Raw genomic sequence first — 53,871 nt, 5'->3', positions numbered from 1 at the left:
CGGGCCGCCAACATTCCGGGGCTCACGCACGGCTGGCATCCGCCATCGGCGGAACGCCGGCTCGGTCGTACGCATGGTGTAACGCCCTGACGGCGGCCGGGATTCCGCCACCACCGTGCCCCCGACCACACCCCATACGGGCATCAACCCGACCTATGTGACAGCTAACCCCGGGCCGGACTTACAGGTCAGCGACGTCCACCGGTCGGGTTCTGCTCATGACATGACGCCCGCCTTCCGACGTCTGCGAGACGACGAACCATTGCAATACGGAGATCCGTACTGGAAGCGATAGGGGTGGCCGTCGCGGCAGCGGCAGTTAACACCGACAGATCCGGAATCCTCCCCCGCGCCGCCCGTTCAGGAGATCCTGACCGACCGCGGTGAGCACCCTTGGGAAGTCTGCGGGCACCGCCAGCGACAGCCCACCTCAGCAAGATCCGCTCCCCGCGCTACGGGCAGATCCACGGGTCTGCTCACCGGCAGGTGACAGGTACGGTCCCGCGGCCTGACTGGCCGACAGGTGCATGACGGTCTTGAATTCAACGGGTCAACCGGGACAGCGACCCGCAGCAACAATGGGGTCGGCACGTGGTCAGGATTCCCACCGACATGACGATGCCCCGCCCGGAACGGACGGGGCATCTCAGATGAACCACCGGTCGCACAATGGTGCGTTCGGTGGAGCCGAGGGGACTCGAACCCCTGACCCCCACACTGCCAGTATGGCAACGATTCTGTCACGTCGTGACGTGAGGTGCCGATACATCACCTGAGCAGGGAAAACCAACCTCCACCTATGTCAGATACTGTCACGCCCTACCCCCCGATCCGGCACATTCGATCTTGAAGCGTGAGCACTCTTGTGAGCACGAAAAATGTGGGAGGAGCCGTGCCACTGGGTCCGCAACAACACATGCGACGAGTTCTGGTGAACCAGCGGCACTCGGCTGCCTCGACGCCGTTGGGCAGGAAGGCAGGGTCGCAGGCGTCAAAGCCCGCAGATGCGGACGCGAGTGGCAGGCCGAGCGCGGGTCTGTCATCAAGTTTCACAGTCCCGTGTCACTCACCGGGGAGAATGTTGTCGAAGGCCTCGTCGTACCACAGGGCCACGTTGTGCTTACGCACGGTTCCTCCGACTCGCGTCAACAGCAGCCAGTTGCCGTCCTGCACCAGTGCGGTGTCCTCGGGCCGGCCGTTGAGGACACGGGCCACGGTCGCGAGCATGTTCGGGATTCCCTTGTCGCCCATGTCGTCGGCGCGCATGCGGAAGCCGATGTTGACGTAGGTGTCTGGTTCCCACTCCCAGCGGGCGCCGTCGTCATCCTCGGCGTCGTAGTAGCCGTGGCTGCCCTCGGTGATGCTGACCGCGTACCCGCACTGCTCGTAGAGGTCGGCGCTGAGCAGCCGCGGGTGCCCTGGAGGGGTCGGCTTCTCGGTGGCTTCAGGAGCGGCGAGTTCGGCTACCTGGTCCAGCGGGATGTCCCCCGCCAACGTCAGTCGAAACTCGATAGCCATTTGCGTTGCCTCCTTCAGTCCCGGCGTACGATCTGCACGATCTCACGGCTTGGTGTCACCGCCACCAGCTCCTTCAGCCCTGGTATTGGCCAGTCGTTGAACTGCTTGCGCAGGGCTACGAGGTCTCCACGCCAGTCCTGAAGGTTCAGCACCACCCGCTGCGTCTGCTGCTCGCCGGCCTTTTGGGAGACCTCGCTCCATATGCCCCGTACTGGCTTGGACGCGGTGGGAGAGTAGCAATCGAAGACGTGGCCTTCGATCAGATAGTCAGGATTCTTGTCCGGGTCTCCGGCGTCGCGGGTGTGGGCCCGAGCGTTTGCGACCTCGTGCTTGGTGGGGTTCTGGTGAAGGCGGTAGCCCTTGTCGGCCACCGTGTCGGCGCATTCGTTCTCGAGCTGGATCGAGCGTTGCGCCACCACGGACTTCTGGTTGCGGGAGACCTTGGTCCGCGGTCCGGTCGGCGATCCGCCCAGGATGCCGGTAGGTTTCCTGCTCCAGGATTCTGCTGCGGGGTCAATATCAGCGGAGGCGGCGTCACTCGCGGCAGGAACTGTCGATGCCCCGGCACCGTCGTGGTGAGTAGGGCTGGCCGGTACGGGACCGCCAGCCCTCCTCAGTTTCCCGAGGCCCCCAACTGTCGCGCTTCGCCGATAGCCACTTCGATAGACTGCCGGACAGCGCCGGTGCGCTGGGCGACCAGCACCAGGACCTGCTTGATGCTGTCCAGGGCCTGTAGCAGCGGCCCGGGCTGCCCGCCCTGCAGGACCATGTTGACGAGCTGCTGCGCCTCACCGACCTGGGTGATGGCGCCTGTGGCCGCGTCACGGGTGCTGTCAGTCGCGCTCAGCACGGGTGTCAGCCCTGCGATCGTCTCCTGCGGGGTGGCCTCGCGGGGTACCGCCGCGGTTGCCTTCGCCGCCTCACCGATCGACCCGGCGAGGCTACCCAGGCCGCCCTGGATTCCGGTGATCGCGTTCCGCACCCGGACCATGCCCGCCGCCACAGCGGCGAAGCCCGCGCCCGCAGCCCGCAAGGTCACCTCCTGCGCTTGCCTGTCCGCAGCAGCTGCCAACCCCCGCGCGCGTTCCACGCCAGCCATCAGCGCCCGGAGTTCGCCGGCGATCTTCTCAATGTGCGACACGTAGCCGACTTCCCAATCGGAAACAGTGAAGGTCTTCAGCCGTTGAAACTACCGGGGCACCCGCGGGGCCACCAGACGCCGACGCAGGGTGGTCACCGAAGAACATCGCGTGTTCCACCCAGATCGCGGCAACATCGGTCAGCACCTGGCGGCGCTGCTGCGGGTAGGGCACCAGCCACGCAGCGAGAGGGCTGGGCTGGAGGGCGTCGGCTATCAGCGCGGCGACCGGGTACTTGTCCGCCCAACGGGCAGCACGGATACACGCAACGGTTTCCATCGGATTGATGTCCTTGTGGTCTCGGTTCACCGGTACGCCGCGGTGGTGAGGTCACCGACCGCCGCATCGATGGCGGCGGTGATGTCCCGCACCGATCGGTGATGCTGGTCAGCAATGGCCTTCAAACGCGCCGTCACGGCTGTGCCGTCGTCGTTGAGGTAGAGGTGGGTGGTCAGGCCGAGTGCGGCGACCAGGCCGGCGAGCGCGGCGGTGTGGTTGTCGGGCTGCTCCCGGCCGGCAGCGAGGTACCGCAGCCGGGCGCGGGCAACGACGGCCCACTTGCTGTCGGTGGCAAGGTAGGTGTCGGTGCGGGCGAGGCCTCCCAGGCGTCGGCGGGTGCTTTGTCGGAGGATCCCGGCGGCGACCAGGCCGGCGCGGGTGCGTTCGTAGAGGTCGTCGGCGAAGCCGCGCAGGAAGGTCTTCACCGGTGGGACGCTGCGTCCGTAGCGGATGGCCGCGATGGCGGCGTCAGCGATCAGGTCTCCGATTGGCTGGTCGGTGTGTAGACGGAGCCACCGCTCGCTGGCCGGGCGGTCGTCGTTCGGGTCGAGGACGAGACGTCCGGCTAAGAACAAGTCGATCAGGACCGCGCCGGCGAGCCCGAGCGCCAGGGCTTGCCGGTGGACATGCGGTTGTCCAGTGTCGTCATTGTGGCCGAGCAGAAACAGCTCGTCCCGCAGCGGCAGTCGAGGAAGACTCATCGCCGTCGCCCCTACCGCAGCCCGGCCACGGACTGGCGCAGCCGGCTGTGCACCCCAACATAGGCCGGGTCGGCCGAGGGAAGCAGCGCCTTGCCGATCGCGGCGAGGATGGTGTAGTTGGGGTCGCACACGTTGCCGATCGGCGACCGCCCCGCCTGCGACACCAACTGGTAGGCGTCCAGCGTCTCCAGCCCAGCCAGAGACTCGACCCAGCCGACCAAGTCGTGATAGGCGATTCGGTAGGCGTCTTCGAGAGGACGGGCGCACCCGATGGACATGATCGAGGTGTCGGTTTCCAGTCGAGGCCACATCGCCGGTACGCCCTTGATCACCTCGACGGCAAGGGTCGTGGTGGTGGCGATCTCCACGCCGACGCCGCAGGCTTCGCCCTCACCTTGGCGGGCGTGGCCGTCGCCGAGGGCCAGCATTGCCCCGTGCACGTTCACCCCCAGGTAAAGGGTGGTCCCGGCCCGGAGCTCAGGGGTGTCGAGGTTGCCGCCGTGGGTGTCGGGGACGATCGTGGAGCGGGCCTCGAACCCGCCGGGTGCGACCCCGATGGTGCCGATCATCGGGTCGAGGGGCAGGTCCACCGTGTGGTCACTTTCGGTGGCCTGGAACCGCACCGTCCCAGCCTGCCGGTCGATGCCATACACCCACACCCGCTCCTCAAGCGGCGGCTGCAGGGCAGCCGTGTGCGAGGTCGAGGTGAGGGCCCCGAAGTGCGGGAACGTCGACGACACACCCCAATCCCGCGCTGGAACGATTGAAATGAGGTGGATGGCGAGGGTGTCGCCCGGCTCGGCGTCCTCGATGAAGAAGGGCCCGGACACGGGGTTGAGGTAGGGCATGCGGCACACCTGCGACGGCAAGTCGGCCGGCCCGCGGACGAGGCCGCCAAAACAGTCCTCCGTCGCGACCTCAAGCACATCGCCGGAGCGCAGGTGCGCGACCGGCATCCGCCCGCCGAAGGTGTAGGCCCACTCGTCCCGCGCCGGACGATAGGTGATCTTCTCCATGGCCATCACACCCGCTCCACGTCACGCTGCTGCTGCGGCTCGACAGGCGCCAGGCCAGACAGGACCGGACGGCGACCCGACAGGTAAAGGCCGGCGAGGACGATCAGGCCGAGGGCCAGCCAGGCCAAGCCGAGGCGCTGGGCGGCGATGTTCGCGTTTACCACCACATACGCGAGGATTCCGAACCCGGCCGCCGGCATCACCAGGTGCGCCCACCAGTTGCGACTGCGGCTCCGGATGAGGTAATGCACGACCACGGAGACATGCAGGACCAGGAACGCGACCATCGCACCAAAGTTGATCAACGACGACAGCAGGGTGATCCCGTTAGAGCGGCCAGCCATGTACAGGCCCAGCACGAGGGACACCACACCGGTGAGCAGGGTCGCGTTGATCGGCACGTTCCGGCGGACCGACACCTTCGCCAAGAAGGCGGGCAACTGCCGGTCCCGGGCCATCGCGTACAACAACCGGGACGTCGCGACCTGGGCGACCATCGAGTTCGGCAACCCCCACGCGATCGCCGTCGCCACCGCGCACAACGTCGCCAGCCAACTCCCGCCAGCTACAGCCGCAGCATCGTAGAAGGCGGTGCCGTTCGGGTCCCCGTCGGCCAGCAGGGCGCCGGCGTCGGGGACGAGCATCGCGGCCAGCCACGTCTGCGCGATGAACAACACACCCGCTAACACAAGCACGGCGGCCATCGCCCGGCCGATCTGCCGAGCCCCGCCCTTGGCCTCCTCGGCCAGCATCGAGATGCCGTCGAACCCGAGGAACGACAGCACCGCGATCGACACCGCGCCCGCGACGATCGACCAGGTGAACGTGTCCGGGCTGTAGAACGCCTCCCAACTGAACCGACCCTTCCCGGAGGCGACGGCCCAGCCGGCGACGGCCAGGAAGATGGCCAAGACGATCAGCTCACCGACCAGCATCACCCGAGTGGCCACTGCGGTCATGCGAATCCCGACCGAGTTCACGATCGTGTTGACGGCGACGAACCCCAGCAGCCACGCCCACACCGGTACCGACGGCACGGTCGCGTGCATCGCCACCGACGCCACCAGGTAAAGCAGCCCGGGTACCAGGACGTAGTCGAGGAGGATCACCCAGCCGGCGAGAAAGCCGACAGGTGGCCGGATGCCCCGGCCGGCGTAGTTGTAGACGCTGCCTGACATCGGAAACGCCCGGACCATCTGGGCGTACGAGAACGCGGTGAACACCAGCGCCACCACACCGATGGTGTACGCCAGAGCCACCATGCCACCGGAGCCGGCGTACACGCTGCCAAAGATCGCCATCGGGGCGATCGGCACCATATACACCAGCCCGTAGGCAAGCAGGTCCCGGAACCGCAACTGCCGGCTCAACTCCTGCCGATAGCCGTAACGCTCCAGTTCGTTCTGATCGAACATCCAGGACCCTCTCTCAAGTTGATCAATGAATCGTCGATGTCTGCCCCACGAGAAGCGCCGGCTGTTACGGCTTGACCGCGACGCATCCCAGGAACGGCAAGGGGGCAACCTGCTCGTCCTCGTCATCGGGGCGCCACCGGTTTACCGATACAAGGCCGGGCGCCATCAGCTCGAAGCCCGAGAGCATGGCCTCTGTCGTCGCTGGCGACCCTAGGACCAGCGGAATACCGGCCATCTGACAGATCTCCGCAGCTTGAGCGACCCGGAGCCGATCCTTAGTGGCAACGGCGTGCGCAACCACCAAACAGGAGCCTTTGCTGAGCCGCTTGCGTAGGTCGGCACATACCTGCCGAGCGATGGGCCCGCCAGGGAGCACTGGCGCCAATCCGGCCATCACCACGGCAACCGGGTGCGCGATGTCCAGCATTTGGGCGCGCACCGCCGTGTCGAGCGCTATGACTGGCTGGTCCGGCGCCTCGGCGATCACTCCGACACCCCTGACGCCGGAAACGGCCGTATGGGTGAAAGCGAGCGCCACCGGTTCGGCGTCGACGTAGACCACGCGGAAGCCTCTCGTGGTGCGAGTGGCCATCTCGTGCACGCTGCCTACCAGTGGGAGGCTTGATCCGAGGACCAGGAATTGGCTAACTTTATCCGCGGCAAGAAGACGCACAGCCCGAAACAAAAAGGCCCGCCCCTGTATGGCGCTCGCCCTCAGGTCTGGATGTACCTGCAGTAGTTGGTGCGCCACAGTCCGGTCGACGGCGAAGTTGTGCCCGCCTCCCAGGAGGAAGTCCTCGATCCGGCAAGCCGCAGCTCGCTCCAAGCCGGTGATTTCCCCGCGAACCAGACGCTCACCATCCCGAGGAGCCACCGTGGGTGCGGGCCCTAGCGGGCTAGTCATCGTCTCGCCTCCTCGTTGGAGGGCACCGAGGCGGGCGGGATCTTCGCCACGTGAATCGGGGACCGCGCAGCGCCGCGCCCGCCTCGGGCCGTCTCGTCGAACCGGTCTGGTCCCGGTTCAGGTCACACCGGCAGCCCCGCCTGATAACCCGCAGGCAGTGCATTCAGAACAGGCGGCCGTCGATGTGCGTGTGAACATTGACGATTGCTTCCCCGCCGAGCCACAACCAGTCCCACCGTGGCCGGTCACCATGAACCCCCATGGTGACCGGCCCGGAACCCGGTTGGCCGCAAGTTCCCGCGTTTGGTCGACATGCCTCACTGCTCGTATGCGAGCCCCATGAGACCTCGCGGTATGCTCAGCCTTTCGGCGATCCGTTCGAGCACGTCATACGAGGTAACTCGTTGGCGCCCCTGGATCACCGCTCGGACCTGGTTCTCAGTTGTGCCGGTCGCTGCAGCGATCGTCGCCTGGCTCCAGCCGCGCGATTTGAGGAAGCGGAATAGGGAGCCGATGTCACGTTGACGCAGCAGGTCGGCAAGCGAGCGGCCCCCGAAGCGCCCGTCGATCCACCAGTTCGGATCAACCTGGCTGTGTGCCCACCATCCCGGGTTCCCCGCGCACTGCGACCCGAATACAGCGGTGGTGGCGGTACGGGCGTTCATGGCCATGGTGGTCAAGGCGCTCTCTCCTGAACGTGTGAGGTGATGCCAGCGCGTCAGCTTCTGCGAGTAGGCCGCTGGAATGACCAAGGTGCGCTTTCCCGGCGATCACCCTCGCCTCAACATCTGATCGCTGATCGTGGGGATGCGGCCACCCCCGCTCAGGGACTGTCGTGGACGTCTCGGTTGGGGTATAAACGCCCCTATGCGTCCCTCGTCAGGTCTCGGCCTCTGATGCCGAACGAGCGTCTGCGGGGAGCCATGTCAGCAAAGGGGCTGACCACGCAGCGGTGCGCGGAGCTGATTGGAGTCGACCCGAAGACGGTGGAGCGCTGGATCACCCGTGATCGCGTCCCGCACCGCGCTCACCGCGTCGCGGCTGCAGACCTATTGGGCGTAGACGAAACATATCTGTGGCCTTCGGTCGTGGACGATCCCAGGACGGTGTCCGCGGGGCGGGCCGAAATGGTCGAGTTCTACCCGTCCCGGTCAGCGGTGCCACTGGAACTGTGGAGGTCGCTGATCCAGCAGGCAAGGGAGTCGGTCGACATCCTCGTCTACGCCGGGCTGTTCCTGCCTGAACTCCACGACATCACCCAGCTCGGTGACCGGGCCCGCCAAGGCTGCCGGATACGGGTCCTGCTGGCCGATCCGAGCGGTGCTGCAGTACGCCGCCGCGGAGAGGAGGAGGGCTTCGGGATTGGGCTCGCCCACCGGGTGCTGCTGAGCCTGCGTTACTACGAGCCGATCTTGGCTATCCCTGGCGTGCAGGTCCGGTTGCACGACACGACGTTGTACGCGTCCATCTTCCGGGTGGACGAGGCCATGCTGGTTAACACCCATGTGTACGGATCCACTGCCGCCCACAACCCGGTGTTACATCTCCGGCGCGTACCTGGTGGACGGGTCGTCGACCACTACCTCGCCAGCTTCGATCGGGTCTGGACCCAGGCCAAACCCACCTCGGACATCAACGCGGCGATAGCCGCGTTCGACGGGAGATGACGGATGCCACGCCGCGACTTCTTCAACGACCCTGACGCCCCCGAGGCCAACAGCGTGGTGCCGTCGGTGGTCGCGGCCGTTCGTAACGAACACGGCGAGTTGTTGATGATCCACCGCACCGACAACAACCTGTGGGCTCTTCCTGGCGGTGGCCACGACATCGGTGAGTCGATCTCCGACACGGTGGTGCGCGAGGTGCGCGAGGAGACGGGCATCGAGGTGGAAGTCACGGGCCTAGTCGGCACGTACACCAACCCCCACCATGTGATGGCCTACGACGACGGTGAGGTGCGCCAGCAATTCTCGCTGTGCTTCACCGCCAGAGCCGTCGGTGGGAATCTGAGGACCTCCAGTGAGTCACGTCAGGTCCGCTGGGTAAATCCCGCCGAACTCGACCAGTTGGACATCCACCTCTCAATGCGGCTACGCATCGACCACGCCCTCGACGGTCGGACCGCGCCGTATATTGGCTGACGTCGGAGGGGCGTTTCCTGATCCAGGGACGTCCCAACCGTCTCGTCGAGCCGGTAGGGCGGCGGCCCGCTGTACGGCTACGTTCGGAGGGTGTCTGACCTAACGGCCAACGCCAAGGACCTTGCTGCTGGTCTGCTCGGCTCCCCACAGATGGCCTGGCGTTGGGCCCACGTCCAGGGTGTCGGCCAGCGGGCCACGGAACTGACGAGCACGGTGGCACCGGCCGATCGTGACCTGCTGGTGGCAGCCGCCTGGCTACACGATGTCGGTTATGCGCCTGACCTCGTGGACACTGGCCTGCACTCCCTTGACGGTGCCCGATACCTGCGACGTAGCGGCTACCCGCTGCGGCTCGTCGGACTGGTCGCCCACCACACATGCGCCCGCATCGAAGCGGCTGAGCGCGGACTGGCGGACCAACTCGCAGCCTTTCCGCTCGAAGAGGGACCCCTGATGGACGCGCTCGTCACCGCCGACCTCACGGTCGGACCGCGGGGACAACGTCTCGAGGTCGCCGAGCGCATCGAGGAAATCCTCCACCGGTATCCTCCGCAGAGCCCCGTTCATCGGGCGATCCAGCGAGCAGAGCCGCTTCTCATGGCGCACGTCCGCCGAACACTGGGCCGGCTCGACGTCAACGAGCAGCCCGCTCCATGACATTCGACGTGAGACTGGCTGGTCCAGCCCCATCATCCCTATCGCCGACGCCTGGAGCCGGAACGGCTGTTCCGGTGGCCGGCTCTGACTGTCCGACCGTCAAGCCGGTCGGGAAGGTTATAGGATGCGCCACTGGACGAGTTCCTGGTCGCCCCGCCTGAGGGCGATGATGCGGCGGAGCACCTCGGCCTCGGCATCAGTGCCGGGACGGGACTTTCGGGCGTTGGTTGCGATCATCTGTAGTTCGCGGAGTTGGCACAACTCCTCGAAGCCGCGCCACGAGGTGACATCCCAGCCGTATGCCGCGGTGAAGTCCGAGAAGGCGGCAGGGCCCGGCGGGGTAAACCGGCGACAGTGCACAGCGACGGTGGCCAAGTCCCATTCCCGCGGACCGATGGCGGTGCCGTCCCAGTCGGCAAGTACTGGCGTGCCGTCGAAGCGGCGCAGTGCGTTGCGCGATTGGGGATCGGACTGGATCAGGCTCACGCCCCGGGGAAAGCTCATCTCGCGCCAGCGGGCCGCGAGCGGTTCGAGACGCTTCAGCAGCAGGTCACGGTCCCCCGCGGTGAGGATTGTCGACCTTTGCACTGACCGCCGGATGCTGTCCACCGGCTCCAAGGTCGGCAGGCTCACCGGAGGAGCCGGCAGGGCGTGCAACTGCCGGAGCAGAGTGCCCAACTCGGCCGTGGTGACCGGAGTGTCGTTCGCCGGATCGAGCCGCTGCCAGACAGTCACGGCATGCTCGCCCACCAGCAGGGGTTGTGGTAGGCGCGGGCTGAGGCCAACAGTCGGGAACCCCTGACCAACCAGCCACCGCACGAGGGCCACCACGGCGCGCATACGCTCCACGCCGAATTCCGCCGGAGCAATCTTGACCACCACGTCGCCGACCGCGTACACCGCGTTGGTGTGATGCCGGATCAGGACAGCGTCGGCGTCGGACAACTCCAGGCGAGAACACACCTCGGCGAGCGCCGGACGTGTTCGCGCTTCGACGAACATGGGGCCCCTAGGAATCGAGCGCGGCAGTTCCGGCAGCAAGCGTACGGGCGCTCTCCCGGCAGGCTCGCACATAGTCCGTCAGCGCGGTGGTCTCGCCGCCGCGATGTCTCGCCGGAATCGCCGAGACCACGTCACTCGCCCTCGTCAGAACGATCTCCGTGCGCTGCGCCTCGGGCAGGGTGGCGACGGCGTCGAGCGCCGACGCTGCGGCCTCTGCCGCTCGCCGGTCACGCACCAGGCATATCGATCGGTCGAGCGCGAGGAGAGCGGGATCGATCGGCACCGAAGGCGACGGTCCGTAGAGGCGCAGTGCCTCGTCCTGCACCCGGTAGGCCTCGCTCGTGTCGCCCAGCCAGGTACTCGCTCCGGAGAGGTAGAACAACATGCGCTTCATCGGAAAGCGAAAGGCCGTGTCACTGTCGTCATCGCCGACCTGGTCGAACATTTGCCGGGCCTGGATGATCGCCTGCCGCGCCTGCTCGGCGGATCCGAGCCGGGCCAGCGCCCGGGCGCGTCCCGCCGCGGCAAGCGCCGCGGAGGACGACGGCGTCGCGGTGACCGCCAGCGCTGCCTCTGCCAGGACGACCGCCTGCTGCGGGTCACCGAAGTAGTAGGGCAGCATCGCCGCTTGGGCGCGGACAAGCACCCCTAGCCGGCTGTCCGAGCTGTCATCTGCCGCGTGGAGCGCTGTCCGATACCACAGGCGTGCCTCGCCCACGTTCCCGAGCCGCATGAGCGCGTCGGCACACATGGTCGCTAACAGAGCCGCCGCGCCGGAGAGCCGCGACTGAACCGCCGCTGGCTGTCTACGCCGGGACAGAGTCTGCACCTCGACACACTCAGCGGCCAGCCGCGACAGTATCACCCTAGGCGGGGCTGCCGGATAGATCCGCATGTGCTCGCCGGCCGCTTCCTCGATCAGGTCGAGTTGTCGCGGAGCGACGGTTGATGAGGCGAGCGCCTCGTCCAGCCCGGTACGAAGCCGGGCGAGCGCGGTGATCGCTTCATCGGGCCGGCCTCCTGCTGGTCGCCCGCTGGTTGGGAGGTCCGCTGAACCTTCCATCTCCCGGTCGAACGAGGGTCTCGCATCGCCCGTCGCGTCCTGGCCCAAGCCCATCCAGGCCCGGGGAACACCTAGTCCGACCGCGATGCGTTCGAGAACGTCGTACGCCGTTACCTGGCGCGCGCCTTTGGTGATCTCGGCGGCTCGATTCGGGGCCACGCCGACCAACGCGGCGATGGTGCCGTAGGAAACCCCACGGGCATGCAGGAATCGGAAGGTGGCGGCGACGTCGCGGCGCTCCAGGAACTCGCGAATCGGTCGCCCCTCCCAGACACCCGACGTCCACCAGGACGGATCGACCTGGACGCCCACGACAACCTCCCGTCGACTGAACCGGCCCTGATCGATATGTCATCACTTCATGTCGCTGGCGACAAGACGGATCGGTGCCTAATCAAAAGCGCCGGCGCCTCAAATGATCCTCGCCGCAGCGGCGGCCACTACCCCCCATCGTGGCCCCCCACCGTGGGGGTCGACAGCGAGACACGCTTTCGAGAGACTTGAGCGACTTCCGTCGATGGACAAAGGGGTGGCATGGTGAGGGGTGATGCATCAGACTGGGCCAAGGAAATTCCCGGAACCGTTAGGCTCAGTTCCGCGAGCCGCCCGGCATAACCACGCGAGAGCCCCGCCGGCGTAAGGCAGCAGTTGCCGCAACCACGCAAGCTCGTCGACCGCATCCGGCGCCCGCCCGGGATGAAACTGTCGATCCGTAGAGATCGACGCGAGCAAAGGGGTCTGGTTGTCAGGCTGGCCTCGTCGGTCACCATCAGAGGCCAGGAGAGTTTCGCCGACCACGATACATGCGGGACTTGATCCACGATTCGAAGGCAGGTTCGGATGCCTATAGCGACGCCCAACACCGAGCTGGAGATTGATGAGGTAGTCAGGCTAGCCGCTCGTTATGAGGTGCCAGTCGAAGATGCTGTGCTGATCGCGCTGAACTTATATGGAATCTCGTCGGATCACTGTCAGCACCGAGCTCGGGTGAGCGTAACAATTTCCTCGGCGTCGAAGGTGTCATGGAAGGTGATCGTGCCCCTGAACGCGGTAGGGTCGCCGTTCCGGCTTGAGGATCACGATCTGTACCTGGGTCAGCATTGCATTGGTACTGTTCAGCGGATCGATACCGACGAGGCGGTTGGAGGCTACTTCCGGGATGGCGGCAGGGCCGCGACGTTAAATCCGAACGCCCGAAGCCGCTGTGTGGGCTGTGCGTTCTGCCCGAACACGCTGGAAGCTGCCGCCGACCCACGTTTCTCGGAGGAGCGGGAGCTCACCGAACTGCTCGTGGCGATGGTTGAGCAGCACCCACGCCGGAACTTGAGCGAACTCCGCGAGGTGACTGTCTCGACCGGGTGCTTCGAGCGGGAAGACGCCGCCGTTGCTCACCTGGTAGGCCTGCGGACCGCGCTCGGTTTGCAGGGTATCGGCGCCCGGATCGGCTTCCTGACGTCGGTCATCCAGTCAGACACCGCCTTTGCCGATCTCGCTGCTCGCGTCGCGCCGTTCGTGCTGCGGTTGACCGCCGAGTGCTTCACCCGGCGTGACTTGCTTTTGAAGACGAGCAAAGCACGGCTCCGGCGGGCCGACATGCCCGACCTGCTCCGTCGGGCCCGCCAGGCGGGACTCGGCACCTCGTTCACCTACATCGTGGGCCTCGATCCGCTCACCGAACTGCGGGCCGGTGTGGCCGCACTCGGCGAACATGTGACCGAATTTCCCAACTTCCAGGTGTACCAGTCCCACAACTCGATCATGGAGGGTTTGCGGACGCCGGGCGCCGAGCAATTGGAGTTCTATCTGCAGGCCAGGGCATCGATCGAACAGATTCTGGGTGGACGTGGGCTGCGGCCGCAGGCGTGGGAGTGCTACCGGCCATTGTGGTATTTCAGCTTTGCTGGTGAACGACTGGTGAGAGTCTGAAGTGTCAGTGGATCTCGCCCATCATGCGGATGCCCTTTGGCGGGCACTCACGTACCTGTCGGTTGCGCAGCTTCACCTTCGGTCGAACGTGCTCGCTGTCGACTGCCTTGACGAGTCCGACGTTAAGCCGCGCCCGGCAGGTCATTGGGGCACGGTACCCGGCACGGCATGGGTGCTGGCGCATGCCGGCCTCGCCGCAGGCTGCGGCATCGGTGTGCAGTTAATTCCAGTTCTGGGCGCCGGCCATGCGGGTGTCGTCCAGCGTGCGTTGGCATGGATGACCGGCGACATCGCCAAGATGGATCCACGGTACGGGCGAGACGCTGATGGGCTGGCGGCACTGGCTGCGGCGTTTCCGGACGGGGACGCGCTCGGGTCGGAGGTTCATCCCGAGTTGCCGGCCGGTGCGTACATGGGCGGGTGGCTCGGCGGCGCGTTCGCCTTCGCCCAGGGAATGGCGTTGGACTCCCCAAACCGGGTCGTCGTGCCGATCATCGGTGATGGTGAATGCGAGACGCCATCTACGGCGGCGTCCTGGTTGGCCCACCGCGCGCTATCCGACAGCAGGGTACTACCGGTCGTCCATCTCAACGGTCGCCGAATGGGCGGCCCGTCGCTGCTGGGTGCCATGAGCGACGAGCAGGTGAGCGCCTACGCACGCGGTCTGGGCTGGGAGCCGGTCGTCGTCGAGGTTGGGACGGCCCCCGGGTTGGCCGAGCACGCCGAGTTCCACCGTGTCCTCGTGGCCGGCGTCGAGGCAACCGCCCGCGGAGCACACCAGGTGGTGTTCCTACGGTGCGTAAAGGGCTGGTCCGGCCCCATTGGGGCGCACAAAACCCCGCTCACAGACCTATCCGGCGATCCCTGCCAGCTAGCGGCGTTGCGTGCTTGGCTGTCGTCCTATCGGCCCAGTGAGCTGTTTGAACCCGACGCGCAGCCCGTTGGTGCGCTCGCGTCCGCGCTGGGCGCCGCTGACTTTGGCAGCGTGCTACCGGGCGCACTGCCTGCGCCTGCGTCAGTACCGGCAACGGGACGGGGTTTCGCAACGGAGGTGTCCGCGGTGCTGCGGGCGCACGCCGCTACTGGCGACCTCAAGGTTTTCAGCCCGGACGAACTGCGGTCAAACCGCCTCGGCGACCTGCAGGGCGAAGCTTGGGCACATGAGGTGCTTGCGGAGGAAGTGCTCCTCGGCTGGGTTGCCGGGTGGACGGCAACAGGCCGTCGCGGCCTGATTATTTCGTACGAGGCATTCGCTCCGCTATTGCTGACCGGATTGGTCGGACAGCTCAAGCAACGGCGGCTCGTCAAGCATGCGTTGCCGAGCATCAACTTACTGTTGACCTCGTATGGCTGGCACAACGTCTACAGCCACGGAGACCCTTCACTGATCACGGCGCTGTTAGGGACGGGCGACCCGGCCGTACGCGTTTTCACACCCGCCGACTCAGACCGGGTCGCTGCCGCGCTCGATGATGCATTGCGGTCAACGGGGCGTGTCAACGTCATCGTCGCGGGCAAGCACACCAACGTGACCCACCGCCGGGAGACGATCGATGAGGAGCGTCATCGCGGCTTGGCGGTCTGGCGCCACCTGAGCGACCCAGGCGAGCCAGACCTAACGCTGGTGTGCACCGGCGATCTGGCCGCGGCAGTGGTTACGGACGCCGTTGTGAGGATCCGCAGATGCTCTGGCTGTCGGATTCGGGTGGTCAACGTCCACGACCTGACGGCGCTTGCAGACCCGGACCTGCACCACTACTTCGGAACTCACGCCGCCGTGCTCATCGTGGCGCTCGGGCACCCGGCCGCGATCTGGGGGCTGCTCCGCGGTCGGCTGCACCGCGACGTCGACGTGATCGGCTGGGCCGAGCCGCCGTTCCCGATGCCACAGGAGAGGTTGGCGGCGCACGCCGGGTTCGATGTCACCGGCGTCACCTCGGCGGCCGAGGCACTGCTAGCCAAGCGGAAACGCTGATGGTAGCTAGGATTGGGGCTGTCCGCGTCGTCACCACCGAAGCCGGGTTGGGCGAGGACGCCACGTTCGTCGCCCTTCACGCGGCCGGGGCGATCGGCTGGTACGGGCCGGTGACGGCGGAGATTGGACGGTACGTGGAGGCTGTCCTGGCGCAGCCAGCCCTCGGCGAGCCGGTGAACGACCACCAGAGACTTCATGCGGCCCTGTGTAAGGCGATCCGGGCAGACACCAGCGTGGTGGCATCCTGGGCCGTCGGTGCAGTGGATTGCGCCGCTTGGGACCTACATAGCCAACTTGCCCAAGTCCCCGTCGCTGACCTGCTTGCAGCGACACCGCAGCGGCGGGTGTCGCTCTACGCCTCATGGCTGAGCCTCGACGTAACAAATGGCATACCCGTCGCGGCTGTCGAGCGCGTCAACCGCGACGGATGGCAATTTACGAAATGGGGCCTGCGCAAGAATCCAGCAACCGACGACCGCACGGCGGAGGCCGTCCGGCTCGCCGCGGCGGTACGCGCCATGGAGGCGGCACTCAGGCAGGAAGCTGCATTCGACGCCGTCTTCACCTGGGATCCCGAATTCGCCTGCCTGTTCCTCGATGAGCTGGACCCGGCTTCGGTGCGCTGGCTGGAGGACCCACTACCACAATGTGATCTTGACACGTATGGGGCATTGGCGATGAGCATCCCGTTGGCCCTCGGCGAACGGCTTCTCGTGCATGCCAACGCTGCGGCGATGCTCCGACTCAAGCTACAGGCGTTCACACTTGACGTGGTGGCGTGCGGCGGACTCACACGCGCCGTCGACCTGGTGACCGCGGCACAAATGCTCGGCGCGCCGGTCTACCCGCACGGCCGCTCGTTTGTTCCGGCCGTCCACCTCGCCGCTGCCTATCCGGATGCGATCGCCGCCGTCGAATACCGGTTGCAGTGGGAACCGGCTCGGCAGCAAAGGTATGCGCAGCCTTGGCTGCCCGCACACGGAGTGATCACTGTTCCCAGGTCTCCGGGCTTGGGCGCCACGCCGAGGAGCTGCTGATGCCCGAAACCATTCAGCGCCTGCCCATCACCGGGACCGTCGCAGCAGACTCGAACGGCACGTTGCTCGTGCTGTCCGAACGACTCGACGGACACGACACCTTCCTGACCGGCCAGCTCCAACTCCCCGACGCTCGGCCGGTACAGGTGCAGATCTGGAGCTTCGACGACATCACCGTCCTGCGCCTGCTCGACCCATCGCACGCACCTCCCGCCGGATCGTGGGCCGGCATCCTGCACCTACCGCACGGCTGGCGCACCCGGTCGATACCCGACGACCTGGTGACCGCAGTCCGTGCCGCGCGCCGTGACCTAACCGTCCTAGACGAGGCGGAGCGCCGCTACGCGCTCACATTCCTCGCCGAGGCAAGCACTCCGGCGGTCCGGCAGGCCAGAATCGACGCGATTGTCACTGCCCTGCCAGCAGTGGATAGTGTCTCGTGAAACGGCTACTGCTAAGCATCGATGTCGGAGGGACCCTTTGCCGATTCGAAGGACCCACAGTGGCCACGATCTTGGCGAAGGCTTCGCCGCTCAGGCCCGCCGACGCGCGCTCGGTCATCCGCCAGCAGCTGTACACCCGAGCCTCGATTGATGCCGCAGTCATTGCGGAGGTCTGCGATGCGCTCAAGATTCCCGTGAGCGCGTTCCCGACGCCCACCGAGTCGCCGCCGGCACAGCTCCTGCCAGGGGCAGGCGCGGCGCTGCGGACTATGAGTCGGCACGCCACCATCGTCACGTTGTCGAATGCGAGCTGTCTGGAGGCCGATACTGACCGTTTGCGGACCCTGCTGTCTCCGTGTGTGATCGACTACTTCCCCTCCTGTCGGACCGGCTACGCCAAACCTGATCCAGCCGCTTTCCATTGCGTGGCCACCGCGTGCCGGAGCAGCCCGGCGAATATGGTGCACATCGGCGACGACTGGGATTGCGACGTCATCGGTGCCCGAACTGCCGGGGTGTTCGTCATCTGGGTGTCGAACGGACGACCAGTGCCGGAGCCCGAACGGCTCGACGACGTTGGCCTGCTCGTCGCCGCTGATCTCACCGCCGCCAGCCAGCACATCACCGAACTCGCTACACGGAGATGATCATGAGTCTGTTTCACGGAACCGTCGGCTTTTACCGGCAGTACCGGCCCGGCATCCCGGCGACCGTAGCCGACGTGTTGGATGCGGCGGTCCCTACCGGTGTACCGCGGCGCCTACTCGACGTAGGCACCGGCACCGGCCTCGTGGTGGAGGCTCTGCTTGGTCACTTCGATGACATCATCGCCATCGACAACGATCCAGACATGCTCGCCGCTGCCGAAGACGCGCTCCGCCCGCAGCTACCCGCCGACGCTCAGCTGCGGCTGCAGGAGGTCACGGCGGAGGAGTTCACGCCACCGCCGGGATGGCAGGCTGAATTGGTGACGATCTGCCGAGCGTTCCACTGGCTCGACCAGGCCGCGATCCTGACCCGATTGGACGCACAGGTCAGCCCGGGCGGCGCGGTCGCGATCTTCGGCGACAACAGTTTCTGGACCGCTACCAGCGACTGGAAGGCCGCAATCCGCGCGGTCATCCAGGACTTCCTCGGCGAGGAGCGTCGCGCTGGCGAGCACACGTTCCAGCATCACAACCGCCCGTACAGCGAGATCATGCGAGAGTCGCCGTTCAGCCAGGTCGAGGAGCACACTGTGCCCGTCAACCGGACCTGGACCGCCGACAGCATCCTTGGGTACCTGCACTCCACCTCGTTCGCCGCGCCACAACTGTTCGGCGACCGGCTCGGCGAGTTCGACAGCGCTGTCCGTGCCGCCCTTGCCCGATACAGCGACACCGACACCTTCGCCGAGGACAACGAGTTCCTCATCCGCATCGGCCGGCGAGAACGGGCATGAACCGTTGGTACGGATCGCTCCCGGCGCCGGAGATCGCCACGCACCTAACCGAGCGATCGGTCCTGTGCCTGCCCATCGGCTCATATGAACAGCACGGCCCGCACCTGCCCCTGCACACCGACACCGTCATCGCCACGCAGTTCACCAACCGGCTCATCGACCGCTACGGCAACCAACACGACCTCTGGGCGCTCCCCGCGCTGACGTACGGCTGTCCTTGGAGTATTCGTGGGCGCTCGGCACGGTCTCCCTCAGGATCGCCGCGTTTGCCACCCTGCTCAATGCCATCGTCGGTGAGTTCGCGCGCGCCACCCCGGCCCGTCGGCTACTCATCGTCAACGGCCATGGCGGCAACCGCGGCGTCCTCGAGGTAGTTGGCTACGAACTGCAGGCCACGCATCAGGTGCGGGTCTGCGTCATCCACCCCAGCTCACTCTCGACCGCATATGCGACGTCGGCACCGCCGGAGATCCACGCTGGCATGAAAGAAACCAGCATCATGCTGACCCTCGCCCCCAACGATGTGCACCTGAACCGACTACCCGAGGCGTTCGCCGACGACCCAGCCCACCGCGACGAAATCCAGCGACTCATCCTCGACCACGGTGCCACGTGGCCGTGGAGTTCGGGCGACGACCGCATCGCCAGCCTCGGCATCATTGGCGGTGACCCACGGCTGGCCTCCGCCGAACTGGGGGAAGCCATCATCACCAGCGCCTGGACGCATCCGATCAGGTTCTACAACATCTGTAGTCCGTCAACGATGGGAAACGACCATGCCCCTCACCGCTGACGACCTGTCCACCTTCACCACTAGGGGAATGGTCGTCAAACGCAGCTTCGTTCCGACACACTTGATCGACCGTGCGGCCGCGCTGGTAACCGACTGGTACCGCACCGACTTAGATCAACGCCGGCTCGCCGAGTTCACGCAGCGGACCTTCGCCCCGCACCTTGGCGACCATCGGGACCTGCTCGCGCTGTTTGCCCAGTCCGGTGTGGCCGGGCTCGCAGGCGAACTCCTTGGCGACGTGACACCGGTCACCACTACGCAGATCCAGATCCGCGTTCCAGAACGCGACCTTGGCCAAGCGCAACCCGAAAAGGCCATGCACGTGGACGGCGTCGCCTGCCCGCACCTCGACCCCGCCGAACTGCGCACCTTCTCGCTCCTCGTGGGTGTCGTGCTTTCCGACATCAGCGACCCGGCCGGTGGCGCCCTGCGTTACGTCATCGGCGGACACCTGCGGATGGCGGAGTGGTTCCGGACCCAATGGTCGCTGGGCATCACCGCCCAAGTACCCCCGCACATCGACGCCGAGCAGGGTACCCCGCTACTTGGCAAGCCTGGTGATGTACTGCTGATGCACCACTTGGTCCCCCACGCCGTTGGGCGTAACCTGACCGCTATGCCGCGGATCATGGCCTATTTCCGCGTATCCCACGTCAACCATGCCAACCGCCGCCTGGCCGCACTTCGCGACCCATGGCTGGACTTCCCGCCACTCGCCGCACGAGTGCGATAGTCGATTCCGGCACCCATGGGTCATTTATTGGCGCATCAGGTGGCGTCAGACATTACTAGCACCATCCTGCACTCGCTTCCGGTCGCGGCTCGGAATGCCCTAGGCCAGTACGCCTTTGCCTCGACTGACCGGCGCAATGCCGTAGTTCGGCAGAACCAGATTAGTGCAGAGCAGAGCATCATGTCCACTCCGAGGCTTGAAGGGCTTATGTCGTGAAATTGATCCGTCCCGACGAACTCCCGCTCGCGATTGAAGCAATCGAAGCTGGCGAACTTGTCGTTGTCCCAACTCGGCGCTGGTACATGATTTGCGCCAACGCGCGCGACCACGACGCCTGCGCGCGCATCTACGCTGGCAAGGGCCGGCCACGATCGAAGTCGTTGGCCTACATACTGCCATCGCTCGGCGCAGCCGACGAGCGGTTCATCATGACGCCGGCCGCAATTCGACTCGCCTCGGACTTCTGGCCCGGCGACCTGGCCATGATTCTCCGTTGGCGAGACTCGGAATACGCCGAGCAGCACCTGTCCGTCGGCGTGCCTAACGCTCTCGTAACCCTGGACTCAGGCCTACTTGGTCAACTTGCCAGACGAAGCCGCGTTCCCATCGTTGCCACGACGGCCAACCTTTCCGACCCGAGTAAAGCGTTCGGGCCAGCGATCACAGCAGCCGAGGTTGAAAGGTTTGTAGCGGAGTCCGAGATCAGCATCGCGTATTGCATCGACGGCGGCATCAGTCCACTGGTCAATCACCTTACTATTGTCGACTGCACCGAAATGCAGGCGAAGATTACGAGATCGGGAGTTGTCCACGACCGCGCTGTCAATGCAGCCATCGCGGCTGCTTCTTGGAACCTGTCTCATGCCAAGAAGTGAGCAGATTCGCGCGGCTTTTGAGAAGCCACACCATTCATGCCAGAGAGAACGCATGGGACGCCACTGACCAGAACGCCATCCGGCCGACAGCAGTGTCGGTGTACGGCCCGAAGTACACAGGCAAGTACATGCCAGGTCGATGACGGTGGCCAGATACTGCCAGCCTTCCCACGTGTTGATGTAGACATCCCACGCGGGTCGGATGTCCGTCAAAGCGGGTCAGGCCACCTTCCACCTCGAACCCGATCAAGAGCGGGTTGATCGGGGATGGTCGAAGTAGCTAGCCGATGGCGAACCAGGTGGGCTCCGCGAGAACAGCCGCGGCGGCGCCTAGGTCGGCGAGCCTCGCGGCGAGCGTGGCGGTGGCGAGTCTCTCGGGCAGCGCCTTGCTGAACTTGAGGCCGGCTAGGGCCTTCTCGTCCACGTGCGGCAGGCAGATCCGTGCAGCGGCGTCTGCCGAGCCTGCCTTCCACTCGGCTGGCAGCAGGTCCTTGCGCAGACGGATGTAGTTGTCCTCGGAGTTCTGCATCGGGTCGGTTGGGCCATCCAGGGTGCTGGCGAGGGTGGCGTTGGCGCGGTACCCGGCCCAGGTCCACCAACGTACGTCGCCTGAGCCGGCCCGGCTGATGACGGTGCCGTCGATCCGGGCAAGTCCGGCGTCTTGGTTTCGGATGTCGGCCAGGCGTGCAGTTGCTCTGTGGGTGAGTCTCACCGGCGGGTTGGCGCCGATGAGGACGTCGCGCATGGCGCGGCTCAGCTCGAAGGACAGACCTGCGATGCCCATGCCGGTCCATCGCGCCCGACCCCCTCCGTCTGCGGGTTCGACGAAGCATCGACGTCGGTTCCAGTCGATGTAGGTGACTTGCCCGCTTCGTCCTCCGAGCAGGAGGCGCCGGGGTCCTTGTACCTCTTCCACCAGGACTGCTGGGTCGACTCGGCCGAGCTCGGTGCGGCCAGCGAGGACGGTGAACTCGGGGGCGGTGGTGAACACCGCGGTCAGGCCCATGAAGTGGCGTCGTCCAAACCGCAGTTCGGCTTCTGGCCCGATGAACACGGTGTCGCCGTCGCGTTCGAGGTATCCCTGGTCGATCAGGTGCCGAGCGATCACGGCCGAGGTCTGGTGCGTGAACGGTTCGAGTCCGTTCCACCATTGCGGCCAGAGGCGTTCCCCGACGCGGTGTTGCTGCAGGCACAGGGCGAGGATCTGTTGAGCGACGATGTGCCGCGGCTCGGGCGGTGGCAGCACTGGCTCGACCCAGCCCCGGCTCCAGAGCACGAGCAGAGCGGCGGCCTGGACCAGTGAGTGGAGTCGGTGGCGAGGAATAGGCAGTTGCGCTGCGAGTCGGGTCGCCGTCCGGTCCGCCCGATGCGTTGTAGGAACGAGGCTACTGTGCGGGGCGCATCGATCTGGATGACCCGGTCGAGGTCGCCGACGTCGATGCCGAGTTCGAGGGTGCTAGTGGAGACGATGACGCAGTCGCGGGCGTCGGCGAAGGCCGCCTCAGCGCGACGCCGTTCGTCGATGGACAGCGAGGCATGCGACAGGAACGTGGTGACGCCATTGGACCGTAACGCGGTGCCGAGTTCTTCGACGCGTTTGCGGGACTCGCAGAAGACCAGGCGCTTTTCTCCTCGATGCAGTGCTGCGATGACCTTAGCTGCGTTGTCGACCGAGCCGACGTAGTCCAGCTCGATGTCGGCTGCCGGTTGCGCCCTTACGGTCGGTGGGGCCACCACCCGTGCGGGTCTTTGTCCGCGTCCCGATCCTTGCAGCCACGCCAGCAGCGCCTCGGGGTTGCCGACGGTGGCGGAGAGCCCGACGCGCTGTACTGGACGGCAGATGAGGTGGCTCAGTCGTTCCAGGACGGCGAGTAGGTGCCAGCCGCGGTCGTCGCCGGCGAAGGCGTGCACCTCGTCCACGACGACAGCACGGACGTCGCGGAGGAACATGGCATGGTCAACGTTGGCGCTGACCAGCATGGCCTCCAATGATTCGGGCGTGGTCAGCAGAATGTCGGGCTGTTCACGTAGGGCTTTGCGCCGATTGCCGGCGGTGGTATCACCGTGCCAGATTGCTGCGCGGCGGCCGAGCCAGTCGGCGTAACGTTCCAGCCTGGGGAGCAGGTTGTTGAGCAGCGCCTTGAGCGGGCAGAGGTAAGGATCGAGGTGCCGGTCCAGCCCTGTTCGGCCATGCGGGACAGCAGCGGCAGCATCGCTGCTTCGGTCTTGCCGCCAGCGGTAGGTGCCACCATGACCACGTCTTCGCCCGCGAGTAGCGGTGCGACGGCGGCTTGTTGGGTGGGGCGGAGTCCGGACCAGCCCATGGTGTTCACCACATGGTGAAGCACGGATGGGTGCAGTTGCCATGCCGCGCCGCGGCCGGCGTCGGTCATGGCAGGTCCAGGCTCACGCGGTTGGCCGAGGTCGCGGCGCTTTCGTCCTCGGTGAGCTCGCCGGTGTCCAGGGTGAGCCCGTAATGCTGGCGGGGGTCGAAATCGTCAAACTCCTCGACCCGGTCGAGCACGTCGGCGACCAGTTTGCGCAGGTAGATTCTGGGAGCCACGCCGACCTTGCCCCCGAGTTGCCCGGTGATAGCCTGCGCGAGGAGGTCGAGGTAGGCGTCGTCGACTTTGGCGGTGATCCGATCGGGCACGGTCGAGCCGTCTCGGTAGAGGTCGCGGATCACCCGGCCGAGCGCACCTAGTTTTGGCAGGTCAAAGCCGGAGAGCCGGAGCTGGACGGCCCGAGGGGAATCGAAGCGCGAGTCGGTGCCGAAATCGGTGGCCAGCCGCTGCGCCAGGGGTGGCAGGCGGTGAACGCCCTGGGGCCCGTCGAAGAACGCCGGTGTGCCGGTGATCACCAGGAAGAGACCGGGGAAGCGGCCGGAATCCACCTCGTCGATCAATTGCCGCATCGCGTTGAGGCCCTTTTCCCGGACGTCGCCGCGGACACGTTGCAGCGTCTCGATCTCGTCGAGCACGACCAGCAATCCGGAGTGCCCCGAATCGCGCAGGATAGTCAGCAGCCCTTGCAGACAGCCCAAGGCGGCGAAGTGGTCAAGGTCGCCGCGTACACCGGCCGCGCGGCGGGCCGCCGCTGCGACGTTCGGCTGACCAGCGAGCCATGCGAGCAGCGCTTCTGCCGTGACGACGTCGCCCGTGGCCCGCGCGTTGCGGTAGCCGCGCAGTGCGGCGGAGAACGCGGGCGTGGTCCGGGCCACCCCAGCCAAGCGCTGCTCCATCAACGCTTCCACCGCCGCGGCGAGCGCGTCCGGGTCGTCATCGGCATGCGCTGGCTCGGCGAGCACGTCTTCTTCGAGGGTGAAAAACCAGCCGTCGATGACGTCGCGGAGCGCGCTCGGCGGGTGCGCGTCGGTGGAGAGTCGCTCGACAAGGCGTCGGTAGACGGTTTCCAGCCGGTGCAGGGGGTCTCGGTCTCGGAAATCTGGATCTCGCTGGTGGCCAGTCCGGCACGTTTGGCGCGTTCGGCCAGCCAGCGGGCGAAGAACGTCTTGCCCGAGCCGTACTCACCGATCGGCTTGACAAGCCGACCTATTCATTCCTTCAGACCCTGCCTGGTGGTGCGGTCGGCGAGGTCCGGCTTGTCTGGCACGAGCCGCTGCAGCGGATGCTCGTGCAGAAGACCATCGACCTTCTCGGGCTCGAGGACGCCGTCGCCTACCGGGAGCCGAGACTGCTCGACCGAGTCGAACACGATCACGTCGTCAAGATCCGTGACGCCCAGCCGGACCGCGACATCCAGCACGGTCTGACTCTCGTAATGGACTATCTGGCCGGCGGGAGCGTGCACAGCGCTCTGCAAGGCGGTCATCGTTTCGGGGTCCGTCGGGCGTTGATACTGGTAGGGCACATTCTCGACGCACTCGACCATTTGCACGCCAAGCACGGATTCTTGCACCGCGACGTCAAGCCAGGAAACGTACTACTTGACGAAAGCCGGGAAACCGCTTATCTCGGCGATCTCGGCTCGGCTGCACCCTTGTCGGTGGAGGTGCCAGGTGGTCTCGGCACCCCCGAACGCATCGACTGGATCGCCCGGCGGGTCGACCCGCTTCTCGCTGGTCAGCCAGCTATCCTCCGCCAGCGTGACCGCACCACCGACCCACCCAGTTGACGTACTACTCCTGCTCACCCACGCCAACCACGTCCTCCTCGCTCTCCGCGACGGCACCGGCTACGCCGACGGCCATTGGAACCTGCCCAGCGGCAAACTCGAACCCGACGAGGACGCAATCAGCGCCGTCATCCGCGAAGCCCGCGAAGAAGTCAACTTGCGGCTCTCCCCGGACGAACTACGGCTCGTCACCACGGTGCACCACCGCAACCCCTCCGGACACACCCGCGTCGGCCTCGTCTTCACCGCCACCCACAATCCTCGCCAGCAGGGCGAACCAACCAATGCAGAACCGCACAAATGCGCCAAGATCGAATGGTTCCCAACATCGCTGCTGCCCATGAACACCTACCCGTACACCACAGCCTGTGTCCAAGCTTTCAGCGACGGCCAACCCCTCGTTCTGGATGGCTGGCGGTAATCCGGACGTCGAAGGCACGACGACACCCGACAAGGGAATTCCGGGCGACCCGGTCGCGGATGCGGCCGGCGGACAGGCGTGGCTGAAGGTTCTTACCGTCGCCGGCAGGGTGCCACGAACGCCCACCGCCCAGCCGGCGACCCGCTGATATGGCCGCCGATGGCCAAGCGCCGAGGAAAGGTGATTGTGATTGCGAAGCCGACCGTCGCCGCGCTGGCGATCATTTCCACCGCTGCTGGTGAGGTGGTGTTCGTCCGGCAGCAGCGCGGCCCGTACGCGGGATGGCTACTGCTGCCCAGCGGCAAGATCGAGTTCGGAGAGTCGGCGCAGGACGCAGCCCGCCGGGAAGCGGTGGAAGAAGCCGGCTTCGAGGCCGGCGAGCTGACACTGACCGGGGTGTACGAAATTCGCGCCGAGAATGGCTCATACCACTTCCTGATGCTCGCCTTCCACGCCGGCACCGCGACCCAGGTAACGGCCGGCGGGCATCACGTGGACGGCGTGCTCCAGACAGCGGTCGATGAGGCCCAACCGCATCCGACGGTGATGCAGATCCTCAACGACGCGGGTGTCGCCCGCTACCCCGCGCGGGACATCAAGGCAGGACTGCGCCGAGACGGAATCCTGATGCGCGGGCATCTGACCGCAACTGCGGGCACCCCGACCTGACGGACTCACTGGCCGGCCGCCAACGCTTAAGAAGTGCGGCGATTCGCATCGACACGGACGGGCGATGACCCTGCTCACGACGTGCATCTTTCTGTCGGTCTTAACCTTGACAGTTCGGGACGCTTCGCGCGTTGCTACCGCTGCACACCGCTGCTCACGAAGGTCGTCGCGGCGGCCACTCCGTCGGCGACCGCGTGGGAGAGCGGGAGCTGGTGGGCGAGCCGCGCGGCGAGAGTGCCGAGGAAGGTGTCGCCCGCTCCGCTGGTGTTGATCGCGTTGACGTGGTGTGCGGGCACGAGCGCGATGTCGTGAGCGTCGCTGTAGGCGGCACCGCGTGGGCCTGCGGTCACCACGGCTGCGCTGGGGCCCAGTTCGCGGAGTTCTCGCGCGGCGGCTGTCGGGTCGTCGTGGTGGTGGCCGAGTATCGCGGCTGCCTCGGCTTCGTTCGCCACGAACAGGTCCAGTGGGGCCAACGCGGCTGGTCCGAGCGTGGGATGCGGTACCAGGTTGCCGATGAGCATCGGTGCACGGTGGTGTCGGAAGACGGCGTCGACGGCGTCGGGTGGGAGATCGAGTTGGGTCACCACGACCGAGGCGCGCAGCCCTGCGAGTCTGCTGCTTACCTGCTCGCCGGTGAGCTCGGTGTTCGGGGTCCGCGCGAGGATGATGCGGTTCTCGCCGTCCGGGTCGACTTCGATGAGCGCGATTCCGGTCGACGCCGACGGCACGAGGTGGAAGCAGGACACATCAACTGCCACGTCGGTCAGGGCCCGGTGCAGGAAGGTGCCCCAGTGGTCGTTGCCGACGTTGGCGATCAGGCTGGTGTGCGCGCCCGCCCGGCTGGCGGCCAGGGCCTGGTTGAGACTCTTACCGCCGGCAGTGGTCGTCGCTGGCGATGAGGCGAACGTCGTGCGGCCAGGAACCGGCGGCCCGGGGATCCGCACAGTGATGTCGATGTTGGCGCGGCCCACGACGGCGACACGCGGCACAGCCGACACCTGCGCCGGCTCGGGCGAGTGGCTCATCCGGCCGTGGCCAGCTGGTCAAGCAGATGTCGTACATCCCGCTGGCCGCGGAAGGGTTCGAGCTGCCGAGCCAGGGCGGCGACGTCGCGGCGGACCCGCGCCGAGCCCGTGGTGGTCGCCACCGTCAACGCTTCAGCGGCTACCGTGGCGGCGTGGCCGGGCTCCGAGGCCGCTAGGTACGCGTGCGCGGTGCGGGAGAGGTATACGCCCCGCTCGCGCCGGTAGCGCTCGGGCCACTCGTTGACGGCCGCCGTGAAACTTCCGATGGCCTTGTCGGCCTGCTGGAGACGCAGCCACCCCTCGCCTTCCTGCGCCGCCAGGTAGGGGCGGGTGCAGAACGATCCGAGAGAGTCATCGCCGCTGGTCGCTGAGGCGTCCGCGACGAGTGAGTAGGCGCTCTCGATCGCGGCCTGGAAGCCACTGACGTCTCCCTGAGCAACGCTGCCATGCGCCTGCTGGACCGCGGCGAAGGCACGCACGAGCGCAGGCGTATCAGGTAGGAGCAACGCTGCACGAGCCAGAGCGGCGACACGGTCCTCATCACTGGTGCGGACCATTCGCTGCGCCTTGCGGGCCAGGACATAGGCCCAGAACTCCTGATCATCGGCCTCCTGCGCGAGGCTTCCCGCACAGTCCAGCCACCGCTCGCCGGCCGCCCGATCTCCCAGGTCGTCGGCGAGCCAGCCCGCGAACTCGCACCACCGCGCCTGCGTGCCGACCAGCCGGTCCCGAAGCTCCCCACGCGCCTGCCTACGCAGAGCGGCGATCAACGCGATCTGCTGCTCCACCGTCGACAGGACAGTGAGGCCGCCGAGCCGGTCGTCGGCTCGCACGAGACACGCGCGCAGCTGCGCGAAATAGTCCACGATGGCGGGATCGACAACCGACGAACGAGGCACATCCACGGCAGTGACAGCCGGCAGCGTCACCACCCTGGCGGCGAGTTCCAACAGAGCCCTTCGACTCACCCGCAACGACACCACCCGCCCATCGGACACTGCTGCAAGGGTAACGACGTCCTCATCACCGACGCCGCTACCGCCAGCCGCCACGACGCCAACGAGCTGCACCGCCGCAGTCAGACCACCCCGGCCGTCAGCACCGTCCACGGCACCGACGTAGCCCAACGGTCCCTCCGCCTCAACGGCCGGGACACCACGAGTACCGGGCGAAGGAATACGGTCCTCGACCTCGCCCCACCGCGCACGCTGCGCCGCGTCGGCTCTCTCCTGATCAAGCTGCTGCTTGAGCCGACGGTAATCGTCATAGCCGGTCAGCAACTCTCCGCCAGCTCCCAGGGCCGCCTCACAACGCTGCCAGAAGACCCGATCCGGGCACTGCCGACCAGTCTCCACCCCAGCGATCGTGGTCCGGGAGACCGGCACCCGCTGCGCCAAGGCCAGCTGGGTCACCCCACGCGCGTTTCGCCACGCCGCGAGTCTCGCGCCCAGCGCCCGTCTCACTTCGTCCACCCGCTGCGGATCGATCACCAAGCCCGCCCCTCCACAACGCCACACGGGCACGACAGCCACATTGACGGAAAGCGACGTCACCCTAACCGACCACGGCAAGACCAGCCAGTAACGACGGCCCACCACCGCACTTGGACCCAGCAGGCAATCCGCACCATGATCAAAAATCCGCCATACGCGGCAACACTCGGGTCGGACGGGCGCGGACGCGAGGGGCGCTCGTCGCACGAGCACCCACCGAGCGCCCCACCCGGGCTACATCGGCACCGTCGCCACCAGGAATGACAACTCCGCGACACCCGCCGCCCAGGCGGGACGATCGACAAGGCCCACGACCGTGCCTCCACAGGACAGACCCAATTTGATCTTGAATACCCGCAGGGTGGCGACCCGCACCATGCAGACCCGGAATAACACAGCCCACTTAGAACGAATGTACGAGAAGCGGTCTTTGTCAGGCCCATGTGCAACGATCTGTCATCGACGGACCGCTAGTTGTCGATGTTGTTCGGGTCGCGGGAGGACCGCTTGGTTATGCATGGGCAGCCGCCCGATCTGTTCACGGTCAAGGACACCTCGTCGGAGCCGTCGACGATCGAGATTCGGTCGCCGGCTGCGGACGCGTCGGCGCGGGCGAGGTGGCGGGCGCTGGTTCTCACCGATCCGGTCGCTCGCCTGGTTCGCAACGCGGCCCATGCCGGTATCGACGACGAGGTCTTCGATCTGCGGCAGTTGGCCCTTGCCGCGATTGACGTGGCAGTTGCCTCGATGGGATTCGCCCGGCAAGTCACCCTGGCGCAGTTGGTGGACACCGTCGCCGGGTTGGCCCGGCTGATGGACGACCGAGACGACTCGACAGCGGCGATTGAGGCTGCGCGGTGGGTGGTCCGGGGCCTGCTCAACGATGCCGAGAATCAGAGCAAGTTTGTGTACGTCTTTCATGACGTGCGTGCGGCGCCGCGGCGACGCGAAGAGTACGCGTTCAAACTGCTGTCGTTGCAGGACAGCCCATCCGGCGCGGTCGTGCAGGCGTCGCCGCAGGCGGTGATGCTCTACCTAAACGGATTGAACCTCGATGTCGACGACGCTGAGGAGGCCCTGTCGGTAGTCTTGCGTCGCCAGTTGGATGACCGCCGTTTCGAGGCTGCCGGCCGGACCGCGGAGACAGCCGAGCGCGCGTCGGTGGCGATGGCGGCCACCCTGGCCGAGATCGTCGAGTCGACCCGCCGCGACGTTCGTTCAGCCGACTGGCTGGTGGATGTCCCGGCACGGCTAGCGCGGGCTCGCAAGCACGTGAAGGCCCGGGTCGAAGCGGACGGCGAGGTAATCGGTCATGTCATGTCCGGTATCGACGCGGAGTCCGATGCCGCAGTCCGACGCGCGTCCGGCGACCTGGTCGAGACGTTGCAGCGTATCCGCGACGTTCACCTTGATCTCGCGTCTCGTGCCGCTGGCGCACGGGAGGTGCTCCAGCAGGCGCAATTGCGCCAGGTTTTCAGCCGGCCCGTACGGTTGCGGCTCCTCAACGTCGAACGGGAGTTGTTCGAGCCGATCTTGACGATGACCACCGCCGAGGCCCAGACGGTGGGCGAGGCGTTTACCGACCGGATTCTGGGGTTCCGGCTGCCGCGGATCCTGCACCTGGGCGATCTGGTGGACACCCTGCTCGCCCCGACCCGGCAAGTCGCGCCGATCGAATACGTGCCCGAGGATCCCGGCGAAGCCGACGAGGCCGATGCCCAGGCATACCCGCCAGAAGTCATCGCGGCAGCCACCCGGATCCTGCGCCAAGCCGAACATGAGCCCGTACCACTCACCCAGCTTGTCGACGCCGCCACCGCCGTCGACCCGGAAGAGGTGGGCGGAGCAGTCGAGGATGTCATCGAACTGGTCACCCTCGCCGCGCTGTGGGCGTATGCCCCCGACGTACCCGAGCCGGGAGACTCGCCCACCGCCGGTATCGACACGTTGATCGCTGCCCTGGCAGCGGAGCGCACCGGTCAGACCATCGACCGGCCCACGGTGTGGGGCAACCAGCTGATGATCTCTTCGACTGAGGCGGCCTCATGAGTATTTCCCTGGAAGACGTCCGGCATGCCGCCGAACTGGTCAGCTTCGGGCTGCGCCACGGTGCCCGGCCGACTGATGGCAATCCCTATGGCCTGCTGCTGCACCGCTACCGCACCGAGACGGTGTTTCGTGACTTGGTTGACGTACTCGCCAGCGGATTCGGCCTCGTCGTGCTGGGGACTCCGGCGCGTACCGGCATCGTTGTGACCACGCAGCCCGGCAGCGTGTTCGCGCTCCGTACTTCCGACCTGCGCAGCACCAACATGAGCCCGGACGACAAGCTGGTGGCGGGTCTGGTCACCCTTGCGATCGCCGCGTACGCCTTCCCCCACCCACGGGACCTGGACAGCACCGACGTCAAGATCATCGAAGTCGTGGCATTGGACACGTTCATCCGCTCGGCAATTACGCGCGTAGCCGCCACGACCGGCGATGACGGCAACGACGCACAGGCGCGCCGCGCCGCCGACGTCTACGACCGGATGAGTGCATTCCTACCCAAAGCGAACCAGGCCGGCCCGGCCAAGGGCTGCACGCAATGGGCCATCGGCGAGGTCCTCGGCTGGCTTGTCGACCGCGGAGCCGCCCGCCCCGCGCCGACCATGGGTGCCACCACGTACCAGCTCACCGACCGGTTCCGGCTCTTGGTCGCCGATGTCGGCGGCGGTGAAGCCCTCGAAGCGCTGCGCACCGCCCGACGCGAATCGGAGACCACCTGATGCCCGCTCCCGCCCGGCTGTGGAAGATTCACCGGATCTACCTCGACCGCATCGGCGCCCCTGCAGCCCGCTTCCGGGACGTCTGGCTGGAGTTCGGCAGCCGCACCGGCAATCCGCTCGACACGATCCTGTGGATGCGCAACGGTGGCGGCAAATCCACGCTCATCGCGCTGATCTGCGCGTCGATCCGGCCCGCGCGCAACGACTACCTTGCCACCGCAGAAACCGGCCGCCACCTTGAAGACTGCGTGTTGGGCGCCGACACCGCCCACATTGCCATCGAATGGCAGGATCCCGACGGGCGACGCATGGTCACCGGTGCCGTCTATGAATGGGCCGACCGTATCCAGCCCGCCGACCCGAACGCCTCCTGGGAACAGCTGCAACAACGGTGGTACGCCTTCACTCCCTCGCGCCCGGCCGCCGAGATCGATTTTTTACCGTTTCATGACGTCAACCAGCGCCCGACGACCTTGAAAGCGTTCGCCGACGCGATCACGGCACTGCCACCCGAAGCGGACTCCGTGGTGGTCGAATACAAAGATCAAGGAAAGTGGACGAGCGCCCTGCAGGACCGTGGCCTGGACCCCGGTCTGTTCACCGCCATCCTGAAGATCAACGCCAGCGAAGGCGGCATCGAGAAGCAGTTCAAGTTCTCCACCACCGACGACTTCGTGCGCTACCTGCTCAGCCTGGTCGGCGACTCCGCAACGTCCCGCAAGTTGTCGACAATGCTGGGCAAACACCGCGCCAGCATCGCCCGGCACCCGCGGCTGCGTACCGAACTCGACTTCACGCAAGAAGCCGTCAAGCACCTCGAACTACTCAAGGCCGACCACCAGCGGCTCCATGAGGCCGAGAAGGTCCGCGCCACGAAACGCCGCCGTGCACGAGCGCTGGCCGCTTCCTACGCCGCGACAGCCGCCCATGCCCGCACCCAGATCGCTCGTCACAACGAAGACGCCGGCCACCAGCGCGACCGTCAGAAGCAGGCCGCCGACAACGCCGATGCCTACGAGCGTCTGCACCGCGAATACCAGTGGTGGGCAGCCCATCTGCTCGACGCGGCCGCCCGTGCGGCCAGCGCAGCGGCTGAGGGTACCGCCAAAGAGCGTCGCCGACTACGCCAGGCGTGGCAGTTGGTCCCCACCGTGGTCCGTTACACGGAGCTGTCAGCACAGCTCGAGGGCCTGCGCGAGCAGCAGGCACGCGACGAAGCCGACGCCACGCCCGTCCGTCAGCGCTACCAGCATGCTGCTGCCCAGCTGATCGCGGTACTGCACCGATCCCGACGCGAACTCGAACCGGTCATCGTCGCCAACGATGAGGCCGCCGCCGCTGCCGAACGTGAACTGCAGAAGGCCCGGGACAAGATCGGGAACGCTGATCGTGAACTCGGTGCTCTGACTGCCGAGAGCAACCAGCTCAAGCACAGCATCACCGTGTTCGAGACAGCCGTCGCCCGCGCCGTCGCCGACGAGCACCTACCAGCTGGCGCTGATCTGGCTAGCACGCACGCAGCATGCGCAGCCCAGCACACCCGGCTGCTACACCGGATGGACGTGGAACTACCGCAGGCGGCTGCCGCGCTGGCCGAGGCGCGTGCGCCCATCGACACGGAACACCAGAAGCTGGGCACGAAAATCACCGACCTTGAAGCCGCGCTGCGCGAACTGAACGGCGAACGTCAGCCGCTGCTTAACCAGATCAACCAGCTCAGCAGCCATAACCGTCTCACCCTGCTAGCCCAAGCCGACACCGTTGACCCGATCGCCGCAAATAGCACTCTCCAACAGGCGCTGACCGACGCGATCATCGCTATCGACCGCGAACGTATCGACCTCGCCGTCGATGACGCCGACGACCGGCGCGCGCTGCGATCACTGGCCCAGCAACCGGGCCTGCTCCCGGCGTCACTTGACCTGACCCGCGCTGCCGAGGTCCTGCGCGAGCACAACATTCCCGCAGCTACCGGCTGGCACTACCTTGCCGACGCGGTAGCACCCGCGTTGTGGCAGCGCGCCATCGCCGCCGCGCCGTCCCTGGTCGCTGGCCTACTGGTGTACGACGCCAGCGATCTGGACGCCGCCCGACAACACCTGGACTCAGCTGCGCTCACCCCAGGCACCACCGTGCAGGTCTCCACCACCCGCGCCTTGCAAGCTGCCATTGACGCCGGCACAAGTGCAGTGGAAGGCTTCGTCGTACCGCCAGCGGCAGCGCTCTTCGATCGCGACGCCGCCGCCACTGAGATCGAACGCCGAGAGGCGGCCAGCGCGTCCCGGGACGAGCACATGCGCCAACTTGGCCTCGCCCGCGACCGCGACAAACAGCTGATCCGCGAACTCACTCTCCTGGCCACCAGTTGCCCTCCGGGCCACCTCGAGCACCTCGCCGCCGAGCACGAGCGCATCACCGCAGGTATCGCCGCCGCGCGGAAACGTCACAGCGAGCTCAACGCGCAGCGGGTCGACTTCGATGTTCGCGCCGCGGAGCTGAGCCAGCAACGTGAGGAGGTCACCCAAGAGGAAAGGATCGTGGGTTCGCGCGTCCACATCCTCGGCGGCTTGGCCCAGCAACTGCCGACCATTACCGAGATCCGTGCCCGGCTGACGCAGATACCTGCTGCACGCGAAGACCTCGAGGCCGCGCGGGCGACCGCAGTGGCATCCGAGCAGAAGTACCGCAGGACCGCCGAGAGGGCGAAGGGCGACGCTGACCGCGACCGGCGGTCCATAGCAGAGTTCCTTCGCGAGGCCACCGAGCTCGCCGACATTGGAGGCGAGGCGACCGCCGACTCCGAGGCCGTCACGCTTGCGCAGGCGCGAAGCACGTTCGACACCGCCCGCACGGCCCATCAGATTCGCGCATCGCGCAACGTGATCGCCGCCCAGATCGAGAGCCTAGCTGGGCAGACCTCACGCCTGGCCGCCACCGTGGCCACGGCAGACCAGGACGTCCGGCACCTCGCCAACGACCTTGCCGCAACCCCCGCTGCGGCCGACCCTGTGGTGACCGCCGAGCTCGCAGCGACTGCCGAAGAGCAGTACGCCACGGCGGTAGGCGAGGCGGCCGTCAAACGCGCCGAGGCCAAGAACGCCGACGCGGCCCTGCAAAAGGCCAGCGGCGACCGCCCGACTCGGGCCGAGCTAATGCTGCCGCTCACCGAACCCGCCGACCTCGACCACGCCCTGCGCCTTCGGGCCGACACCGACGAACAGCAGAAGTATCACCGTGCACAGCAACAGACGGCAGCCAACGTTTTCGCCAGCCTGGATACGCGAATTGAACGTCTGACGAACGATGCCGACCAGTTCGACAACCTCGCCACCAGCCTCACGAGCGAAGACGAGCAAGCCACGGATGCCGCTGTGCCACCCACCGTCTACGCAGGAGCAATCACCGACGCCATGACCGAGGCCGACACGGCTCGCAAGGAACTCGCCAAAGCCGACCGAAACTTTAATACCGCCCGCAACGCCGTCACCGAACGCGGGCACGCCATCAACCGCTGGGTCGGCGAGGCTCGATTCGCTACCGTCTCCGCCGAGGTGAAAGACCGGTTCACCGGCGGTGAACACACCACCGGGCTGGCCGAGGAAGCCGACCACCTCATCGCCGAAATCGCCCTCTACCGGGCCAATCTTCAAGGACAGCTTGACGAGGTCGAGCAGGACAAGGAGATCGTCGTCTCCGCGCTCTGCGAGGAAGCACGCACCTGCCTCAAAATGCTGCAACGCGCCCAGACGCAGGCGCAACTACCTCCTGGCATCGGCGAACACCTCAAGAATCGCCGCTTTCTCGACGTCGGCCCGAAGTCCGGCGTCGACACCAGCCCAGCCGTCATGCGCAGCCGCATCAGCACCCTGGTCGACGGCCTCGTGCAGAGCGAAGCCAAAACGCAGCCCGACGGCAAAACCCTGACCTGGCAGGCTGTCTCCGCCGCCGTCGGCGGTCCCGGCAACTTCATCGCCCGCGTCCTGAAGCCCTCCACCAACCTCGCCGACGAACGCGAACCCGTCGAACGCATGGGCAAATGGTCCGGCGGGGAAAAGGTCACCATCAGCCTGCTGCTGTTCTGCATGCTCGCCCGCCTACGCGCCGCCAGCCGCGGCACCAATCATCCCGGCTTGGGCGTCCTGCCCATGGACAACCCCCTCGGCACCGTCAACTACGTCGCGTTCCTGGATCTGCAACGACGGGTCGCCGCCGCCAACGGCATTCAGCTCATCTTCCTGTCCGGCCTGGCCGATATGCGCGCCATCGGCCGCTTCCCCAACATCATCCGGATGAAGAACACCCACAACCACGATCGCACCTACGCCCAGGTCAGCGACCGCGACGTCAGCGACGACACCCTCGCGACCGCCATCACCACCGCGAGGCTCACCTTCCCCCTCCAAGAGAGCCTGCTGTGACCGGCCTCAGCCCGCTTGCCCGTCACTTGGCCGCGACGGTCACCGCCCATCGCACCGCACGGATACCACTCGGCATCCTGCGAACCGCAGCCCACGCCGCGGACCTCTCACTCGCCGGCGACCCCGACGCACGCCGTAAACTCGCCGGCGCGCTCGACGAGCTCACCGTCGCCGGCATCATCCGCAAACCAGCAGCCGCAACGCGCGCTGCCTGGGACCACACCCTCCAGCCACCACTACCCAACTGGGTCCAACGCCCCGTCGCAGAACGACCTCCAACAGCCGGCCCGGCGACGGTCACCACCACCTGGCATGCACGACTCGCCTGGGCCGCCACGTTTGTAGCCACCGAACGCCCGACCGACAACGAACTCGCCCTGCTCCACGCGGCCAACCGCTACCTCGCCGAACACCAGCCACCCGAGATCGTCCCGATGCGGGAACGCTCCTGGGAGTTACTCCGCGAAGAGAAAGCACTCGACACCCTCAGCCGGGGACGGCTCTTCGCCGCGAACCGCCTTACCCTGGCAGACCTACATTGCGAGCGCATACCCTTACCCCTCGTCCAATGGCAGATCGGCGACGGCCCCGCCGCGCTCATGGTCGAGAACCACACCACCGCCCACAGTCTCGCCCACTGGCTGCCCGCCGACGGCTCCGTCGGCACCGTCATCTGGACCGGGGGCAGCCAGCTCCCGCAGATTCTTGCCTCAATACCGGCGGACTGGACCCGTCCTCTGCACTATTACGGAGACCTCGACCTGCGCGGAATCGAGATCGCCGCCGACGGCGACCATCACTCCCAGGCCCTCGGGCTCGGTCCGCTGACCCCGGCGTCGAACCTGTACCGACTGCTGCTGGATGTCGGTACGCCGATCAAACCCAGGACCCGTGCCCGGCTCATCGCCGCCGACCACGCCATCCTCAACTGGTTCCCGCCCGATCTACGCACGCCCATCGGCGTCATCATCGCGGCCGGCCTACGCATCCCTCAGGAAGCCACCGGACGCAGCCAATTGATCAGCATCGACCCGAAAGACTTCGACCCCTGCGGCGTCCCGACGGGCTCTCCATCCTCGCCGGGAGTTGATCGCCGCAATTCGCCGGCCACGCAGCACGGCCGTGCACATTCATGAGTGCAGCCCTTCGGCGTCGGCGGCGTCGGCGAGGGCGACTAGCTCCGCCTCGGTCGCCCACCGCAGGCTGCTTCCGGTCGGTGATTTGGTGACCCGGATCAGGGATGTCACATGCTGGGCGACGGCCAGCATGTGACTGATGACGACAACCAGCCGTCCGGCGCTTGCCTGGGTGGACAGAGCGTCGAGCGCCTCAGCCAAGGCCGTCTGGTCGAGTGTCCCGAAGCCTTCGTCAAGAAAGAGCGCCTCGGCCCGGCCGCCGCTACTGCTGGCGTGTTCGACAAGCGCCAAGGCCAATGCCAAGCTGGCTTGGAATGTTTCTCCGCCGGAGAGGGTCTTCACGTCCCGCAGGCGGCAGGTGTGCTCGTCCCATACCTGGAAGTCGGTGCCGAACGCGAACTGCCCGAGGGACATGCTGCGCAGGAGGCCGGTAGCTGTTCCCAGCAGGGTTTGCTGACGCTCATGCACGACCTCGGCCACGAACTTCCCGTCGCCCAATAGCTTTACCAGAGCGTCAAGGCCGTCCACGTGTGGCTGGGCGATCTTGAGGCGGCCCACGAGATCGTCGTACTCGACCGTTTTAGCGGTCGCGTCCTGATAGGTGCTGTCTGCGATCGCCTTGCGCCCGATCGCATCGCTGAATGCCTCTTCGAGCGGTTTACCGCCGGTCGGCGCTTCCGCGGTAATCGCGGCGCTCTGCTGTACACATCGGTGTCGGACCTCGTCGAGTTGGAGGAGCTGTTGGTCGGCGACTGTCGTCGCGTCCAGCCCCTCCTCAGCGACCTGGGCGGCCCAATCGGCAAGAGCGTTGACGTCGGCTGCGACGTCGATGTCGGGTGCTTCCGGCAGCGACAGCGCCGCCGCGACCGCGACCTGCGCGGTTCGTAGCCTCAGAACGGCTTGGCTGGCGGTCCCAGCCGGCTTGGTCACGTGTTCGGCGCGGCGCACGTCGAGTTCCTGGCGCAGTGTGCCGAGCTGTTCCAGGTCGACGTCGATTCCCTCAATCATCTGCCAACGCTCGGCGAGGTCTTTCTGCTCGCGGTTGGCGGCCTTTTGCCGCACGGCCACGGCGTCCGCGGTGGCCTCGTCGGGCCGGTATCGTTGCGGCACCTGCTTGGTGAGCTCGGCGATTCCAGCCTGGAGCTTCTCCAATTCACGTCCTTCGCGGTCCACCGCGGCGGCATTGCGCTCGACCTGGTTGCCAAGGGCTTTGGCCTTGGCGGCGGCCTCCGCCTTGCTCTTGCGTAAGGTGCCGACGCCTTCAGAGAGGACGGCATGCTCTTCGACGGCCCGCTGCAAGGCGGACAGCTGGGCGGCGAGGATCACATCATCCTCGGAACTTAAGACGATCGGGCCGAGCTTCGCGGTGAGGGCGTCGATGGCGTTCTGCGCTCGAGTGTTCTGCGCCGTTAGGTCCTGGGTTGCCCGGTCAGCGAGGGCCTGTGCTTCACGGTGAGCAGCGACTGCCTCGGTGACCGCGTCACCGGCCTTCTTTGCCTTCCTCTGAATAGAGGTGAGGGTGCGTTCTGCGGCCTTGAGGTCGGGTGCGTGGGGCGGGGTGTACTGGTCGGGTAGTGGGTGTTCGCACACAGGGCATGCGTCGCCGGGTGCCAAGCCCTCACCAGCGTGGGCGGCGGCGTTGGCCCTCCGCTGGGCCTGCAGCGCCGCGTCAGCGGCGGCGACCTCCCGGCCGAGGGCGACGGCAGCTTCGCGTACCTTCTCCAGGCCCGCAGCCGTTTGGGCCGCCCTACCGTCGAGACGCTGCTTGGTCTCGGCGAACTCCCGGCGTTGCTCGGCGAGGTAGCGGGCGTTGTCGAGGGCGGCGCGAAGTTTCGCCAGATCGCCCTCAAGCCTGTTGACGACACCGGTGTGGTCGGCGAGCGCGGCTTCTGCCTCCGCGAGGAGCGGCTCGTACCGCGTGTGCTCAGTGGAGGCTGCTGAGGCGTCCGCCCGCAGGTCTTCGAGGGCCTGCACATCCGTTCGATGGCGTTCGCGGCGCTGCGCCTCGTTGATCATGCGTTCGTGAAGTTGGGACAACTGTTGAATTGCCGTCGTGAGGTCGTCCGCCTTCGATCCGCCGGGCCGGAAGTCACCCAGCTCGGCGAGAAGTCCTTCCCGTCGGGCGCGCAGCGGCTCGGCTCGGGCGGTGAGTTCGTTCTCCTGGTCGGTAATCTCACGATCGAGCCTGGCCAGCTGACACAGCCGCTGCGGCGCATCGGTCTGGGCGGCCTTCGACAGGGTCGTCCGCAGCTTTGTGAGGGCGGCATGCTGTTCGGCTGCGGTCTTCGCCTCCTCAACGAGGTCGGCTACGGCGGCCTGTGCTTGTTTGAGGTGGCCGAGCTGCTCACCAATCGCTTTCGCCTCCGCAGCGGCGGTCTTGGCGGTGATTCGAGGGTCTCCGAGTGTCGCTTTGCGGGCACGCAGGTCGGCGAGGGCGGGAGTGAGTGCGTCGCGGCGTTGGCGGGCACGGTCCGCGATCGTGTCAAGGATGTCGAGACCGAGTAGGCCTTTGAGGATGCCGGCGCGTTCACCGTTGCTAGCATGCAGCAGCTGCTCGAACTTGCCTTGGGGCAGGAGGACCGAGCGAAGGAATGTCTTGTTGTCCATGCCGATGAGCTGAGCGACGCGGGGGGTGACGAACCTACCGTGGACGACCTCGCCGCCGTCGAGCGACTCGAGCTTGTGAACCGTTCCGGTGGGCTTCCTCGACAGTTGCCGGGTCACCCGCCACGGGCGCCCACGGGCCTCGAACTCCAGGGCCACGGCCAGGGTGCCGTCGCCGCCGTCGGCGATCAATACCTTCGGGGACGGTGCGTCCCAGGTCGTGGTGCCGAAGAGCGCGAAGTTGATTGCGATCAGGACGGTTGATTTACCGGCGCCGGTATCGCCGATAATCCCGACGAGGTCGCGGCCACGGAAGTCGATGTGCTGCCGGCCGACGTAGGAGCGAAACCCGGAGAAGGTGAGCTGCAGCGGCTTCATGCGGCACCGCCGATCCGGGTGATGAGCTGTTCCTCGGCCGGGAAGTACGGGTCGCGCTCGTCCTGCGCCGCGGCAAGGAACTCGGCCATCATGCTGGTGACCGTATCGATCGGCGCGATGCCCGCCCCGTGCTCGTTCACGTACTGCTCGAACGATTCGAGCAGGCTGCGTTGCACTGGTATCTGCCCGGGCTCGACGACGTCGTTGCGGGGCTGGGCCCCGGCGACGCGCTGCTGCACGTCCAGCACCCGAGCCTTCGCCAGCAGGGTGTGGACGCGTTGCGCGAGCGCGGGTTCATACGCCGGGGTGTGCACCGTGACCAGGCACAGCGCATCGCCGATGCTGCCGGCTTGTTTCAGCAGTTCGTCCCAGGTGCCGTCGAACTTGATCAGTGCTCGGCCGCCGCGGAGCGGGACCTCCTCGCACACGGTCTGCCTGCCGGGCTCGACGGTCACGAGGGTCACGCTCTTGCGTTGCCCGGCCTCGCCGAAGTCGAGCGGGATCGGCGAGCCTGCGTAGCGTCCGACGACCCGGCCGGGCAGCGGCTGCGGCTGGTGGATGTGGCCGAAGGCGGCGTAGTCCACGGCGGGGATGGCGTCGGGGTCGACGGCGAACTCTTCGGTGGTGTGGCGGGCCCGTTCGCTGCCGGCGAGTCCAGCGCCAGTGACGTGCATGTGGGCGGTGAACAGAGTGACCTCGGACTGTGGGTCCAGCCCGTCCGACAGGCCGGCGGTGATCCGGGCCTGCAGGTCGGCGAGCTGTTCACGGTAGGTGCTCGACCACGACTGAACTCCGGGGACGGTGGTCACGCGTTGGGGATAGATGAACGGTAGGACCCCGATCCGGGCTCGGGTGCCGTCACGGCCCTGCACGATCAGATAGTCACCGTTCGCGCCGAGCGGCTGGCTGACGAAGTGCAGCTGGTGCAGGCGGCCGAGCTTGTCGAGGTAGCGGTGCAGGGCGACGTTGTCGTGGTTGCCCGCGACGACGATCGTGGGGGCGATCGTCGCCAGTTCGGCGAGCCAGCCGACGACGCGTTCGATGTCGGTGTGGCTGACCCTGGAGTGGTCGATCAGGTCCCCGGAGTGCAGGATGCCGTCGGGTCGGTGTTGCTTGGCGATGTCGATGATTTCGGCCATGGCGTCGGCGAGGTCGGACATCCGGGGCTCGTTGTAGGTGGTCCGGCCGGCGTGCCAGTCAGAGGTATGTAGAAAGAGCACGGCAATGTCGCCTTTCATCCGGCTGCGTCGCGGCGCAGCCTGAGGCATCGGGAGCGGTCAGTGCAGGGCGCTGACGCGGTGGTTGGACAGGTGGGCGAGGACGGCCTGGTTGGCCTCCCAACCGTCGGGGAACTTGATGAAGTCCTTGAGGTGCACGGGCTCGGTTCCGGGGTGGGCGTCCAGAAGCTCGGGGATACCGCGACGGCCAACCACGATGCAGGCATGACGGTGCCGGGATGCCAGCACGCACAACCGGCCGGGCGTGAGATGGAACGGTGTCGCGTCGATCCGTCCGGACAGCGGATGCAGGATCACGGTGATGTCGAATTCAGCGCCTTGCAGCCGGTTCGCGGTGTCCACCCGAATCCCGTCCGCTATCTCGCCGCGGGCCCGCAGCGCTCGGGTGATGGCGGCGACCTGGTCGCGGTGCGCAGCACCGACAGCGATCCGCGCGGCGGTTAGCCGCCGTCCGCCAGGGGCATGTTCGCAGACCGTTTCGGTCCCGCGTTGCAGGAGCCGGACGGCGACGTCTGCGGTCGCAGCGACCGTCTCGGCGTCGGTCCGCAGCGTGTTGCGGTGCGGTAGCTCGAGGAAACCCCATCCGGTGTCGGCGGCGAGGTCGATCACCTCATCGGCTACCGTCCGCCGGATACCGACGGTTGGCACATGTATCGTGCGTTCGTCGTCGTGGGTGCCGGGGGTGAACTCCGAAAAGGGGTAGAAGGCCGTCTGGACCAGGCGTGTGGCGCTGGCTGGCAGCCGCCAGGTCACCGGGAGTTCGTGCGGAACGATGTCCGGGTTGTTGCGGAGCAGCACCGCCACAGCGCTCTGCATCGGATCCCAGGGCAGACCGGACCACCGTTCCCCGTCGATCGGGGAGAACGGATCGAGCTGTCCTGGGTCACCGACGAACAGCATCTGCTTGAACAGCGGCACGATCAGCAGCAGCAGGTCCGAGCGCATCTGGTACGCCTCGTCAACGACGGCCCAGGGCCACGTCCGGGCGCTTCGCACCTGCGCCCACTTGGCGGCGGTGCCGACCACGACCCGGCAATCCGGCAGGTCATCGACGCGCGAAGCGACCTGCACGTTGGGCAGGAGTAGCGTCGGCGGCGGCAGGTAGCCGTCGCGGGACAGCCGTCCGACGATCAGACCGGGTAACCGGGTCGCGATCTTGGCGACGAGGTCGTCGACCTGCGCGTTGGTCTGGGCGACGACCACCACGGTGTCACCGGCTGTAGCGATCTCGGCCGCGATGCGCCCCACCAGAGTGGACTTTCCGGCTCCGGGCGGCGAGTCGACGACGACGCCCCGGCGACCGCCGTTGGTGAACGCGGTGAGAATCTCCGCGGTCTTGATCTCCGCTCGTTCTTGAGGCGAGGTCATGACCAATCCTCCGCCGCGTCCTCCACAACAGGCGTGGAGTCTGGTGGCGGGCCACCGTGCGTCCAAGGGGTTTCTTCCCGCGTCGGCCACGGCCGGCGCCGGACGAACGTCTCGGTCACGCTCGTGTAGGTGACCTCCTCTCCGAGTAGAGGAACCGAGCCAGGCTTTGCGGTCTGGCCGCCGCCCATCTGATTCTGCAACTCAAGTTCGATACGCCAGCCGTCCTCGGTCTCGTTGACCGACGTAATGACCGCCTGCTGCCCGTTGCGGGCCGGGTCGTACACGTGCTGATCGACGTCGAGATGGACCTGGTCGCTGGTCGCCACCGTGACCAGCGGACGCAGCACACTGCGCCGTAGCCCGGGCACGCGGCGAGTCGCATCGACATCGACGACCTGCCCGGCAAACGCCTCACCAGTGAGCCGATAGTCCGCAATCACGAGCGGGTCGTCGTAGGCGCGTTGCGCCTCGAACGCGGCCATCCGCTGTTCCAGCTCGGCGAGTCGATGGGCGCTGCGGCCTGCGCTGTCGCGTTTGGCCTGCGGATTGCCACCATTCGCGACGTACTGGTGGAACGAGGTAAACCGGTCACGTTGCTGTTCCCAGCGTTTCGGAACCCGCGGCGCCTCGGTCACCTCGAGCAGCAGATCGATCGCCGTCCACACCAGCTCCCAGGTCGGGCGCATCTGCTCTTCCAGCATCGCGGTCAGCCGCCGGTGAACGGCGCTGTGCGCCGCCGGGGTCCGCGCGCTGGCTAGGTCCCGCAGCGCGGGCTCCAAGAAGAGCCGGTCGAAGGTCGGGTCGGTAGTCGGACCCGCCGGTGGGCACAGTTGCGGGTTCTCAGCTCGGCTGACTGCCGAGGCGACGTCCATCCCTTCGGGCGGGTCGAGCCAGGCCATCTGGGCAGCGAGGTTGCCGTCTTCGAGATCGCTCTGGCCGGTCGCCCACACGGCAGCCAACGCCTGGGTCGCCGCGATCAGCGCGCCGGTGTCGGCGAACTCGGCCTGCTCCGCGAACCAGGTCAGCCAGATGCCGAGGTCGCGTACCTTCTTCGGAACCGCCCACGGTCCTTCGATTTGCCGTAGCCTCGTCATTCGACCCAGCGTGCGGACGAACTCGATTCCTGCCGGGTTCGGAACCCAGATCTGCGGGGCGTCGACTACCCGCATCCGCGCATTCGGCCCCGGACCGGTGGGCTGTGTCCGCTGCGCGGCCATTTCGATGGGGAACAGCAGCTCGCTGGCTAGCCTGCCGGCGAACTGCAGTCGCTCCGCTCGTTCGCGTGGCTGCCGGGTCACGATCAGGGTCGGCCGGGCACGGTCGGAGCCGACCATCGCCGCGAGCGGTGCGTTGGTCTCCCCGGCCAACGTGAGCGGCACGATGACGATCGGCTTCGACGAGATGTACTGGTGTCGGAAGACGGTCAGCCGCTGTGGGCCCATCGAGTACGCAGCCAGCGCCTTGGCCAAGGAGGTCAGCACGGTCACCGGACAGCTCCCAACGCTGCCTCGCGCATGCCGTAGGCCCTTCGCAGCAGATCGGACGCCTGCTGCTGGCCGGCGTCCGGCTCCCGCAGGCCGGTAGCCAGTTCGACCGCCTCCTTGATCGAGTCGATGCCGCCCAGGTCTTCGCGCACCACCCTGCCCAGCACCGGCACCATGCCGCTCGCCTCCGACCGGCACACCCCACCCAGCTCGCAGGCGCCCAGGCACTCCGGCGAATACCGGGCAGTGACCTGGAAGACCGCCGCCGCGAGCTCCTGGGGATCGCGCGTCGGCCGGCCGGCGTCGTCCAACCGCAAGTCGAACGAGAGGTCCGGCGGCACGAGCCGCAGCACGCTCTCCACACTTTCCATACGGTCCAGCTGGCGCTTCAACGTTGCCAGCTGCTTGCGGACATCGAGTAGCTCTGCAACCGGGTGATTGCTGAAGTCCTTCGGGCACACGAGCACGACTTGGTCCGACACCATGTCAGGGTCCAGCCCGGCCGTCTGCAACATCTCCCGCATCGCGAGCACGTACACTGCGGACTGCTGCGCGGCAGCCGCCACCTTGCCGGAATCCGCAGTGCCGTCCAAAATCGCGAAGGACTTGACCTCCACAATAAAGAACTGATTGCCGAGCTTGAACGCGATCAGATCCGGTTCGATCCGCACCTGCACCCCATTCACGGTGAGCTGCAGGATCGGATGATCGAACAACGTACCGGTCGGCTCATTCGACTCCGCCGATACCCGCAAGGCGTGCCGGGAACGCCGCAACCGCGACGTGATCCTGTCGTCGGTGTCGGCCGGATTAAGGTCGTGATAGTGGACCTCGGCGACAGGCAGCCCGATGTGTTCGCGCAACAAGCGCAGCAGCTCAGCACATCCGTCCGCCTTCACCTTCGCCTCGAAACCCTTTCCCCGGGCGATGGCGATGCTTGACATCTGGCCGATGGAGATGCGTACGCCCAACCCTTGCGCAATCTGCCCTTTGTCGATGCCTGCGGCATCGAGCAGCGTGCGTCGGAGGCAACCTGGGTTCGCCGCGAGCGCGGCGAGTGTGCGGGCGTTGTGCGGCTTTCGCGGTGCCGCACCCCGCAAAGCGTTCAAACGTTCGTCGACGACAGACATGTCATCCTTTGAAGGACGGGTCCGGGTCTTCGCGGGAACCGGGCCGCCGGATAAGGGAAGTGGAGTTAGCTTTTCGTGGCGGACTTGACTGCCTTGAGTTGTTCGCCACCGAACAGTTGTTCCGCGTCGGAAAGCCGCCGCGCACGCTCGGCCGCAGCCTCGCGTTGCTGACGGTCGGACTCCTCGTGAATGTTCAGCTCCGCTTGTGCTGCAGCGATAAGCCTTGATGGCTCGAACCCCTCAGTGGGTCCGCCGGCGCCTGGAATGTTGTTGGTGAACGGCCACAGGAGCCGGATCGACTGCGACCCAAGTTTCCCGGTGGTCTGGAGGTGATGAACCAGGCGTATCGCGGCGGTAAGAAAGTCGACCCTGGGCGACAGCGGACCCATGATGCGGCGATCCAGCGACCACGTGGATATCGCTAGGAGGCCACGCACGGCCACGAGCTGGTCCGCCGCCAGAGCAGCACACACGTAGTACGGTCGGGAGTACGGCGCCGCCCGGAAGGATCGCTCCTCGTCGCGCCGAAGACTGGCCAGCTTGGTCGCAGCCAATCCGCCCGCGAACAACGCCTCGTGAGTCGCGACGATCAACCGCGGCGACGCCGCGACCCCCAGCACCGTCAGGACCTGATGAACCTGTTCGCGAACGGGAAACAATGACATGCCCGCTGGCAGCGTCTCTGGCGGCACCGGCGCCAAGTCGTCGGACTCCAGTAGCGCTGCATCCCAACTCAGCTCCGCCGCCCGCAATTCCGCACGCAGGCGCGGAACTTCAGTACGCTCGCCGGCAGCGAGTGCCTGACGGATGCGACCGCGCAGCTGCGAGATCCGCTCCTCGAGCTCGTCCATCATCTCGGGCATGGCGGGACCGTATCACAACTTCCAAAGTCCTCCAAAAAGTTCCAAGATTCATTGGTGAAGTGACCGCGACGACGTCCACCTGAAGATCGGTGCGGCGGTCGGACTCGGCTCCCGTCGTCGGTGGCACATCACCTGAAGACCCACAGACCCACGACCTCATTCGGCGGGCTCCTGGCGGACCGCGAGCGGCCGACACCCCTGCTCGGCGACGACCCGTCAGCGAAGCCAGAGGCCCCGCCGCGGAACCACGCGCCTCTGCTGGGAGCCACCGCCGCCGGACGTCGTCCGCAGCTGCACGGCCACCGGGTTCCGAGCGTCCTCAACCTCATACGTCAGAGCAGACGTGACCAGAGCTACAGAGCGCCACCAACAGAACGCCCAGGGAGTTCGCCAGCGTATTCGTGGATGTCGGAACTCGATTGTTCACCCCGACATCTGTGGCCCCGCCAGCCCACAGCGTACGTTCGTCGGCCTCGCGCCGGCCCGCATCCTGTCGCCGCTCCCAAGATCGCATCGAACTCGACCTTCGTCCTGGTGTCGGGATTCGCTGTCGGACCTGCTCGACACAGGACTCATCGACTGCGCTGGAGAAAGTCTCCGGCTCTCAACGACAGGGTCGGCCGGAAGGAAGGTGGCTGGGATGGTGGCCGAACCGCCCGGCGATCAACGGTGGACGCGGACACTGCCGGACGCGGCAGTCCGAGGAGTTGATCGGCAGCCGTCGAGCCAAGTACCTGTCTGCCGTCAACTGAACGTCGTAGGCCGCCAACGGCGAACAATTGCCGCTGGCCGAAGCCCGATGGCGGTGGGCGCGGCTCAGCATCTCGGTCGCATCCTGCTGGTGGTCACCGGTGACACCGCTGACGCGCTGGAGAGTCGTAGAGGTCGTGGTGGCGACTCAACCGGGTTACGAATCATGACTATGACGAGCACCGTGGCATACGCCGTCGACGCTGGCGTGCGGATGCCGATTCCGCCTGGCGTGGTTGCGGTGCCCGGCGCGAGCCTGGCCAGCGACGGCGAGGACTTGCATGTCTGGTTCAGCGGCGTCAGCGCCGAGGGGCATCGGCGACTTCATCACGCGGTCAGCGCCGACAGCGGAGCCACGTGGTCCCCGCCCAATACCGTCGTCGGTCTGGAGCCTCTAGCTGGTCAAGGGCTCTCGCCTTCGGTGCTGCGACGGCGGGACGGCTGGTTGATGTGGTACGTCAGCCACGACAATCGAGGGCGACGTGTGTTCGTCGCCCGCTCCGTCGGCGGGCTGGTGTGGCAGCGTCTTGGGGCGGCCCTCGACCGTGGCGAACCTGGCAGCGCTGACGCCGACGGAGTCGACTGCCCAGCGGTTGTCGGCACCGCCGACGGCATCTTGGTTATGGCCTGCGGTGCAGGCAGCTCGCGCAGCGTCGCGGCGGCGGTCTCCCGCGACGGTGTCACCTGGCGCAAGCTCGGTCCGATTCACCACCGCCGGCTCACCGGTCCGGACTCCCGCTGTATCTGGTACCCGGTGTGGCTGCCCAATGGGCCGGACACGGCTGACCTGCTCTACGCAGGGCAGGACGATCGTGGCCGCTGGAGTTTTCTCACCACCGGCCGGGTCGACCTCGCGGCGCTGGCCACCCGGCCCAGCCCTCTCCCCCTGGCCACAGCGGTCGACACCGCGATCACCCACATCCGCTCTGCTGTCACCGCCGATTACCTGGCCGAGCCCGACTATCACCGGCCCGCTCTGGTCTACCGGTCGCCGGACGGCCGGGTCGAGCAGCTGCGACCCAGCACCAGTCCGGTGTTCGCCGTTCGAGACGGGCACGGGCACCCCGCAGGTGTGGTGAAACTCGGCCGGGACCGGGCGAGCGCCGAGCGGGAGTTCTCCGGCCTGCAGACCCTTGCCCGCTTCTACCCGGTCCCTGCGGCGACACTGCACTATCGGCAGGGTCGGGCCGCGCTGGTCATGGAGCACCTCGACGGGGTACCCCTTGCCGGGCTGGCCGCCGCCGATCCCAACCGGTTCGAGACGGTCCTGGGCGACATTGCCGACCACCTGGCCACCGCCGCGCAGAACAACCTCATGCCGGCCTGTGACCTCGACGGGCCGCCGGATCACACCGAGGAGACCCCGGCCGTCCTCGCGGCCTGGGCGGCCGAGCTCGTCGCCCGACTCCGTCCGTAGGCCCGGCACCGGATCACTATCGACGGTGACCCGCTCGACGCTACCCTCGCCGATCTCTTCGACCTCACCCGCCACAAGCTCAGGCAGCCGCCGCTGTGGGTCGTCCACGCCAGCGGCGACCTGCATCTCAACAACGTGCTCGTCGCTCGCGACGGGCGCCGATGGTGGCTGATCGATTACGAGTACGCCGGGCTGCACGATCTCGAATACCTCCTGGCGAAACTAATCACCTCGTGTGTCAAGCACACGGGGCTGCTCACCGCCCACGCCGCGACCACTCACGATCATCTGCATCTCACCACCCGCCTCGCGCATCCGCTCGCCCGCCGGGTGCTGAGCATGGCGTGGCTGCTGGACCGGCTCGCCGGGCTTCCGGTGGATCGGGAGCGCCTGGCCGCCCATCTGCTGCCGCTGCTGTATTTCCGGTTCACCCCCGAGAACGACGCAGACCCGCCCGCGTTCGGTTTGGCCGCCCTTGTCCTGTCCGCCGACGCGATCCTCCACCGGAGTTGACCTGACGCTGCAGCCGGACCTGGCGCGAAGGCAAGAGCAACCGGTTCCGGCACGCCAACGGCCCAACCTGGTCGGTAGCCGAAGCGGACGGCTCAGGAAACTCGCAGGTCAGGTCCTTGACGGCGGCCAGCGGCGGGGTGAGCATCAGGGGTGCGGTCCACGCATCGGACCGTGCCGGGAGCCAGCGAGGTGATGGTCCGCGCGCTGGCGGCACTCCCCGGCGGCAAGGTGGAACGCCCGACAGCGGCCGGGCCCGCCTCGACCGCGGACCTATCAATGAGACGTGTCGTCCCGAACCCCGTGCTGGGGCGGGGCGCGGCCACTTCCCCGGACGGGAAGTTCGAGGGCCTGCGGTGTACCCGCGTGCGACGTGGTCACCGCGCCGAGAAACGCCGCTCACTCGTGTCCCTGACGTGCGCGCACGCCCGTGAACCTCTGTCGGTAGCGACTGGCGTGCGCGCATGCCGGTGCTTCCCGGAGGGAGGTGCACACCATGCCGAAGGAGACCCCGATGAGCCGCGAGGCGGCCGACCGGATCCGCGAGGCGGCCGAGCGAGACCCGCACTCGCCGACTGCGCAGGACGGATTCCCCGACCGCGCCGATCGGGCCGTCGACCGCAACGAGGACCAACAGGACCCAGAGGAGGAGTAACCCATCGCGTGTGGGCCCGGCCACCAGGCCGGGCCCACACCCGATGGACGCAGCGCTTACGTACGCCGGAGCACCGTGACCGTCCGTGATCTCCGTGTCTTCTGCCCGCACACGGCGCCCGTTGCGGCGACGATGGACGCATGATGCTGTTTCCGCCTGCGGCGCTGCTGCTGGACTTCGGTGGCGTTCTCGTCGAGTCGCCCCGCCACCAGCGGACCCTTCCCCGTTACCTAATGAGTCCCGAACGGCCCGCCGTGGTCCATGGGATGCCTGCCCGTTACCTGGTCCCTTGAGACCCTTAAAAAGATCGGCGGCGTGGGCTCGGTGAGCCGTTCGTCGGTGGTCCGGCCCGTCGGGGACATGCCTGCACACCTCTGGACCGAGCCAGGTCTCGTGCAAGACCGGCGGGCCTTGGCAGGGCCGGACCACCTCGTGACCTTTGGGCAGGATGTTGATCGTGGTTGTAGCCCGCCCGCACGGCGAACACCTCGCATACCGGGAGCCGACGAGCTCTGACTGCGAAGACCGGGACCGTGCGGGTCGCTGGGATCGCGAACGGCTCATCGGAGGGTAGGCCACAGAGCCTCGTCATTAGGGCGCCGCGCGTTTCCGCCAGGGTTGCATGCCCGACGGGCAGGCGAGAAGGGAGTAGGAGTTGGCGGTGTACTGCGGCATCGACTGGTCAGAACGGCACCACGACGTTGCTCTGGTCGACGAGCACGGTCGTTTGGTCGCCAAGGGCCGTATCGGCGATGACTTGGACGGATTCACCACGCTGGTCGAGATGCTGGCCGCCGCCGGCGACAGCACCGCCGAGCCGGTCCCGGTGGCGATCGAGACCCCGCGTGGGTTGCTGGTCGCGGCGCTGCGCGCAAGCGGCCGGCGGGTGTACTCGATCAACCCGATGGCGGTGGCTCGTTACCGGCAGCGGCACTCGGTGTCGGGCAAGAAGTCCGACCACGCCGACGCGGTGGTGCTGGCCAACATCCTGCGCACCGACGCCCACGTTCACCGGTCGCTGCCACACGACAGTGAACTGGTTCAGGCAGTCGCGGTGCTGGCCCGAGCCCACCAGGACGCCACCTGGCGGCGAACCCGGGCCTCAAACGAGCTGCGGTCGCTGCTGCGGGAGTACTTTCCCACGTTCCTCGCCGCGTTCAACGGCAGGAAGGGCCATCTGACCAGCGCGGACGCCCGCGCGGTGCTGGCCGTCGCATCCACGCCCGCAGCTGCTGCAAAGCTGTCTACAACTCGGATCGCCGCCGCCCTACGCCGCGGCGGCCGCCGGCGCGGCGTCGAGGACTTGGCCGCCGAACTGCAGCAGGCGCTGCGCCGTCCGCAACTGCGTCAGCCGGCCGTCGTAGAGGAAGCCATGGGCATCCAGGCGCTGGCGCTGCTGGCGACGCTGAACGTCGAATGCGCCAGTGTCGAACAGCTTGCCGAAGCCGCCAGCGAAGCGTTCCGCCAGCACCTGGACCACGCGATCGTGACAAGCTTCCCCGGTCTGGCCGATGTGACCGGCGCCCGCGTTTTGGCCGAGATCGGCGACGACCGCGCCCGGTTCGCCGATGCCCGCGCGTTGAAGGCCTACGCCGGCGCGGCCCCGTTCACCCGCGCGTCCGGGCGCAGCNTCTCCATCACCCACCGNAAGGTGAAAAACGATCGACTTGCCGCTGCCGGTTATCTGTGGGCCTTCGTCGCCGCCACCNACGCCGAACCCGCCAAGCAGCACTACCAGCGCCGCCGAGATCACGGCGACCGCCATCCCGCCGCCCTACGCCACCTGTTCAACCGGCTGCTTGGCTGTCTCCATCACTGCTTGGCCACCGAACAGCTATACGACCCGACCAAGGCCTTCGCCCAGGTAACGCCGACAAGCCCCTGAGTCAGTCCCGTAATGCTCGGGCAACTGCATCCAACAGATCCCGGGCACCGGCACGAACATCGGGGTCAGATTCGACCAGCAAGCCCTCAACCACGGCTCGGAACCGCAAGCGATCCCCCGGCTCGGCGCAGGACAGCTCGAACAGGATGCTGCCCAAGGCAGCGTAGATGTGATCCGAGGTCTCCGGCTCCGCGACATGCCACGCCGCAGCCAGCAGTCGCAGCGCCGGTGCGTCACCACGCTGCAGCAGCGCCTCAGCAGTCGCGTCGGTCACCGCGGTGTTATCACGATCGAGAAGGAGAGCGCGCACCGCGACATCCACCGGCTCCTGCCCGACAACAACACTCAGACAGCGCCCAGCCTCCACCCGGTCCGACCACACCTGTGACCGAACCAAGCGCACAGCTTCGTCCGTATCCACTGGCAAATCATCCCCTGCCCTTGACCTCAACGGACATCGGAGGTCTTGTTGATCGTCCCCAGCCGGGGACCCTCGGTTGCCCGGCCCGGTATGACTTACTGCCCCTGTCGTACGGATGATCCGGGGGGTGTTGTCGCCGGGCCGGGTGGCGTCGGTGGACCGCTGATAGCGCCTCTGTCTGTCAAGCGGCCGTTGGGTGTGCTTGTTTCTGATCTTTGAGGATTCGTCGGTAGATGACGTTGGCGAGGCGGCGTTTCAGGGCGCGTCGGGCTTCGGCTGGTGTCTTACCTTCGCCGAGTTTGCGCTGGTAGTAGGCCCGTCCGAGGTCTGAGTGGTGGGCTTGGACGACGGCGATGATGTGCAGGGCGGAGTTGAGTTGGCGGTTGCCGCCGGTGTTGAGGCGGTGACGCTTGCGGGGTCCGCTGGAGGTGTCGATGGGTGCCGCGCCGGTGTAGCTGGCGAAGTGGTCGGCGTTGGGAAACCGGGTGACGTTGCCGACGTGGCCGAGGATCTTTGCCGCCATGATCACGCCGATGCCGGGTAGTTCGGTCAGGCTGCTTCGGGCTGCGGTGACTGCGTGGTCTAGTTCGGTTTCGTTTGCCTTGAGCTGTGCGTCGATTCGCCGGAGTGCGGCCAGGAGTTGCCGGGCGATGTCGCGTCGGCAGGCGTCGGTGGCGGTGGCCGGTCGCACGGTACGCAGGGCTGTGGCGGCTTGTCGGCGGACAGGCCGGTGGGTGCGCCGCCGGGGACCAGGTCTCGCAGGAGTCCGTGCAGACGGTTGAGGATGCGGGTGCGTTCGTGGGTGAGGTCGTCGCGGTGCTCGGTCAGCAGCCGCGCCCGGGCGGCGAGGGTAGCGGGGACATCGACGACGCCCGCGCCGGCGGCGGCCAACTGTTGAGCGATACCGCGGCCGAGTCCCTTGGCGCCTTCGACAGCGAAGCGGTGCTGCGGCCAGCGTTGGGCCCAGCTGATGAGCTGGGTGAAGGTGCCGGCGTTGACGACGAAGCGTCGGGCCGCCAGTTCATGACCAGTGTCGTCAACGGCGACGGCGGTCAGCGATGACTTGTGCGGGTCGATACCGATCACGATCACGACGGATGTCTCCACGGCAGGCGGCTGGCAGGGGCATGTGCCGTGGTGGGCATCCTGACTTGAAGATCGATCGCATGCCTCTGTCGAGCCACGCCACGGCCGGGCACCGGCCGACGTGGCACGCTATCAGTGATAGCCAACCACACGGGCGGCAAGGAACACGCGGACCTGAGCCGACCGGCGCCCTGAACGCTATGGGCTGCAGACCCTCGCGTCTGCCCCCGATCCAACAAGTCAGGGACACGGCCACCCGTGTTGGGGTAGGTCTCTTCGTAACGTGGCTGCCGGCAGTCCGACGCCCTGACTGCGGCCGAGGCCACGATCCGATACGTGGAGGCGGGTGCGGTGAACGACGGATACGGCGTCTACCTGGGCTTGGACGTCGGTAAGGGTGATCATCACGCGGTCGGGTTGGCACCGGACGGCAGACGGCTGCATGACGCGGCGTTGCCGAACACCGAGGCCCGGCTGCGGCAACTGTTCGACAAGCTGGCCCGCCACGGTCGGGTGCTGGTCGTGGCGGGCCAGCCCGCCTCGATCGGCGCCCTACCGGTCGCGGTCGCCCGGGCGTGCGGTCATCAGGTGGCCTACCTGCCCGGCCTGGCCATGCGACGCATCGCTGACCTGCACCCCGGTAGCGCGAAGACCGACGCCCGCGACGCCTACGTCATCGCCGACGCCGCCCGCACCCTGCCCCACACCCTGCGACGGGTCGACACCGGCGACGAGGCCCTCGCCGAGTTGGAAGTCCTGGTCGGCTTCGACGACGACCTCGCTGGCGAGGCCACCCGGGTGTCCAACCGGATCCGGGGTCTGCTGACACAGATTCACCCCACGCTGGAACGGGTCCTCGGCCCGAAAGTGCACCACAAGGCCGTGTTGGAGCTGCTGTCGCGCTGCGGTGGACCGGCCGGTCTACGCAAGGCCGGCCGCCGCAAACTGCTGTCCATCGCC

47 protein-coding genes, 1 tRNA gene and 3 pseudogenes are annotated in these 53,871 nt (G+C 66.9%); 25 read left to right on the top strand and 26 right to left on the bottom strand.

What is annotated here, in order from left to right; all coding sequences use genetic code 11:
- Positions 1 to 679 precede the first annotated feature (679 nt).
- From B118_RS31900 to B118_RS0119785, 9 genes are all read right to left on the bottom strand, one after another.
- Positions 680 to 798: transfer RNA gene (locus B118_RS31900), tRNA-Ser, on the bottom strand.
- 264 nt (positions 799 to 1,062) lie between these two features.
- Complete coding sequence (locus B118_RS0119825; protein ID WP_028193294.1) at positions 1,063 to 1,518, bottom strand: SitI3 family protein; 456 nt, start codon at positions 1,516 to 1,518, stop codon at positions 1,063 to 1,065.
- A gap of 14 nt (positions 1,519 to 1,532) precedes the next feature.
- Positions 1,533 to 1,934 (bottom strand): CdiA C-terminal domain-containing protein, encoded by a 402-nt coding sequence (locus B118_RS0119820; RefSeq protein ID WP_028193293.1) that lies wholly within the window; start codon positions 1,932 to 1,934, stop codon positions 1,533 to 1,535.
- A gap of 197 nt (positions 1,935 to 2,131) precedes the next feature.
- Positions 2,132 to 2,659, bottom strand: coding sequence for a DUF6244 family protein (locus B118_RS0119815; protein ID WP_028193292.1), 528 nt, complete (start codon positions 2,657 to 2,659; stop codon positions 2,132 to 2,134).
- A gap of 303 nt (positions 2,660 to 2,962) precedes the next feature.
- Positions 2,963 to 3,637, bottom strand: coding sequence for a GOLPH3/VPS74 family protein (locus tag B118_RS0119805; RefSeq protein WP_028193290.1), 675 nt, complete (start codon positions 3,635 to 3,637; stop codon positions 2,963 to 2,965).
- Positions 3,638 to 3,648: 11 nt separating this feature from the next.
- Complete coding sequence (locus B118_RS0119800) at positions 3,649 to 4,659, bottom strand: acetamidase/formamidase family protein (protein WP_420329461.1); 1,011 nt, start codon at positions 4,657 to 4,659, stop codon at positions 3,649 to 3,651.
- Complete coding sequence (locus B118_RS0119795) at positions 4,659 to 6,068, bottom strand: APC family permease (protein WP_028193288.1); 1,410 nt, start codon at positions 6,066 to 6,068, stop codon at positions 4,659 to 4,661. The genes B118_RS0119800 and B118_RS0119795 overlap by 1 nt, the downstream gene beginning before the upstream one ends.
- A gap of 64 nt (positions 6,069 to 6,132) precedes the next feature.
- Positions 6,133 to 6,972: an SAM-dependent methyltransferase gene (locus B118_RS0119790; protein ID WP_230519606.1), complete on the bottom strand. Its 840-nt coding sequence runs from the start codon at positions 6,970 to 6,972 to the stop codon at positions 6,133 to 6,135.
- Positions 6,973 to 7,289: 317 nt separating this feature from the next.
- Entirely contained in the window at positions 7,290 to 7,643 is a 354-nt protein-coding gene (locus tag B118_RS0119785; protein WP_028193287.1) for a helix-turn-helix domain-containing protein, read from the bottom strand.
- 417 nt (positions 7,644 to 8,060) lie between these two features.
- Here B118_RS0119785 and B118_RS28675 point away from each other — a divergent pair, with 417 nt between their 5' ends.
- From B118_RS28675 to B118_RS0119770, 3 genes are all read left to right on the top strand, one after another.
- The gene (locus tag B118_RS28675) at positions 8,061 to 8,639 is read left to right on the top strand and encodes a DUF5919 domain-containing protein (protein WP_238324033.1); all 579 of its coding nucleotides are present in this window, start codon (positions 8,061 to 8,063) and stop codon (positions 8,637 to 8,639) included.
- A 3-nt stretch (positions 8,640 to 8,642) separates the two neighbouring features.
- A complete protein-coding gene (locus tag B118_RS0119775) occupies positions 8,643 to 9,113 on the top strand; it encodes an NUDIX hydrolase (protein WP_028193285.1) in 471 nt (156 codons plus the stop codon).
- Positions 9,114 to 9,203: 90 nt separating this feature from the next.
- Positions 9,204 to 9,770, top strand: a complete 567-nt coding sequence (locus B118_RS0119770; RefSeq protein ID WP_238324030.1) for an HD domain-containing protein — start codon at positions 9,204 to 9,206, stop codon at positions 9,768 to 9,770.
- Between the two features lie 117 nt (positions 9,771 to 9,887).
- Here the strand turns inward: B118_RS0119770 and B118_RS0119765 are convergent, their stop codons facing one another.
- Together B118_RS0119765 and B118_RS0119760 are read right to left on the bottom strand one after the other, a co-directional pair.
- Positions 9,888 to 10,772, bottom strand: coding sequence for a phosphotransferase (locus tag B118_RS0119765; protein WP_028193283.1), 885 nt, complete (start codon positions 10,770 to 10,772; stop codon positions 9,888 to 9,890).
- 7 nt (positions 10,773 to 10,779) lie between these two features.
- Positions 10,780 to 12,147, bottom strand: a complete 1,368-nt coding sequence (locus B118_RS0119760) for an NsdA family TPR-like regulatory protein (protein ID WP_028193282.1) — start codon at positions 12,145 to 12,147, stop codon at positions 10,780 to 10,782.
- Between the two features lie 528 nt (positions 12,148 to 12,675).
- Between B118_RS0119760 and B118_RS0119755 the strand changes: the two genes are divergently transcribed.
- The 9 genes and pseudogenes from B118_RS0119755 (at position 12,676) to B118_RS30770 (ending at position 21,058) form a co-directional block, all read left to right on the top strand.
- Positions 12,676 to 13,761 (top strand): hypothetical protein, encoded by a 1,086-nt coding sequence (locus B118_RS0119755; RefSeq protein WP_050592838.1) that lies wholly within the window; start codon positions 12,676 to 12,678, stop codon positions 13,759 to 13,761.
- Position 13,762: 1 nt separating this feature from the next.
- Positions 13,763 to 15,736, top strand: a complete 1,974-nt coding sequence (locus tag B118_RS0119750; RefSeq protein WP_028193280.1) for a phosphoketolase family protein — start codon at positions 13,763 to 13,765, stop codon at positions 15,734 to 15,736.
- 47 nt (positions 15,737 to 15,783) lie between these two features.
- Complete coding sequence (locus B118_RS28670) at positions 15,784 to 16,773, top strand: enolase C-terminal domain-like protein (protein ID WP_050592837.1); 990 nt, start codon at positions 15,784 to 15,786, stop codon at positions 16,771 to 16,773.
- The gene (locus B118_RS0119740) at positions 16,773 to 17,216 is read left to right on the top strand and encodes a YdeI/OmpD-associated family protein (protein WP_028193279.1); all 444 of its coding nucleotides are present in this window, start codon (positions 16,773 to 16,775) and stop codon (positions 17,214 to 17,216) included. The genes B118_RS28670 and B118_RS0119740 overlap by 1 nt, the downstream gene beginning before the upstream one ends.
- Positions 17,213 to 17,863, top strand: a complete 651-nt coding sequence (locus B118_RS29580; protein ID WP_337588125.1) for an HAD family hydrolase — start codon at positions 17,213 to 17,215, stop codon at positions 17,861 to 17,863. The genes B118_RS0119740 and B118_RS29580 overlap by 4 nt, the downstream gene beginning before the upstream one ends.
- Positions 17,860 to 18,657, top strand: coding sequence for a class I SAM-dependent methyltransferase (locus B118_RS0119730; RefSeq protein ID WP_028193277.1), 798 nt, complete (start codon positions 17,860 to 17,862; stop codon positions 18,655 to 18,657). The genes B118_RS29580 and B118_RS0119730 overlap by 4 nt, the downstream gene beginning before the upstream one ends.
- A pseudogene (locus B118_RS0119720) lies at positions 18,654 to 19,450 on the top strand (creatininase family protein). The gene B118_RS0119730 and the pseudogene B118_RS0119720 overlap by 4 nt, the downstream one beginning before the upstream one ends.
- A gap of 28 nt (positions 19,451 to 19,478) precedes the next feature.
- Complete coding sequence (locus tag B118_RS0119715; protein WP_202902348.1) at positions 19,479 to 20,183, top strand: phytanoyl-CoA dioxygenase family protein; 705 nt, start codon at positions 19,479 to 19,481, stop codon at positions 20,181 to 20,183.
- Between the two features lie 212 nt (positions 20,184 to 20,395).
- Entirely contained in the window at positions 20,396 to 21,058 is a 663-nt protein-coding gene (locus B118_RS30770; protein WP_080678089.1) for an L-threonylcarbamoyladenylate synthase, read from the top strand.
- A 280-nt stretch (positions 21,059 to 21,338) separates the two neighbouring features.
- Here the strand turns inward: B118_RS30770 and B118_RS33930 are convergent, their stop codons facing one another.
- The 4 genes and pseudogenes from B118_RS33930 to brxD form a co-directional block, all read right to left on the bottom strand.
- Positions 21,339 to 22,166 carry a hypothetical protein gene (locus B118_RS33930; RefSeq protein WP_202902347.1) on the bottom strand — a complete coding sequence of 276 codons (828 nt, stop codon included), beginning with the start codon at positions 22,164 to 22,166 and terminating at the stop codon, positions 21,339 to 21,341.
- On the bottom strand, positions 22,163 to 22,792 hold the full coding sequence (locus tag B118_RS33925; RefSeq protein WP_238324037.1) for a helicase-related protein: 630 nt from the start codon (positions 22,790 to 22,792) through the stop codon (positions 22,163 to 22,165). Before B118_RS33925 ends, B118_RS33930 begins: the two co-directional genes overlap by 4 nt.
- A gap of 117 nt (positions 22,793 to 22,909) precedes the next feature.
- Positions 22,910 to 23,310 (bottom strand): annotated as a pseudogene (locus tag B118_RS33920) (DEAD/DEAH box helicase); the annotation flags it as partial.
- Positions 23,311 to 23,447: 137 nt separating this feature from the next.
- Positions 23,448 to 24,550: pseudogene (gene brxD / locus B118_RS28655) on the bottom strand (BREX system ATP-binding protein BrxD).
- On the opposite strand from brxD, the gene B118_RS30765 reads away from it, so the two are divergent.
- The 3 genes from B118_RS30765 (at position 24,503) to B118_RS0119695 (ending at position 26,282) form a co-directional block, all read left to right on the top strand.
- Complete coding sequence (locus tag B118_RS30765; RefSeq protein WP_080678093.1) at positions 24,503 to 25,192, top strand: protein kinase domain-containing protein; 690 nt, start codon at positions 24,503 to 24,505, stop codon at positions 25,190 to 25,192. The pseudogene brxD and the gene B118_RS30765 sit on opposite strands and share 48 nt — an antisense overlap.
- Positions 25,164 to 25,613: an NUDIX hydrolase gene (locus B118_RS0119700; protein ID WP_028193274.1), complete on the top strand. Its 450-nt coding sequence runs from the start codon at positions 25,164 to 25,166 to the stop codon at positions 25,611 to 25,613. Before B118_RS30765 ends, B118_RS0119700 begins: the two co-directional genes overlap by 29 nt.
- A gap of 186 nt (positions 25,614 to 25,799) precedes the next feature.
- Positions 25,800 to 26,282, top strand: a complete 483-nt coding sequence (locus tag B118_RS0119695; protein WP_238324028.1) for an NUDIX hydrolase — start codon at positions 25,800 to 25,802, stop codon at positions 26,280 to 26,282.
- Positions 26,283 to 26,416: 134 nt separating this feature from the next.
- Here B118_RS0119695 and B118_RS28645 read toward each other — a convergent pair whose 3' ends face one another.
- A complete protein-coding gene (locus B118_RS28645; protein ID WP_162173360.1) occupies positions 26,417 to 27,271 on the bottom strand; it encodes a ribokinase in 855 nt (284 codons plus the stop codon).
- A gap of 32 nt (positions 27,272 to 27,303) precedes the next feature.
- A complete protein-coding gene (locus tag B118_RS28640; RefSeq protein WP_050592835.1) occupies positions 27,304 to 28,797 on the bottom strand; it encodes a helix-turn-helix transcriptional regulator in 1,494 nt (497 codons plus the stop codon).
- A 516-nt stretch (positions 28,798 to 29,313) separates the two neighbouring features.
- Here B118_RS28640 and B118_RS0119675 point away from each other — a divergent pair.
- Genes B118_RS0119675 through B118_RS0119660 form a run of 4 tightly spaced genes read left to right on the top strand, consistent with a single transcriptional unit; the run spans position 29,314 to position 37,122 of the window.
- Complete coding sequence (locus B118_RS0119675; RefSeq protein WP_155256576.1) at positions 29,314 to 30,849, top strand: hypothetical protein; 1,536 nt, start codon at positions 29,314 to 29,316, stop codon at positions 30,847 to 30,849.
- Positions 30,846 to 31,568, top strand: coding sequence for a hypothetical protein (locus B118_RS0119670; protein ID WP_028193271.1), 723 nt, complete (start codon positions 30,846 to 30,848; stop codon positions 31,566 to 31,568). The genes B118_RS0119675 and B118_RS0119670 overlap by 4 nt, the downstream gene beginning before the upstream one ends.
- Complete coding sequence (locus B118_RS32185) at positions 31,568 to 35,986, top strand: coiled-coil domain-containing protein (RefSeq protein WP_043541616.1); 4,419 nt, start codon at positions 31,568 to 31,570, stop codon at positions 35,984 to 35,986. The genes B118_RS0119670 and B118_RS32185 overlap by 1 nt, the downstream gene beginning before the upstream one ends.
- Complete coding sequence (locus B118_RS0119660; RefSeq protein ID WP_028193270.1) at positions 35,983 to 37,122, top strand: Wadjet anti-phage system protein JetD domain-containing protein; 1,140 nt, start codon at positions 35,983 to 35,985, stop codon at positions 37,120 to 37,122. The genes B118_RS32185 and B118_RS0119660 overlap by 4 nt, the downstream gene beginning before the upstream one ends.
- Here B118_RS0119660 and B118_RS0119655 read toward each other — a convergent pair.
- The 6 genes from B118_RS0119655 to B118_RS0119630 form a co-directional block, all read right to left on the bottom strand.
- Positions 37,117 to 40,104 (bottom strand): AAA family ATPase, encoded by a 2,988-nt coding sequence (locus B118_RS0119655; RefSeq protein ID WP_028193269.1) that lies wholly within the window; start codon positions 40,102 to 40,104, stop codon positions 37,117 to 37,119. The genes B118_RS0119660 and B118_RS0119655 overlap by 6 nt on opposite strands.
- Entirely contained in the window at positions 40,101 to 41,342 is a 1,242-nt protein-coding gene (locus tag B118_RS0119650; RefSeq protein ID WP_028193268.1) for a metallophosphoesterase family protein, read from the bottom strand. Before B118_RS0119650 ends, B118_RS0119655 begins: the two co-directional genes overlap by 4 nt.
- A 39-nt stretch (positions 41,343 to 41,381) precedes the next feature.
- Complete coding sequence (locus B118_RS0119645; RefSeq protein ID WP_043541612.1) at positions 41,382 to 42,710, bottom strand: AAA family ATPase; 1,329 nt, start codon at positions 42,708 to 42,710, stop codon at positions 41,382 to 41,384.
- Entirely contained in the window at positions 42,707 to 44,197 is a 1,491-nt protein-coding gene (locus tag B118_RS0119640) for a hypothetical protein (RefSeq protein ID WP_028193266.1), read from the bottom strand. The genes B118_RS0119645 and B118_RS0119640 overlap by 4 nt, the downstream gene beginning before the upstream one ends.
- A complete protein-coding gene (locus tag B118_RS0119635) occupies positions 44,194 to 45,324 on the bottom strand; it encodes a hypothetical protein (protein ID WP_028193265.1) in 1,131 nt (376 codons plus the stop codon). The genes B118_RS0119640 and B118_RS0119635 overlap by 4 nt, the downstream gene beginning before the upstream one ends.
- A 65-nt stretch (positions 45,325 to 45,389) precedes the next feature.
- Positions 45,390 to 46,187: a hypothetical protein gene (locus B118_RS0119630; RefSeq protein WP_028193264.1), complete on the bottom strand. Its 798-nt coding sequence runs from the start codon at positions 46,185 to 46,187 to the stop codon at positions 45,390 to 45,392.
- Between the two features lie 922 nt (positions 46,188 to 47,109).
- Between B118_RS0119630 and B118_RS0119625 the strand changes: the two genes are divergently transcribed.
- The 5 genes from B118_RS0119625 (at position 47,110) to B118_RS0119605 (ending at position 51,404) form a co-directional block, all read left to right on the top strand.
- Complete coding sequence (locus B118_RS0119625) at positions 47,110 to 48,354, top strand: hypothetical protein (RefSeq protein ID WP_155256575.1); 1,245 nt, start codon at positions 47,110 to 47,112, stop codon at positions 48,352 to 48,354.
- A gap of 135 nt (positions 48,355 to 48,489) precedes the next feature.
- Positions 48,490 to 48,867 (top strand): hypothetical protein, encoded by a 378-nt coding sequence (locus B118_RS0119620; RefSeq protein WP_028193262.1) that lies wholly within the window; start codon positions 48,490 to 48,492, stop codon positions 48,865 to 48,867.
- Positions 48,868 to 49,360: 493 nt separating this feature from the next.
- Positions 49,361 to 49,519 (top strand): hypothetical protein, encoded by a 159-nt coding sequence (locus tag B118_RS31895; RefSeq protein WP_155256573.1) that lies wholly within the window; start codon positions 49,361 to 49,363, stop codon positions 49,517 to 49,519.
- Positions 49,520 to 49,659: 140 nt separating this feature from the next.
- Entirely contained in the window at positions 49,660 to 49,812 is a 153-nt protein-coding gene (locus B118_RS31890) for a hypothetical protein (protein WP_155256572.1), read from the top strand.
- A 362-nt stretch (positions 49,813 to 50,174) separates the two neighbouring features.
- Entirely contained in the window at positions 50,175 to 51,404 is a 1,230-nt protein-coding gene (locus tag B118_RS0119605) for an IS110 family RNA-guided transposase (RefSeq protein ID WP_028193261.1), read from the top strand.
- Position 51,405: 1 nt separating this feature from the next.
- Here B118_RS0119605 and B118_RS0119600 read toward each other — a convergent pair whose 3' ends face one another.
- From B118_RS0119600 to B118_RS33040, 3 genes are all read right to left on the bottom strand, one after another.
- Positions 51,406 to 51,714 carry a hypothetical protein gene (locus tag B118_RS0119600; RefSeq protein WP_238324027.1) on the bottom strand — a complete coding sequence of 103 codons (309 nt, stop codon included), beginning with the start codon at positions 51,712 to 51,714 and terminating at the stop codon, positions 51,406 to 51,408.
- A gap of 292 nt (positions 51,715 to 52,006) precedes the next feature.
- Positions 52,007 to 52,348, bottom strand: coding sequence for an IS110 family transposase (locus B118_RS33045; protein WP_238324025.1), 342 nt, complete (start codon positions 52,346 to 52,348; stop codon positions 52,007 to 52,009).
- 59 nt (positions 52,349 to 52,407) lie between these two features.
- The gene (locus B118_RS33040) at positions 52,408 to 52,932 is read right to left on the bottom strand and encodes an IS110 family transposase (RefSeq protein WP_238324023.1); all 525 of its coding nucleotides are present in this window, start codon (positions 52,930 to 52,932) and stop codon (positions 52,408 to 52,410) included.
- 330 nt (positions 52,933 to 53,262) lie between these two features.
- On the opposite strand from B118_RS33040, the gene B118_RS0119590 reads away from it, so the two are divergent.
- Positions 53,263 to 53,871: IS110 family transposase (locus tag B118_RS0119590; protein WP_155256571.1), on the top strand; the 609-nt coding region annotated here is incomplete at its 3' end.

Origin of the sequence: Salinispora pacifica CNR114 (assembly GCF_000514775.1) — a bacterium.
Lineage (GTDB): Bacteria > Actinomycetota > Actinomycetes > Mycobacteriales > Micromonosporaceae > Micromonospora > Micromonospora pacifica.
This window is presented reverse-complemented; position numbering and strand designations above follow the sequence as displayed.

Coding starts and splice junctions, on each gene's coding strand:
- B118_RS0119635 (WP_028193265.1), bottom strand. CDS start 45,324: ATGTCTGTCGTCGACGAACGTTTGAACGCTTTGCGGGGTGCGGCACCG.
- B118_RS0119675 (WP_155256576.1), top strand. CDS start 29,314: ATGCATGGGCAGCCGCCCGATCTGTTCACGGTCAAGGACACCTCGTCG.
- B118_RS0119785 (WP_028193287.1), bottom strand. CDS start 7,643: ATGGCCATGAACGCCCGTACCGCCACCACCGCTGTATTCGGGTCGCAG.
- B118_RS0119825 (WP_028193294.1), bottom strand. CDS start 1,518: ATGGCTATCGAGTTTCGACTGACGTTGGCGGGGGACATCCCGCTGGAC.
- B118_RS31890 (WP_155256572.1), top strand. CDS start 49,660: ATGATGCTGTTTCCGCCTGCGGCGCTGCTGCTGGACTTCGGTGGCGTT.
- B118_RS0119625 (WP_155256575.1), top strand. CDS start 47,110: ATGACGAGCACCGTGGCATACGCCGTCGACGCTGGCGTGCGGATGCCG.
- B118_RS31895 (WP_155256573.1), top strand. CDS start 49,361: ATGCCGAAGGAGACCCCGATGAGCCGCGAGGCGGCCGACCGGATCCGC.
- B118_RS0119670 (WP_028193271.1), top strand. CDS start 30,846: ATGAGTATTTCCCTGGAAGACGTCCGGCATGCCGCCGAACTGGTCAGC.
- B118_RS0119645 (WP_043541612.1), bottom strand. CDS start 42,710: ATGACCTCGCCTCAAGAACGAGCGGAGATCAAGACCGCGGAGATTCTC.
- B118_RS0119775 (WP_028193285.1), top strand. CDS start 8,643: ATGCCACGCCGCGACTTCTTCAACGACCCTGACGCCCCCGAGGCCAAC.
- B118_RS0119800 (WP_420329461.1), bottom strand. CDS start 4,659: ATGGCCATGGAGAAGATCACCTATCGTCCGGCGCGGGACGAGTGGGCC.
- B118_RS0119730 (WP_028193277.1), top strand. CDS start 17,860: ATGATCATGAGTCTGTTTCACGGAACCGTCGGCTTTTACCGGCAGTAC.
- B118_RS0119715 (WP_202902348.1), top strand. CDS start 19,479: ATGGTCGTCAAACGCAGCTTCGTTCCGACACACTTGATCGACCGTGCG.
- B118_RS0119790 (WP_230519606.1), bottom strand. CDS start 6,972: ATGACTAGCCCGCTAGGGCCCGCACCCACGGTGGCTCCTCGGGATGGT.
- B118_RS0119630 (WP_028193264.1), bottom strand. CDS start 46,187: ATGCCCGAGATGATGGACGAGCTCGAGGAGCGGATCTCGCAGCTGCGC.
- B118_RS0119650 (WP_028193268.1), bottom strand. CDS start 41,342: ATGAAAGGCGACATTGCCGTGCTCTTTCTACATACCTCTGACTGGCAC.
- B118_RS0119755 (WP_050592838.1), top strand. CDS start 12,676: ATGCCTATAGCGACGCCCAACACCGAGCTGGAGATTGATGAGGTAGTC.
- B118_RS0119655 (WP_028193269.1), bottom strand. CDS start 40,104: ATGAAGCCGCTGCAGCTCACCTTCTCCGGGTTTCGCTCCTACGTCGGC.
- B118_RS33045 (WP_238324025.1), bottom strand. CDS start 52,348: ATGGCGGCAAAGATCCTCGGCCACGTCGGCAACGTCACCCGGTTTCCC.
- B118_RS0119795 (WP_028193288.1), bottom strand. CDS start 6,068: ATGTTCGATCAGAACGAACTGGAGCGTTACGGCTATCGGCAGGAGTTG.
- B118_RS32185 (WP_043541616.1), top strand. CDS start 31,568: ATGCCCGCTCCCGCCCGGCTGTGGAAGATTCACCGGATCTACCTCGAC.
- B118_RS0119765 (WP_028193283.1), bottom strand. CDS start 10,772: ATGTTCGTCGAAGCGCGAACACGTCCGGCGCTCGCCGAGGTGTGTTCT.
- B118_RS0119805 (WP_028193290.1), bottom strand. CDS start 3,637: ATGAGTCTTCCTCGACTGCCGCTGCGGGACGAGCTGTTTCTGCTCGGC.
- B118_RS0119740 (WP_028193279.1), top strand. CDS start 16,773: ATGCCCGAAACCATTCAGCGCCTGCCCATCACCGGGACCGTCGCAGCA.